Here is a 56640-nt window from a genome sequence, read left to right on the forward strand (position 1 = left end):
TGGTCCGACCTGCGGGATCTCGCCAACAACCCGGACTGGGGCGAGCGCGGGCACCCGGAGTGGGGCCGCTTCGCCATGGGCAAGGACAACCCGTACCACTCCACGTCCGGGCTCGCGGCGACCATCGCCACCTACTACGCCGCCACCCGGGACCGGGGCGGTTTCAGCGAGCACGCCGTGTCGCGGGACGCCGAAGTGCAGGCGTTCGTGCGGCAGGTGGAGTCCTCCGTCGCGCACTACGCCACGGACTCGGTGGTCTTCCTCGGCAATGCCTACACCGAGGACCAGAAGGGATCCGACAAGCCCTACATCAGCGCCATGATCACCCAGGAGCAGATGACCTACCTCTACAACGCGGGCGCGCCCACCGGTGATCCCGCCGATCTGAACACCCAGCCGCCCCCGAACGACCCGCTGGTGGCGATTCACCCCGCCGACGGCACGGTGATGATCGACCACCCGTACCTGGTGCTGGCTGGCACGAGCGGGCACACCCGGGAGGTGGCCGCCGACTTCCGGGACTACCTGCTGGCGGAGGAACAGCAGGCGGCGTTCGTGGAGCACGGCTTCCGCGACAGCGAGGGCCGCACGAGCGAGAAAGTGGCCACCAGCGTGGGCACCACGGCGCAACGGAGTGTGGACTCGATCGACCTGCCGTCCGCGAAGCTGGTCGAGACGATGCTCGACCGGTGGCGGACCTACCGGCTCAGAGCCGACGTGCTGCTGGTGCTGGACGAGTCGGCGTCGATGAAGGAGACCAGTGACCCGAGAGCCACCGAGTCGGTGTCGAAGCTCGAACTGCTGGAGTCCGCCGTGCAGCGTGGTCTGGACCTGCTTGACAACGATGACCGGGTGGCACTGTGGACGTTCTCGACAGGCCCGGACTACACCAGGAGAATGCCGATGAGCCCGGTCGGCGAGGTACGCGACGAGCTCTCGCACGTCGTGCGGGACGACCTCAGGGGGAAGGGCAATACCGCGCTGTACAACACGACCCACGCCGCCCACGAGATGATGCGCGAGAACCTCGATCCCGGCCGGGTCAACGCCATCGTGTTGCTGACCGACGGCCACGACACGGTGCGCGGCGGGGTGTCCCGGGACGAGTTGCTGGACTCGATCGACGCGGAGCACCTCGACACGTCGGTGCGAATATTCACCATCGCCTACGGGCGCGACGCCGACGTCGAGGCCCTGGAGGCGATCGCGACCAGGTCCAAGGCCGCCGCCTACGAGGCCAGGGATCCGTCCGACATAGACCAGGTGTTCGTCAGTGCCCTCAGCAACTTCTGACAGTGCCGGGCGCGCCGCGAGTCGCGACCGGACGACCGTGGCGCTCGCACTGGGCTTCGGAGTGGTGAGCGGCGTCGTCGCCGCGGCGCGGCAGGGCTGGTGGGGGCTGCTCGCCGCCGCGCTCACCGCGGGCGCGGTGTACGGCACGGTGGTGGTGACGAGCGTGGTACTGGGAACGGGGGCGAACGCGACCGAGGCGGTGCCCTCCGTCCGGGCGCAGGAGTTGTATCAGCGATGTCTGCGGGCACTGCGGGAGCTGCCGGTCGCCGACCCCGGCGTCCGGGCGGGCGCGGGCGACGTGCTGCTGCTGGTCAACGAGGTCGACGGCACCGGCCGTGCTGGCGAGGTGGACCAGGTCGTGGGAGACCTGCGGGTGGTCGTGGAGCAGCTGGAGCGCATGCGCTCCGAAAGCTCGGATGCCGAGCTCCTGCGCAAACTGCACGTGCTGGCGCAGAGCCTGGAGAACAGCATCTCGGACGCCCGCCGCCGCATCGCGCTGTGACCCTGCGGGGTGGTCACCCACGCAGCCGGCCAGCGGTGTTGGAGTATGTGGTCGAAAGCGACGGGTTCTAACACCGGACAAAGCACCCTGTCCCTGCTGGTGGCCCTACTCACCCGAGCGGGGCGCTCGATAGGCTTGGGAAAATGTGCGATCCTGTGCTCCTGTCGGTGCGCGGGAGCGGGGCGCGAGCGAGGAGGCGGGGCCCATGTTGGCGAGCCAACGCCGGTCGCGGATCCTGGAAGAGATCCGCAGGTCCGGGGCGGTGCGGGTGAGCACGCTGGTCGACCGGCTCGGGGTGTCGGACATGACCGTGCGCCGCGATCTGGAGGTGCTGGCGCAGCAGGGCCAGGTGCAGAAGGTCCACGGCGGGGCCGTGCTGCCCGGCGGTCGCAGCACCGAGGAGCCGGGCTTCGCGGCCAAGTCGAACCGCGAGAACGACGAGAAGCTGGCCATCGCCGCCGAGGCGGTGCGCCTGGTGGAACCGGGCATGGCGGTGGGCGTGTCCGCCGGCACGACGACGTGGACGTTCGCGCGGCTGCTGCGCGACCTTCCCGACATCACGGTGGTCACCAACTCGGTCCAGGTCGCCGACCTGTTCTCGCGCCAGCCCCGCACCGATCAGACCGTGGTCCTCACCGGCGGCATCCGCACGCCGTCGGAGGCGCTGGTGGGGCCGTTCGCGGTCAGCGCGATCCGTTCGGTGAACCTCGACATCATGTTCATGGGTGTCCACGGGATGGACGTGCGCAACGGCTTCACGACGCCGAACCTCATGGAGGCCGAGACGGACCGCGCGTTCGTCGAGGCGTCCCGCCGGTTCGTCGTCCTCGCCGACCACACCAAATACGGCGTGCTCGGCATCAGCACCATCGCCGACATCGACGCCGCCGACGTGCTCGTCACCGACTCGGGTCTCGCCGCCGAGACGCGGGAGGCGCTGCGCGAGCGCGTGGGCGAGCTGGTCGTGGTGGACGCCGCCGACACCGAGGGGACCGACGGCCCCGCCGAGACAACGGAAAGTGAGCCCACCGCATGACCGACAGCACCGTCACCGCCCCGGATGTGACCGGTGTGGCCTCGGCGTTCGCCGAGACGTTCGGCCGCGGCGCCGACGGCGTGTGGGCCGCGCCGGGCCGGGTCAACGTCATCGGCGAGCACACCGACTACAACGACGGTTTCGTGCTGCCGATGGCGCTGCCGCAGAGCGTGCTCGTGGCGGCGGGACACTCGCGGGAGGCGGGGCTGCGCGCGGTGTCGTTGCAGGAGGACGGCGGCCCGGTGAGCATCGCCGCGGAGGCCGCGCCCGGCGACGTCACGGGCTGGGCGGCCTACGTCGCCGGTGTGGCGTGGAGCCTGCGCACGGCCGGGTACGACGTCGGTGGTGTGGACCTCGTGGTGGACGGCGACGTTCCGGCGGGTGCGGGCCTGTCGTCGTCGGCGGCGCTGGAGTGCGCGGTGGCGTGTGCGCTGAACGAGTTGTTCGGCCTCGGGATCGCCCCCGCCGACCTGGCACGGCTCGCGCAGCGGGCCGAGAACGACTTCGTGGGCATGCCGTGCGGCGTGATGGACCAGATGGCCTCGGTCTCCGGCTCGGAGGGGCACCTGCTGTTCCTCGACACGCGCTCCCTGCTGACCCAGCAGGTACCGTTCGATCCCGCCGACCACGGCCGCACCCTGCTGGTCGTGGACACCCGCGCTCCCCACCGGCTGGTCGACGGCGAGTACGCCGCGCGGCGGCGGGACTGCGAGGCTGCGGCGCGGGCGCTGGGCGTGGCGGCGTTGCGGGACCTCTCCCCCGAGCTGCTGCCCGGCATCGCCGCACGCTGGGACGGCGACGTGCGCTACCGCAGGGTGCGCCACGTGGTCACCGAGAACGACCGCGTGGCCGAGGTCGTGCGGCGCCTGCGCGCGGACGACCTGGACGGGATCGGCCCACTGCTCACCGCCTCGCACGCCTCCCTGCGCGACGACTACGAGGTCACGGTGCCGGAACTCGACACCGCGGTGGAGGCCGCGCTCTCGGCCGGGGCACTGGGTGCCCGCATGACCGGCGGCGGCTTCGGTGGGTGCGTCATCGCGCTGGTGCCGGTCGAGCGCGCCGACGCGGTGCTGGCCGGAATCCGGCGGGCGTTCGCGGCGGCGGGCTTCACCGAACCGCGCGCGTTCGCCGCCACCCCGGCGGCGGGAGCGCGCCGGGTCCGCTGAGTGAGCGGACCCGGCGCACCCGGACTCAGCGGATCGGCTCGATCCAGATGTCGCGGTAGCGCACCTCGTTGCCGTGGTCCTGCAACCGGATCGCACCCGCGTCGGGACCCTCCGGTGCGCCGGCACCGGTCGGCCCGCTGATGGCCACGTCGTCGTGGACGGTGACCCCGTTCCACACCACCGTCACCCTGGCGTCCTCCACCTTGTTCCCCGCGTCGTCGAAGCGCGCCGCGCGGAACGTGATGTCGTAGCTCTGCCAGGTCTCCGGTGGCCTCGCCGCGTTGACGTCGGCCGCTTTCTCGTTGTAGATCGACGCCGCGTCGTTGGTCTTCAACGGGTCCACACCGTAGGAGTCGAGTACCTGGATCTCGTACCGCTCCTGCAAATACACCCCGCTGTTGGCGCGGTCCTGGCCGGTGACGTCCGGTGGGTACTCCGGCAGCCAGAACTCGACGTGCAGCCGGAAGTCCTCGAACGCCTGCTCGGTGCGGATGTCACCGCAGCACACCTCCATCGCCCCGTCCACCAGCGGCCACTGGGCGGTGCTGCCGTCGAGGTGCTGCCACGCGCCGCGGTTCTCGCCGTCGAACAGCGTGATGCGCTCGCCCTGACGGTGGACGGTGAGCAGGTCCAGGTTCACGTGCCCGGTGTCGTCGGGACCGTGGGTGTAGGTGATGGTGTTGCGCCCCGCTCGCAGGTCCAGCGACTCGGTGGCGGTGGACCAGCTCTGCCAGTTCCGCGTGCTGGGCAACTCGATCTGCTGCGGCGAACGCCCGTTGACCGACACGCTGAGGGTTTTGGTGCCCTCGAACGGGTTCGGCCCGTTGGAGTAGCGCAGCCCGACGTCGTGCGGCCCGCCGCGCTCCGTGGTGACCTCGAAGGTCGTGCTCGCCCCCTCGGTGCCGTAACCGTCGACGAACCCGCCGCCCGAGTGGCCGGGGTGCTCGGTGTCGATCGCCGCACCGCCGGAGAGCTTCGCCTGCTCGGCCTCGTAGGTGGTGACCGGCTGCTCCGCACCGGGAATCCGGTTGAGCGTGTACCAGGCCTCGGTGCTCCACAACGGCTGCCCGTCGGCCGAGCCGAACGGCCGGGGCGAGCGCACGTGGACCACGCGGTCCCGCTGGAGTCCCGGAATCGCCAGAGTGACCGTCTTGCGGTCCTGCGACACCGTCGCCGAGGTCACCGGCAGGGTCTCCTCGTCGACCTTCGGCCCGCCGTAGGACGGCGTCGGCGCGTACCGCCACTGGGTCACCTCGTACCGCTGTGCCAGCTCGCTGATCGTGTCGTCCGACAGCGGCTTGGTGTACTCCAGCTCGAACCCGCCGGACACGGCACGCATGGCGAGGATGTCGAACGCGTCGTTCCCGTCCGGGGACAACTTCTGCAGGCCGTAATCCAGTTTGCCCGCCTGGCCCCAGTTGCCGCCCGCGCCGAGGCCACCGAGGTAGATGGCGCCGTCGGGGCCCCGGGTGATGCGGTTGACGCCGACTTCGAGACCCTGCGTCATCCGGAACACCGCGCCCTGGTACTGACCCTTCACCTTCTCCAGGTGCGCGCGCTGGATGCCCCCGTAGGTGACGTCACCGAACAGCAGCTGTCCCGCGAACGGTCCCTTCTCGACGTGCAACGGAGTACTCGGCGAGTTGGCGATCTCGTTCTGCGGCAACCACAGCACCGGATTGGTCACGGGCTGGTCGTCGAACGGGCCCGGCGGGTTGGTGTAGTGGTTGAAGAACCGGTCGGGCTTGACGTGAACGAGCTTCGACGCGGGCAGCCAGCCGCCCTGGTTGTCGGTCACGAACAGGCCGTCGTCGGGACCCCAGGCGATGCCGTTCGGCGTACGGAGGCCGCCCGCGATGTAGGACACCTCGCCGGTCTCGCGGTTGACCTTGATGGTGGTCCCCCGGTTCTCCGAGGGCTGCGGGTCGGTCGTGGCCCCGCCGTAGTCGATCGCCACCGACAGGTTCAGGTAGAAGTGCCCGTCCCGGTAGAGCAGGCCGAAGGCGAACTCGTGGAAGTTGTCGCTGAACGGCCAGGTCGCCACCGTGTCGTACTCGTCGACGACCTCGTCGCCGTCGACATCGACCAGCTCCGTCAGCTCGTGCTTCTGGGAGACGTAGATGCTGCCGTCGACGACCTTGAGCCCCATCGGCTCTTTCAGTCCCTCGGCGACGCGGGTCACCGTCACGTCGTCCTGACTGGTGTCGCCGGTGACGTTGTCGAGCAGGTAGACCTCGCCGTCGACCGTGTCGGTGCCGCCCCACGTCGCGACGGCGAGCCTGCCGTCGGGCATCCAGTCCATCGCGGACACCTGGGGCTCGAAGCCCTCGGGCCGCAGATCGGTCAGCTCGTAGTTCGGATGCACCGCGTTCAGCGGCATGCCGTCACCCGGTGAGTCGGTGCCCGCCTCACACTCCTTGCGGCCGGGTGCCGTGACCCGCACGACGTCGGCATCGGTGCTCAACACCGATTCCGGCACCACCGTGAAGTCGCTCGCACCCGGAGGCCGCCACTCCAACGTGACCTGCTGGCCGCCGGTGCGGTCGAAGTGTTCGATGAACAGCGAGTGGTATCCGGCGGACAGCTCGGTCGTGCCCTCCTTGGGCTCGGCGCCGTGCAGCCCGTCGTGGTCGACGACCACCTCGTCGTCGAGACTCAACCGCGAACCGTCGTCGCTGGTGAGCCGGAAGGTGTACTGGCCGTCCTCGGGAACGTCGAGGTTGGCGATGGTGTGGGAGACGAAGTAGTCCTCGATCCCCCCGAAGTCCTCGGTGGAGCTCCAGTCGATGTCGGGACGCAGCCGGTCGACGTTGGGTGTCTGCCCGGCCTTGAGTGTGCAGATCTCGTCCATCGGCAGCTGCACGTCGAACACGCGCTGGGTGACGCCCGGTTCCTGGGGCGGCAGGTCGGACTGCGCGGCCGCCACCGGCGGCCCCAGTCCGCTGACCACGGCCGACGCGGCGAGAAGAGTGACCAGCCGCCTCCGGCGGCGTTGGGACGGTCTCGGCTGCATGCATGCTCCTGGTGGCGGGTGGAGTTACAGGACCAGGCCGGAGCCTGTCGTTCACCGGGCAACACGGGCGACATGCCGACGCGTCGTGGAGGCGACGATAGGAGTCTTCTGCCTCGAAGTCGAGCGTCTTCTGTCGATTTACTACAAAACGAGCAACGCGACGATCAAAAGTGCGGAGGTGGGGCCGGGCAGCTCACCCGGCCCCACCTCGCGGTCTCAGTTCCGCGACGCCAGTTCGGCCACCTCGTGACCCGGCAGCGCGCGGTCGAAGATCCGCACGTCGTCGACGTCACCGCGCAGGTGGTCCACGTCCTGCCCGCCGTACTGGGCTCGGCCGATCACCGTGTCACCACTGCCGCCCGGCGACAGGCAGGCGTCACGCGCATCGGCCAGCTCCCCGTCCACGTAGAGGGACAGCGTTCCCTCCTGCGCGTCGCGCACCCCGGTGAGGTGATACCAGCGGCCCGGTTCGGGCTGCTCCGGCGACACCGCCCGCAGCCCGGCGAAGCTCATCGCCCACCGCTGGTCCTGCCCCGAATACTGGAGGAAGAAGGCGCTGTTTCCGCCCGTGTCCTGGCTGACCGCCGTCTGGAACCCGGTTCCGGCCTCGTCGAGCCGCACCCACGCCGACACCGAGTAACTGCCCTCGGGGTCGACGAGCTGCGCGCCCGTGTCGGCCTCACCCGCACCCTCGAACGACACGGCGCCGCCATCGACCCCGTCCGTCCACTCGGCACCGGTGAGAGCGGCGTCGGCGTCGCCCACGGCGTCGCCCGCCACCGAACCCGAGCCCTCGTCGAACGGGTAGGCGTGGACGCCGTCGAGCCCAGGAGTACCCGGGTCCGGCTCGGGACCTCCGTCACCGCTGCCGTCGGCCCCGGCGATGATCTCCTCGTTGACCTCCCGCACGGCGTCGAAGTCCATCTTCTCGACCTGCCGGTCGTAGGTGAAGAAGCCGTTCACCTCGTGTTCGACGTCGGTGAGCTGCGTGTAGACCGCGCCGCTGATCCCGCACCGTCTCGCCGCGTCGAGTACGGCGCGCTGGTTGTCCACATAGGCCGCGGTGAGGCTCTGCTGGTCGGGCAGCATCTGGTACGCGTGGCCCTCGCCGAACCACATGTGGTCCTCGACCTCGAGGCCGAAGCCGCCGTGCTCGCCGTCCATCGACATGCGCGTGCCGTCGGGAGCGGGCGTGGCGGGTCCGACGTAGGCGTGCCAGTCGATGACGTGCCCCGCACCGGAGTCACCGAGCGAGTCGCAGCAGTTCACCCCGCTGTGCGCGTTGACGAGCCGCGTCGGGTCCTGCTCCGCGAGTTCCCCCGCGATCCGGCCGGTGGCCTCGCGGGACCATTCACCCCAGCCCTCGTTGAACGGCACCCAGCCGATGACCGAGGTCCAGTCCTTCTTCTGCTCCACCAGCTCGTGCAGCTCGGTCTCGAACTGGGCGGCGGCGTCGGCGGGCGGGCGGCCTCCCGTCCGCATCGACGGCATGTCCTGCCACACCAGCAGCCCCAGCCGGTCGGCGTGGTAGTACCAGCGATCCGGTTCGGTCTTGATGTGCTTGCGCACGGTGTTGAAACCGAGCCGCTTGTGCTGTTCGAGGTCCCACCGCAACGCCTCGTCGGTCGGAGCGGTGAACAGCCCGTCGGGCCAGTAGCCCTGGTCCAGGGTGGACATCGAGAACAGGATCTCGCCGTTGAGCGTCATGCGCAGCTTGCCGTCCTCGCCCTCGGTCATGCCCACCTCGCGCATACCGAAGTAGGACGACACCCGGTCCACCGGGCGGTGCCCGTCGCGCAGCACGACCTCCAGGTCGTACAGGAACGGGGAGTCGGGCGACCACAGCTTGGCGTCCGGCACGGGCAGCGTGAGGGCTTCGTCGGCGCTACCCCGCGTGCGGCTGACGACACGGCGGCCGTCGCGCACCACGGCCTCCACCGTCATGCGCCCGTCGCCGCCCGTCGTGTTCGCCGTCAGCGCCAGGGTGGAGTCGTCGATGTCGGGGACCATGTCGAGGTCCGCGACGCGCCCCTCGGGCACCGGCTCCATCCACACCGTCTGCCAGATCCCGGAGGCGCTCTCGTAGAAGATGCCGCGATCGGGCACCCTGCGCTGCTTGCCGACGGGCTGCCAGGTGGCGTCGGTGCGGTCGGTCACGGCCACGACGATCTCCTGCTCGCCCCGGCCCGTGAGCGCGTCCGTGACGTCGGCGGAGAACGCGCCGAAGCCGCCGGTGTGCGAGGCGACCTCCTGCCCGTTGACCCAGACCGTGGCCTCGTAGTCCACGGCACCGAAGTGCATCGTGAGGCGGTTGTGGTGGCCGATCCGCCACTTCTCCGGCACGTCGAAGGTGCGGCGGTAGAACATGTGGTCCTCGTGCCGCTGGATGCCGGACAGCGCCGACTCCGTCGGATAGGGCACGAGAATGCGCTCGTCCAGCGGCTCGCCGAACTCGGGCCGCTGCCCCTCGGCGGCGCCCGCGAACTCCCAGACGCCGTTGAGGTTGCGCCACTCCGGACGGGTGAGCTGGGGCCGGGGATACTCGGGCAGCGCGTTGCGTGGTGACACGTCGTCGGTCCACGGGGTCGTCAGGCGCGCTTCGCCCGGGGTCCAGCCGTCGGAGGGCTGCGCGGCGGCCGTCGGCGTGAGCGCGGCCGCCGTCAGTAGCGCGGACAGGACGGCCAGCACGGTCCGTTTGCGGGACCGGCCGCCGCGTGGTCGGGTCGGTGGTGCGAGTGACAGCACAGTCGAACACCCTTCTCACCTGGGGGAGCACCGGCCTCGTCGCCGGCGCCAGGCACGCCGGGTACACACGGATCTCACTCCGGCGTGAAGCATTTCACACAGGGCTTGCCGCGAGTGTCAACAGTTACGAGCAGAATCGACCAGCTTCAAACAGGAGACAGTCGACCACCTCTGCTCAGGGCCAGCACGCTGCGTGGAAAACCGCGCGGCCGGACGGGTGAACGACACTCGATCGGCCCAGTCGCAGAAATACCGCCTGGTGGAACCCTGGCCTGTTGGTTTGTGTTGCTTCATGGTTGAATGCCCTGCGATCGGCACATCGAGTGACTTCGAAGGAGACGGGCCCGGTGAAGAGGACGCGCACGACCCTGGCCGACGGTCGCGATCTGCTCTACTTCGCCGCCGACGACGAGCCCACACCCCCGGCGCCGCCCGACCTCCGCGACCTACCCCCCGTCAGCACGGCGTCGCAGCTGCGCTGGGACCCGCTGCTCGACGAGTGGGTCATGATGGCCTCGCACCGACAGCACCGGACGTTCATGCCCGCGCGCGACGAGTGCCCGCTCTGCCCCTCCCGGCAGGGCAGGCGGACCGAGATCCCCGCTGCCGACTACACCGTCGCGATCTTCGAGAACCGCTTCCCGAGCCTGTCCACCGAAGCCCACCCCGACACCGGGGACGTGGCGCACCCGCTGGTGGACGTGCGCCCCGGCTACGGCCGCTGCGAGGTGGTGTGCTTCACCAGCGACCACAACGCGCGGTTCGCCGACCTCGACCCTCGGCAGGCGCGCCTCGTCGTCGACGCATGGGCGGACCGCACCACTGAACTGTCCTCACTGGACGGAGTCGAGCAGGTTTTCTGCTTCGAGAGCCGGGGCCGCGAAATCGGCGTCACGCTGTCGCACCCCCACGGCCAGATCTACGCCTACCCGTTCGTGACTCCCCGGACCCGGCGGATGCTGGAGGTCGCCCGGCGCCACCGCGAGCGCACCGGCCGCGACCTGCACAGCGACGTCGTGGCCGCCGAACGCGCGGGGTCGCGGGTCCTCGCCGAAACCGCACACTGGGTCGCGTTCGTCCCCGCCGCCGCGCGATGGCCGGTGGAGGTCCACCTGTATCCGCTGCGCCGGGTCGGCACCATCCCCGAACTCACCGGCGAGGAACGGGACGACTTCGCCCGGCTCTACCTCGACGTGCTGCGCCGGTTCGACCGCCTGTACGACGCCCCGCTGCCCTACATCTCGGCGTGGCACCAGGCGCCGGTCACCGACGACGAGGACCTGAGCCGGCTGCACCTGCAACTGTTCTCGGTGCGCCGCTCCGCGGACAAGCTGAAATACCTGGCCGGGTCCGAGTCCGGCATGAACGCCTTCATCACCGACGTGCTGCCCGAAGACGTCGCACGCAGGCTCCGGGAGGTGTAGCCATCGGCCGACGAGCATGAAACTCCCCGTACGCGGCGGCGACGGCGCCCCGCGTAGTGGTCCCCGACGAAATTCCGTGCCTACTCGTTGACACCGGAGGTGGGCCGTGCACGTCCTCGCTGAAGCGGACCTGCGGCTAGATGCCAACGCGATCGACTACCTGTTGCTCGCATTCTATTTCGTACTCGTACTCGGTATCGGCTATCTGGCCCGCAGGCAGGTGTCGACGAGTCTCGACTTCTTCCTGTCCGGCCGGTCGCTGCCCGCCTGGGTGACCGGACTCGCCTTCGTGGCCGCCAATCTCGGCGCCATCGAGGTCATGGGCATGTCCGCCAACGGCGCCCAGTACGGGATGCCGACCGCGCACTACTTCTGGATCGGCGCGGTCCCGGCCATGCTCTTCCTCGGCATCGTGATGATGCCGTTCTACTACGGTTCCAAGGTGCGCAGCGTGCCCGAGTTCATGCTGCGCCGCTTCGGCAAACCCGCGCACCTGGTCAACGGGATCAGCTTCGCGGCGGCGCAGATCCTCATCGCCGGGGCAAACCTGTTCCTGCTCGCCACCGTGGTGAACCTGCTGCTCGGCTGGCCGATCTGGGTCTCGGTGATCCTCGCGGCCGTCATCGTGCTGGTCTACACCGCACTCGGCGGGCTGTCGGCCGCCATCTACAACGAGGTGCTCCAGTTCTTCGTCATCGTGGCCGCACTGCTGCCCCTGACCATCGTCGGGCTCGCCGAGGTCGGCGGCTGGCAGGGCCTCGTCGACCGCGTGTCGGGCGGCCCTGGTGGCGCCGAGCAGTTGGAGACCTGGCCCGGCAACCAGCTCACCGGCTTCGGCGACAACTTCCTCTCGGTGCTCGGCCTCGTGTTCGGTCTCGGCTTCGTGCTGTCCTTCGGGTACTGGACGACCAACTTCGTCGAGGTTCAGCGCGCGATGGCGTCGAAGAGCATGTCGGCCGCGCGCCGCACCCCGATCATCGGGGCGTTTCCCAAGATGCTGGTGCCGTTCATCGTGATCATTCCCGGCATGATCGCGGGCGTCACGGTCACCGAACTGGCCGGGGAGAACAAGGAAGCGCTGCTGGCCGGTGAGGCCGCGCCCAGCGGAGCCACCTTCAACGACGCGTTGCTGCTGCTCATGCGCGACCTGCTGCCCAACGGCATCCTGGGGATCGCGATCGCCGGTCTGCTGGCGTCGTTCATGGCGGGCATGGCGGCCAACCTCAGCTCGTTCAACACGGTGTTCACCTACGACATCTGGCAGGCCTACGTCGTCAAGGACCGCCCCGACAGCTACTACCTCAAGGCGGGCCGGGTCGTCACCGTCTGCGCGACGATCCTCGCGATCGGCACGGCCTTCATCGCCGCGTCGTACGCCAACCTGATGGACTACCTCCAGCAGCTGTTCTCGTTCTTCAACGCACCGCTGTTCGCGACGTTCATCCTCGGTATGTTCTGGAAGCGGATGACGCCCACGGCGGGCTGGACCGGTCTGGTCAGCGGGACACTCGCCGCGGTCGGCGTGTTCCTGCTCGCCGAAACCGGTGTGTGGGACCTGCCGGGTCAGGGCGCGTCGTTCGTCGGTGCCGGTGCGGCCTTCGTGGTCGACATCGTGGTGAGTGTGGTCGTCACCTACGCCACCCAGCCGAAGCCGGAACCGCAGCTCGTGGGGCTCGTCTACTCGCTGACGCCGAAGGAGACCCTGAAGCACTCGACCAGTGGCGAGGACGCGGGCTGGTACCGTCGCCCGGGCCTGCTGGCGGGCATCGTGCTGGCCGTCACCATCCTCTTCAACATCATCTTCTAGGAGGCGGGAACCATGACGAACTCCTCCGGCGCCAGCCGCGCGAAGGCCTTCGACGTCCGGCTGGTGATCGCACTCCTGATCGGCGTCTACGGCGCCGTGCTGACGGTGCTGGGGATCGGCTTCACCAGCGAGGACGACCTCGCCAAGAGCGCCGACATCAACATCAACCTGTGGACGGGGCTCGCGATGCTGGTCTTCGCGACGGCGTTCGTGCTGTGGGCGCGGTTGCGGCCGGTCGTCGTCCCGCCCGAGGAAGCGGAACGCCTCGAACAGGACAAACACGACTGAACTCCTGATCCGGTGAGTGGCGGCCATCCGCGACGGGTGGCCGCCACCGCCGTGTCCGCAGCCCACGTAGCCGTGTCCGCAGCCCACGTAGCCGTGTCCTCAGCTCCCGTAGCCGTGTCCGCAGCTCCCGTAGCCGTGTCCGTAGCTCCCGTAGCCGTGTCCGCAGCTCCCGTAGCCGTGTCCGGTCCGCCGCTCACCCGCACCAGGGGGCATCCGCCACATCGGGCGCAGCGGTGGTCCACCATCGGGCAGTGCGATCGGTTCGCCCACCGGACGGAAGCCGTGCCGCGCGTACAGCGCGGCGTTGCGCTCGGTGCTGGCCTCCAAGTACACGGGACGGTCGTCGGCCGCCGCCATGGCCAGGCCGAACCCCAGCAGAACTCCCCCGACGCCCCGGCCACGCGCCCGCGGCAGTACCCCCATCGAGGCCAAGTACAGGTGGCGTGTGTCGGGATGCCTGACCGACGTCGCGGCGAGCACCGTCGCCGTGCGTGCCAGCACGGGATCGGCCCGGCGCCGCACCTGCTCGGCGAGCTCGTCGGCCTGCTCCCGCAACGGTCGCGCCGAGTCGAGGCGAAGCCATGTCGACACCCCCACCATGTCGCCGTCGGCATCGTCGGCGACGACGACATGGCCACCCCGGACTGCCTCGTCCAGCGACTCGTCCCACGTCGCCGTCTCCTGCCCACCAGGCGCCGCCGACATCACCCAGCGCGTGACGGCTTCGTCCTCGCAGCTGCGCTGGTAGGTCGTCACCACCCGCTCCAGGTCGGCGGTCGCGGCCACCCGGGCCGTCACGGCGGTTTCGGTCATCGTGTGCTCCTGACGTTGTGTCCGAACGTGTCCGAATCCGAGTCTCGCGGCGCACCCGGGGGCGATCGAGTAGTTTCGTCACACAGAACCGGTGTGACGAAAGGGGGGTGCCGTGCCGTGCGCGCAGTGTGGCGAGCCCTTCCGTGCCGCGGGGCAAGGCAGGCCCCGTCGCTACTGCGGGCGCGCGTGCCAGGCCCGCGCCTACCGCGCCCGCCGCGACGGTGACGACCGTGCTCGGCGCGCGGCGACCCCGTCGAGATCGAGCCGAAGCAGGGTTTTCGACCGGACGACGCTCGTCCGCACCGCCATCGACATCGCGGACGCGCACGGCATGGCGGCGCTGTCGATGCGGGCACTCGCCGCGCGGATGGACGTTCCCGCGACGTCACTGTACCGGCAGGTGTCGTCCAAGAACGAACTGATCGCGGCCATGATCGACACGGCGTTCGGAGACCTTCCGCTGTCGCAGCCGTGTACCGCCGAGTGGCGGGCTCTGCTGGAGCGCGAGGCCCACCGGGAGTGGGAGCTCTACCTACGGCATCCGTGGCTGCTGGAGGTGCTGAACACCACTCGCCCGCCGCTGGCTCCGGAGGTGCTGGCGGCCACGGACCGCGTCTTCGCCGCGCTGTCGGGTCTCGGTCTCGACCGTGAGGCGCAACTGTCGGTGTATCTCCTCGTGAGTGGCTACGTGCAGGGCATGGCCTCCATGGTGGCGGCGAGCCGCCGGAGCGCCCGCCAGACCGGGATCAGCGAGCGGGACTGGTGGTCGACGCAGCGGGGCAAGCTGACCGGACTGCTCGACTCGGACCGCTATCCGTGGTTGAGCGAACTGGCCGCGGCCCGGCCGTCCGCGACGCGCGCGGACCTCGACCGCTGGTTCGAGTTCGGCCTGCACCGGCTACTCGACGGCGTCGCGGTGTTCGTGTTAGCCCCCTGACGCCGTGTCCGCAGCCCCCGTAGCCGTGTCCGCAGTCTGCGTAGCCGTGTCCGCAGCTCGCGGACACGGTGTGGGTCGTGGCGTGCGGGATGGCCGGGAGTTACGGTGCCGCGGTGACGAGAACGACCGACACCACCGCGCGGCGGGCAAAGCCCTTCCGGTCGCGGTGGAACGGCAACGCCGTGTTGGCTGTCGTGGGTGTCGCCAGCTACGCCCTGACTCTCACCATCGCGAGCGACACGTTCTTCCTGCTCGCGGTACCGGGCATGCTCGGGCTGACGACGGTGGTGATCGTGGCCGTGTACCACACCCAGCGGAGGCCCCTGCCCGACGTCGACGTTCCTGCCGACGGTGCGCGGCTCGGTCCTGTCGTACGACGGCACCGAATGCTGTTGCTGCGCCGATACGCGGCGCACGTCGCACTCGCGGTCGTGCTCTGCGGGGTCCCGTTCCTCGTGGAGGTCCGGGTGCTCTACCCGCTGGTGGGTGTGGGCGTGCTGATCGCGAAGATCGTGCATTACGTGCTGTTCCGACAGCTCGCGCTGCTCCGGGCGATGACGCGCGTGCTGAGTGTCTATGAACCCGGATTTCGCTCTCCGGTGCGAGTCGTGATGCGGGTGACGGGCGGGAAATGGTGTGTCACCGTCGGAGAGGGCGAGCAACGCACGGCGCGGATGGTGGCGTCCGGCGTCGTGGACCACCCGGCGGAACCTCCGGCCCTCGCCGACGGCGGCTGGTACGCCAGGGACGACGCGCTCGGCGGGGTGCTTGTCGTCGCCCGGACCGGGGAGACCCTGTGCCTGGTACCGCAGGACGGCAACACGCGGGTGCGCGAGCGCGGCCGCGCGAACGCGGAGCGGCAGGCCCGGGAGCGGGCGGCGGGACTGACCGGGCTGACGCCGTAGCCGGCCCCGCCGAACTACGGGAACCGCGGACACGGCTACACAACCTGCGGACACGGCTACGCAGGCTGCGGACACGGCCACACAACCTGCGGACACGGCTACGCAGCCTGCGGACACGGCTTCGGGTCAGACCTCCCTGGTGCCTCGGCGCCACACGGCGTGGGTCAGCGGGACTCCGGGGCGGTAGGCCAGGTGCGCCGCCGACGGCGCGTCGAGCACGTGGACGTCGGCGCGCGCGCCGGGGCACAGCACCCCCACCGCGCCGTCGCCCCGTTCGCGCCGCAGCGCCCGCGCCCCGCCCCAGGTGGCGGCGCGCACGGCCTCGGCGACGGTCATGGCCTGCTGCAACACCGCCGTGGCCACGCAGAACGCCATCGACGTCGTGTACGACGAGCCGGGATTGCAGTTCGACGCGAGGGCCACGGTGACTCCGGCGTCGAGCAGCCTGCGTGCGTCCGGCAGCGGCTGCCGCGTGGACAAATCGCACGCCGGAAGCAGCGTCGCCACCGTGTCCGACGCCGCCAAAGCGTCCACATCGGAATCGCTCAGGTAGGTGCAGTGGTCCACGCTGGCCGCCCCGTACTCGACGGCGAGCGCGGCTCCGGGGCCGTGGCCGAGCTGGTTGCCGTGGACCCGCAGCCCCAGTCCCGCGCGCGCGGCGGCACTCAGCACGCTACGGGTGGCGTCGGCGTCGAACGCTCCGCGCTCGCAGAACACGTCGGCCCACCGCACGAACGGCGTGACGGCGTCGAGCATCTCCCCGCCGACGAGCGCGGCGTAGTCCCCCGCCGTGCCCTGCCAGTCCGGCGGGACGACGTGCGCGCCCAGGAACGTGACCTCGTCGACGTGCTCGGCCGCCAGGCGGGCCGCCCGCACCTCCTCGGCGGTGGTGAGGCCGTACCCGGTCTTGGTCTCCAGGCAGGTCGTGCCCTGCCGGAGCGCCTCCGCCACGAGACGGCGCAGCGTCGCCGCCAGCACGGCATCGGAGGCGGCGCGGGTGGCCGCCACCGTGGTCGCGATGCCGCCCGCTCCGTACGGCTGCCCGGCCAGCCGGGCCGCGAACTCGGCGGAACGCTCGCCCGCGAACACGAGGTGGGTGTGGCTGTCCACCCACCCCGGCAGCACGGCACGTCCCTCGACGTCGACGCGCTCGTCGGCGGCGGGGGCCTGCCGCGCCGGACCGGCCCAGACCACGCGTTCGCCGGACAGCACCAGCGCCGCGTCGGCGAGGAGGCCGAGTTCGGCGTCGTTCGTCGTCAGTTCGGCGATTCCGGTGACGAGTGTCGCGGTTCCCTCGGTCACGCCCACAGCCTCCCGATCTCCTCCGCCAGCAGCGCGCCCACGTCACCCAGCATGGTGTGGACCCCGTCGCGGGCCACGACCCTGCCGCCGACCACCACGGTGGCGAGGTCGGCGGCGGAGGCCGCGAGCGGGAGCTGCGCGGGCAGGGCCCCCGCGGTCGCGGGGGTGTCGTCGCGCACCGCCACCAGGTCACCCGGTGCGCCGGTGGCGATGCGCCCCGCCTCGGGCCAGCCGAGCGCGGCATGCCCGTCGCTGGTGGCGGCGGCCACCAGCTCGCCGGGGCCGAACCGGCCGCGCTGCCCGGTACGCAGGCGCTCGCCGTACTCCAGTGCCCGCAGTTCGGCCAGCGGGTCGGCCACGGCGTGCTGGTCACTGCCGAGGACGACGGCGCACCCGGCCTCGGCCAGCTCACGCATCGGTCCGATGCCGTCGGCGAGATCGGCCTCCGTGGTCGGGCAGCAGCACACGGCCGAGCCGCTCGCGCCGAGCGTGGCGATGTCCCGGGCATCGAGGTGCGTGGCGTGGACCGCTGTCGTGCGCGGCGAGAGCACACCCGTGTCGGCGAGCAGGGCGACGGGGCCGCACCCATACGCCGCGCGGCACGCCTCGTTCTCGGCCGGTTGCTCGCTGACGTGGACGTGCAGTGGCCGCCCCGGCAGGGCGGCACCCAGCTCGGGCAGCGCCCCGGCGGGCACGGCGCGCACCGAGTGGACAGCCGCACCGACCCGCGTGCTGGCATCCTCGGGCAGCGCCGACACCCGTGCGTGCCAGGCCGCGACGTCGCCGTCACCGAACCGGCGCTGCACTCCGGCCAGCGGCTCGCCGATGGCCCCGGTGAGGTAGCAGGTGTCGAGCAGTGTGAGCCGGATACCCGCGTCGGCGGCGGCCTGCCGCAACGCCTCGCCCATCGCGTTGGCCTCGGCGTAGGGGCGGCCGTCGGCGGCGTGGTGCAGGTAGTGGAACTCGCCGACGCACGAGACTCCGGCCAGTGCCAGCTCGCCGTAGACGGCGCGGGCGAGCCGGTGGTAGGAGTCCGGGTCGAGGCGCTCCGCCAGCCGGTACATCGCCTCCCGCCAGGTCCAGAAGGTGCCCCGCCCGTGGTGAGTGCGCCCTCGCAGGGCGCGGTGGAAGGCGTGGGAGTGCGCGTCGGCGAACCCGGGCAGCACGACGCCGGGCAGCCGGATCGCCCCGGGTTCGGCCGGTGCCCGGCGGACCTCGGTGATCGTGCCGGCTTCGACGGTCACGAGGACCCCGTCGGTCACGCCGTCGGGCAGCCACGCCCGCTCGCACCAGTACCTCAGCACGACGGCCCCGCGAGGTGGGCGAGCGCCCGCGCCAGCGCGGTGACACCGGCTTCGCAGTCGTCGGCCTCGGCGTGCTCGGCCGGGGCGTGGCTCACGCCGGTGGGGTTGCGCACGAACAGCATCGCGGTGGGCACCCGCGCGGCGAGCACGCCCGCGTCGTGGCCCGCTCCGGTGGGCAGGGCGGGCACACCGCCGAGCGCGCCCGACACGACCTCGCGCAGTCCGGCGTCGAAGGTGACGGTGCCGCCGTAGGACTCCTCCCGCACGGAGAGCGTGCAGCCCTCGGCCTCGGCCGCCTCCCTGGCCGCCGCCACGACGTCCTCGACGACCCGCCGGGTTCCGGGCCCGTCGCTCGCGCGGGCGTCGAGCCAGGCATCCACTGTGGAGGGGATGACGTTGGTGCCGCCCGGGGTGGGCACGAGGCGGCCGACGGTCGCCCGCGCGCCGGGCACCGACGCCGCGGCCCGGCGCGCCGCCAGCACCAGCGACGCGGCGGGCAGCATGGGGTCGGCGCGGTCGGCCAGCGCGGTCGCCCCGGCGTGGTTGCCCTCGCCGTGCAACGTCAGCCGCCACCGGCCGTGCGCGAGGATCGACTCGGCCACTCCGACCGGCGCGCCGAGGTCCACGAGCCCCCGGCCCTGCTCCACGTGCAGTTCCACGAAGCAGCCCACCCGGGCCAGGCTCTCGTCGTCGCGGCCGAGCGTGGCCGGATCGAGGCCCGTGGCGCGCACGGCCTCCGCCAGCGTGACGCCGTCCGGATCGCGCAGCGCGCGGGCATGTTCGGCGTCGAGCGTCCCGGCCAGCAACCGCGAACCCAGGCAGGGCACGCCGAAGCGCCCGCCTTCCTCCTCGGCGAACACCACGAGCGCCACCGGCTTCGCTGGGACGAATCCCCGCGCGCGCAGCACGTCCACGGCCGCCAGGGCCGACACGACACCGAGCGGCCCGTCGAAGGCACCACCACCGGGCACGGAGTCGAGGTGGCTGCCGGTGACGACGGCGCCGGGCCCGGGCGTGCCCCACCACGCCCACAGGTTGCCGTTGCGGTCGACGTCGACGTCGAGTCCCCTGGCTTCGGCCTCGCCGGTGAACCACTCCCGCAGGGTGTGGTCCGTGCGGTCGAAGCCATGCCGGGAGTAGCCGCCCCGGACGCGGTCGGCTCCCACGTCGGCGAGCGCGTCCAGCAGCGGCACCGCGCGGCTCACGCGAGGTCCTCGCCCGCGCGCATCGGCACCCGCAGCCCCCGCCCGTCCGCCACCTCGACGGCCCGCCCGTACCCGGCGTCGGCGTGCCGCAACACTCCCGTGGCGGGGTCGTTGGTGAGCACGCGGTCGAGCTTGCGGGCGGCCAGCTCGGTCCCGTCGGCGACGGTGACCTGCCCGGCGTGGATGGAGCGGCCCATGCCGACACCGCCGCCGTGGTGCAGCGACACCCACGTCGCTCCGGAGGCCGTGTTCACGAGCGCGTTGAGCAACGGCCAGTCGGCGATGGCGTCGGAGCCGTCGGCCATGCCCTCGGTCTCACGGTAAGGGGAGGCGACGGAGCCGCAGTCGAGGTGGTCGCGCCCGATCACCACCGGAGCGGACAGCTCACCGCTCGCGACCATGTCGTTGAACCGCTGCCCCGCGCGGTCGCGCTCGCCGTAGCCGAGCCAGCAGATGCGCGCGGGCAGGCCCTGGAACGCCACCCGCTCCCCCGCCATCCGGATCCAGCGGGCCAGGCGGTCGTCGTCGCCGAACAGCTCCAGCACGGCGCGGTCGGTGGCCGCGATGTCGGCGGGGTCGCCGGACAGCGCGGCCCAGCGGAACGGGCCCTTGCCCTCGCAGAACAGCGGCCGGATGTAGGCGGGAACGAAGCCGGGGTAGTCGAACGCCCGCGCGCAGCCACCGAGCCGCGCCTCCTCCCGCAGCGAGTTGCCGTAGTCGAAGACCTCGGCGCCCGCGTCGAGGAAGCCGAGCATCGCCTCGACGTGCTCGGCCATCGACTCGCGGGCCCGGTCGGTGAACTCGTCGGGCTTGGCGGCGGCGTAGTCGCCCCAGTCCTCCGGCGCGACACCCTTCGGCAGGTAGGCCAGCGGGTCGTGGGCCGAGGTCTGGTCGGTGACGATGTCCACCTCGACACCCCGGCGCAGCAGCTCCGGCAGGATCTCGGCGGCGTTGCCGATCACCGCGACCGACAGCGGCTCACCCCCGCGCCGCGCGCGCTCGACGGTCCGGATCGCACTGTCCAGATCGGAGTCCACCTCGTCGAGGTAGCGGGTCGCCACCCGCCGGTGGGCCCGCTCGGCGTCGCACTCCACGACCAGAGCCACGCCCTCGTTCATGGTGACGGCCAGCGGCTGCGCGCCCCCCATGCCCCCGAGGCCCGCCGTCACCGTCACCGTCCCGCGCAGGGAGCCGCCGAACCGCTTCTCGGCCACGGCGGCGAAGGTCTCGTAGGTGCCCTGCAGGATGCCCTGCGTGCCGATGTAGATCCACGACCCTGCCGTCATCTGCCCGTACATCGTCAGGCCCAGCGCGTCGAGCCTGCGGAACTCGGGCCAGCTCGCCCAGTCGGGCACGAGGTTGGCGTTGGCGAGCAGCACCCGGGGCGCCCACTCGTGGGTGCGCAGCACTCCGACCGGGCGGCCCGACTGCACCAGCAGCGTCTCGTCCTCGCGCAGGTCGGTCAGCTCCCGCGTGAGGGCGTGGAAGCTCGGCCAGTCGCGGGCGGCCTTGCCGGTGCCGCCGTAGACGACGAGGTCCTCGGGCCGTTCGGCCACCTCGGGGTCGAGGTTGTTGTGCAGCATGCGCAGGGCGGCCTCGGTGGACCACGACCGTGCGGTCAACGCGGTGCCGCGTGCGGCGGTGACGGGTGTGCTCATGTCTGCTCCCCCCAGGCCCGTTCGGCGGCCCGCAGCGCGGTGCCGTGGCGGACCAGATCGGTGGCGGCGGCGATGTCCGGCGCCAGGTGGCGGTCGGGACCCGGCCCCGGCACGTGGGAGCGCAGCGCGGTGAGCGCGGCGGCGGTGGCGGGCGCGGGCGTCAGCGGGGCGCGCAGGTCGAGGGCCCGCGCGGCGGTGAGGAGTTCGACGCCCAGCACGGTGGCGAGCCCGTCGACGGCTCGGCGCAGCTTGCGGGCGGCGGACCAGCCCATCGACACGTGGTCCTCCTGCATGGCGCTGGTGGGGATCGAGTCGACGGAGGCGGGCACGGCGAGGCGCTTGAGCTCGGCCACGATCGACGCCTGGGTGTAGTGGGCGATCATCTGCCCCGAGTCGACGCCCGGGTCGTCGGCGAGGAACGGCGGCAGGCCCTGCGAGCGCGCGACGTCGAGCTGACGGTCGGTGCGGCGCTCGGCCATGCTCGCCACGTCGGCGACGGCCACGGCGAGGAAGTCGAGCACGTAGGCCAGCGGGGCACCGTGGAAGTTGCCGTTGGACTCGACCCGGCCGTCGGCCAGGACCACCGGGTTGTCCACCACGGCCGCGAGTTCGCGGTCGGCCACCGTCTCGGCGTGCGCCATCGTGTCGCGCGCGGCGCCGTGGACCTGCGGTGCGCACCGCAGCGAGTACGCGTCCTGCACGCGGGTGCAGTCCGGGCCACGGTGACTCGCCACGATCTCGGACGCGGCGAGGAACCGGGTCATCCGCTCGGCGGAGACCGCCTGTCCCGGATGGGGCCGCAGCGCCTGGAGGTCGGCGGCGAACGCGCGGTCGGTGCCGAGCAGGCCCTCGACACTCATGGCGGCCGTGAGATCCGCCGTGTCGAGCAGCAGGCGCAGGTCGGCCAGGGCGAGCACCAGCATGCCGAGCATGCCGTCGGTGCCGTTGATGAGCGCCAGCCCCTCCTTCTCACCGAGTCCGACCGGGGTGAGCCCCGCGTCGGCGAGGGCGTCGGCGGCGGGCCGGAGGACACCGCCGGCGTCGCGGACCTCGCCCTCGCCGACGAGGGCCAGCGCGACAGCCGACAGCGGCGCGAGGTCGCCGGAACACCCGAGTGAGCCGTACTCGTGCACCACGGGCACGATCCCGGCGTTGAGCAGCCCGGCCATCGCCCGCACCGTCTCGGGCCGCACGCCGGTGTGGCCGGTGGTGAGCGTGCGCAGCCGCAGCAACGCGAGCGCGCGCACGACCTCCCGCTCCACCTCGGGGCCCGCTCCGGCCGCGTGCGAGCGCACCAGCGACCGCTGGAGCTGCGCGCGCCGTTCGGCGGGGATGTACTTCACGGCCAGCGCACCGAAGCCGGTGGACACGCCGTAGGTCGGGCGGGGTGAGGACGCCAGCGCGGCCACGTGGGCGCGCGCCTCCGTCACCGCCTTCATGGCCTCGGGCGTCACCTCTACGGGCGCGCCGTCGCGGGCCACGGCGACGACCTGCTCGCGCGTCGGCGGGGTGAGACCGAGGGGTACTGCTCGCATGTCCCCATCACACCCCGCGCGGGGTTCGCGGGCGAGACCCCGAGGAGGGAGACTGTCTGGGATACCAGACCGGGAGGAGGTGTGCGGTGGGGCGCAGCAGTGACGTGCCCGCACTGCGGCGCGGCCTTTCGGTACTGCGCGTGCTCGCCGCGAAGGCGGAGCCCGTCACGGCCACCGCCGTGGCCCGTGAGTTGGGACTTCCTCGCTCGACGACCTACCACCTGCTGTCGGAGCTGGTCGCCGCGGGCTTCGCGACCCACCTGCCCGAGGAACGCCGGTACGGGCTCGGCGTCGCCGCGTTCGAGGTCGGGTCGGCCTACCTGCGGCACGACCCGCTGGAACGGCTCGCCCGGCCGCTGCTGCGGCGGCTGGTATCGCGGCTGGATCTGACCGCCCACCTCGGGGTACTGCACGGCGCGGAGACGCTGTACCTGGTGCGCGAACAGCCGCGCTGGCCGCTGGGACTCGTCACCGAGATCGGCGTCCGGCTGCCGGCGCAGCTGCCCGCGTCGGGGCGCGCGATCCTCGCGCACCTGCCCGCGGCCCAGGTCCGGGCCCTGCTGCCGGGGACGTTCGTGCGCCGCACCGGCAGGGGGCCCGGCGACCTGCCCGCGCTGCGCCGCCTGCTCGCGGCCGAGCGGCGGCGCGGCTGGACGGTGGAGGACGGCTTCGTCACCGAAGGCTTCGCCTCGGTCGCCGCGCCCGTGTTCAACCCCGACGGCAGGCCCATCGCCGCGATCAGCGTGACGTTCCGCCACGCCTGCGACGGCGAGACCCCGTGCGGGCGGGACTGGCTCGAGCGGGCGGCCGAGGTCCGTGCCACGGCCGCCGCGCTCACCGCCCGCGTCGCGGGCAGGACGTGACCCGCGACGCCGCCGTCACCGGCGCGCGCGGGTTGCGCGCGTGCGCGCCGGGTACTCGGATCGTGACCGTTTCCCTGCCACACCACGAAGGCGGTGATGGGCATGACGACCGGCACCGTCACGATCATCGGCGCGAGCCTCGCGGGAGCGAAGGCCGCCGAGGAGTTGCGCACCGAGGGGTTCTCGGGCCGGGTGATCCTGATCGGCGCCGAGCCCGATCTGCCCTACGAGCGTCCGCCGCTGTCGAAGGAGTACCTCCAGGGCGACGCCGAGCGCGCGAGCCTGGCCGTCCACGACGAAGACTGGTACGCCGACAACGACGTCGAACTGCTGCTCGGCACCGCGGCGGTCGAGATACACCGGGACACGCACGAGGTCGAACTGGCGGACGGCAGGCGGGTGCCGTACTCGGCGCTGGTGCTCACCACCGGCGCGAGCCCGCGACGACTGTCGCTGCCGGGGGCGGAACTCGCGGGAGTGCACTACCTGCGGGAGGTCGGGGACTCCGAGCGGCTGCGCGACGCCCTGCGCGCCGGGGGCAGGGTCGCGGTGATCGGCGCAGGATGGATCGGGCTGGAGGTGGCCGCGGCGGCCCGCCGCTACGGCTGTGAGGTCACGGTGCTGGAGGCGCAGGACGTGCCGCTGGCCTCGGCGCTGGGCTCCGAGCTGGGCGCCTATTTCGGGGACCTGCATCGCAGGCACGGCGTGGAGGTCCGCACCGGACACCGCCCCACCGCACTGGTGGGTTCCGACGGCCGGGTGATCGGCGTGAGTACCGACGCCGGTGACGACATCGCCGCCGACACCGTGGTGGTGGGCATCGGGGTGCGGCCCAACACCTCGCTGGCGCGGGGCTGCGGGCTGGCCGTGTCCGACGGGGTGGTGGTGGACGAGTACCTGCGCACGAGCGATCCGCGCATCCACGCGGCCGGTGACGTCGCCAGCGCCTACCGGCCCTGGTACGGCGGGCACGTGCGCGTCGAGCACTGGGCCGCGGCGCTGGGGATGGGGCCCTCGGCGGCCCGTGCGGTGCTGGAGCGCGGCGAGCCGTACGACGACCTGCCGTTCTTCTTCACCGACCAGTACGACGTCGGCATGGAGTTCGCCGGGTTCGTGGACCCGCGCCGGGCTCACCGCGTGGTGCTGCGCGGCGACGTGGACGCCGACTCCTTCCACGCGTTCTGGCTGGCCGACGGCCGGGTGGTGGCCGGGTTGCACGTCAACCGCTGGGACGACGGCATCGAGCCCGTCCAGCGGATGATCCGTGGCCACGCCGAGGTGGACGCGGCACTGCTGGCCGACACCACGGCGCCGCTGGGCGAGGTGGCGGCCTCCGTGTGACGAGCGCTCGGTGCCTCACACCAGAGCGAGCACGACGATCGCCACCACCGACAGCACGACCAGAGCCGCGCCCCAGGACAGCAGTCCTCCACCGTCGCGCGGGGCGCGCGGGGCCCCGGTGTCCATCCACCCCTGGGGCTGTGGCCCACCGGGCAGGTGTTCGGGACCGGGCACGAACTCGTGACGCTCCGGGACGTAGAGCCTCGGCCGGTCGCCGGTGTCGCCGGTGTCGGCGGTGTCGGCAAGTCCGGTCACCGGCGGAGGCTCGGGGGGCGGCGGCACGGCCGAGCGCTGCCTGCGCAGGCCGACCGCCGTCAGCACGATCCCCACCACTCCGACGAGCGCGGAGACCAGGGAGGCCCAGTGATCGGCGATCTCCAGCGACATGGGCAGGCTCCCGGGGCTGCGGTCGTCGGTGTTCGCCGCACAGCGTAGCGGTCGGATGTGACCACCGTCATCGTTCTCCACTCTCACCCGGTTGTACCATTCGGTACATGACCGACCCGGCCACCACGGGACGCGACCGGCTCCTGAGCCGGGCGATCGAACACTTCGCCGACCACGGCGTGACCGACCACAGCGTGCGCGGCCTCGCGAGCGCGATCGGCACGAGCCACCGGATGCTGATCTACCACTTCGGCTCCCGCGAGGGACTGCTCGCCGAGGTCGTCACCGTCATGGAGCAGCGGGAGCGGGACACGCTCGCCGAGCTGGAGGCGCAGGACCTTCCGCTCCGCGACGCCGTGTCCCGCTTCTGGACGGTGGTCAGCGACGCCGCCCAGCGGTACGGCCCGCTGTTCTTCGAGCTGTCGTCGCACGCGATGCAGGGACAGCCCCACGCGAGAACGCTGCGCGGCTCGCTGATCGCACCATGGCTCGACACGCTGACCCGCATCCTGCGGCGGGCGGGACACTCTCCGGACTCGGCGCGCCGGCACGCCCGGCTCGGGCTGGCCGTCGCGCGCGGCCTGCTCTTCGATCTCCTGCTCTCCGGCGACACCGCCGAGGTGGACGACGCCCTGCACCAGTTCGCCGACCTGGTACTGGCGCCGTCCGCCGAGAGCACCGCATGAGTCCAACGACGATGTTTCCCATGTTGCCCACCCCCCACAGTGGAGGCCGCCGATGACCGACGTGATCGTCGTGGGTTCCGGCCCGACCGGACTGCTTCTCGCGGGTGATCTCGCGGAAGCGGGCGCCGACGTCACCGTGCTGGAACGCCGCACCCAGGAGTCCAACCTCACCCGCGCGTTCGTCGTCCACTCCCGCAGCCTGGAGCAGTTCGACGCGCGAGGACTCGCCGAGCCGTTGCTCGCCACCGGAAACCGGGTGGACCGGTTCCGCCTTTTCGGCAACGTCTCCGTCGACCTGTCGAGCCTGCCCAGCCGGTTTCCCTACATGGTCGTCACACCGCAGTACGAGGTGGAGCGCGTGCTGGAGAAGCGCGCGTCGGACCTCGGTGTCACGGTGCGGCGTGGCGCCCAGGTGCGCAGCGTGCGCTCGCATCCCGACCGGGTGGAGGTCGGTGCCGTCGACCCCGCCGGGGAGCCCCACATCGAGCGGGCCACCTACGTCGTCGGCACCGACGGCCACCACAGCACGGTGCGCGAGCAACTCGGCGTCCCGTTTCCCGGTAGGGCCGTCGTGCGGTCGCTCATGCTCGCCGACGTCCGGATGACCGACCCGCCCGCCGACCAGCTCACCGTGGACGGCGGGCAGCACGGGTTCTGCTTCGTCGTGCCCTACGGCGACGGCTGGTACCGCGTCATCGCGCGAGATGCCCGCAACGAACTGCCGGACGACGCGCCCGTGCGCCTCGACGAGATCGCCACGGTCGCGCGCCACGTGTTCGGCACCGACTTCGGCATGCACGGCCCACGGTGGATGTCGCGGTTTCACAGCGAGGAGCGGCAGGCCGAGCACTACCGGCTCGGGCGGGTGTTCCTCGCGGGCGACGCCGCTCACGTGCATTCCCCCGCGGGCGGCATGGGGATGAACACCGGACTGCAGGACGCGGCGAACCTCGGCTGGAAGCTGGCCGCCGCGCTGCGCGGCAGGGGCGGCGAGGAACTGCTCGACACCTACGAACGCGAGCGGCACGCGGTGGGCCGCATGGTGCTGCGCATGAGCGGCGGGATGCTGCGCGCGGCCATGCTGCGCTCCCCCGTCGCCCGCTCGGTGCGCGAGTTCGCGGCACCGAAGTTGCTCGCGCTGCCGAAGGTGGGACGCCAGCTGCCGTTGCGGCAGAGCGGGATCGGGATCTCCTACGGCAGGCCGAACGGGGCCCACAAACTCGTCGGAACACGGGCGGGCGACGTCGTCGCCGACGACGGCACCCGGCTCTACGAGGCGCTGCGCGGTGGCCGGTTCGTTCTCGTCGCCGACCCGTCGTTTCCCGTGCCCGACGGTCTCCCGCAACTCCCGGTCTCCGGTGCGGACACCGCGACACTCGTCCGCCCCGATGGCCACGTCGCCTGGGCCGGGCCCGATCCCGGCACGCTCGGTGACGCGCTGCGCCGATGGGGAGCCGCTGAGACGACCTGACCCTCTCCCCAGCTTCCCGAAGGACCACCATGCCCATCCTGACCCAGCACGCCGACGTCGCCGTTCTCGATCTCGGAGCAGGCGAGAACCGCTTCCACCTCGGCTGGATCGCCGAGACCGAGGCGGCCCTCGACAAGGTCGCCACGGCCGAGGGCCCGCGTGCGCTGGTGACCGTCGCCGACGGGAAGTTCTTCTCGAACGGGCTGGACCTGGAGTGGGCGTCAGCCCACCCCGACCGGTTCTCGGACTACCTGGCCTCGGTGGAGCGGCTGCTCGCCAGGGTCCTGACGCTGCCGCTGGTCACCACCGCGGTCGTGCAGGGCCACGCATTCGCCGCGGGCGCGATGTTCACGCTGGCGCACGACTTCCGCATCATGCGCGCCGACCGGGGGTTCTGGTGCCTGCCGGAGGCCGACCTCGGCCTGCCGTTCTCACCGGGCATGTCCGCGCTGATCCAGGCGCGCCTCACACCGCAGACCGCGCACGCGGCCATGACGACCGGCCGCCGCTACGGCGGCGAGGACGCGCTCGCGGCGGGGATCGTCGACCGGGTGGCCGGTGAGGCGGAACTGCGCGAGACCGCGCTCGCACTCGCCGCGTCCCAGGCGGGCAGGGCGAGCGCCGCGCTCGCGACCATCAAGGAGACGCTCTACGCCCCCGTGCTCAGGGCCCTGCGTCACGAGGGCGGGTGAGCGCCGGGCTCAGGCCGCGCCGCGCGCTCCACCAGCGCGCCCGCCTCCGTGTCGAGGTACTGCCGGGTGAGCCGCCCGACAAGGGCGCGGGCGAGCCGGGCCAGCGGGCCGCTCCAGGTGATGCCGAGCACCACCTCGCTGCGCCCGTCGGCCAGCGGGATGATCTCGTGGGTACCGGTGGTGGTGCTGCCGCCCCACGAGGACGTCCAGGTGAAGCCGTGGCCCGGATTCCACTCGGTGACGGTCCAGCGCGCCCGGCCCAGCCTCGGCTGCACGACGACACAGCGGGTGCCCACGCCGTGCGGCCCACCGGGGACGTCGGGCACCAGCTGGTCCACTGTGGGCAGCCATTCCGGCCAAGACTCCAGATCCGACAACACGTCCCAGAGGCGCTGGGCGGGAAGATCGGTGACAGTCCGCGACATCAGCATGTACCAGATGGTACAGGAGGGAAAGGTCATGAGGACGACGGCGAGCGACCGCATTCCGGCGGAGTTCGAGGTCCACGACGAACGCTTCCGTGGCACGGGCGGCGACAGAGTCGTCGAACGGATCTTCGACGGCGGCCGGTGGGTGGAGGGCCCCGCGTACTCGCCCGCGTGGCGCTGCCTGGTGTTCAGCGACATCCCCAACGACCGCGTGTTGCGATGGGACGAGACCACCGGCGCCGTCGGCGTGTGGCAGCAGCCCGCAGGCCACGTCAACGGACACACGATCGACCGCGCCGGCAGGCTCGTCCGTTGTGAACAGGGCCACCGCAGGCTCACCCGGGTCGAACCCGACGGCCGCCTGACCGTGCTCGCCGAACGCTGGCGAGGGCTCCGGTTCAACAGTCCCAACGACGTCGTGGAGCACTCCGACGGTTCGCTGTGGTTCACCGACCCCAGTTACGGCATCGACAGCGACTACGAGGGCCACCGCGCCGAGCCCGAGATCGACGGCTGCCACGTCTACCGCGTCGCTCCCGGCGGGAAGGTCACCCGGGTGGCCGACGACCTCGTGCGGCCCAACGGGCTCGCGTTCTCGGCCGACGAGCGGACGCTGTTCGTCGTCGACACGCGGCGCAAGCACATCCGCCGCTTCTCCGTGGGCGACGACGGTGCGCTCGGCGGCGGCGACGTGTTCGCCGACTGCACCGCGGGGACGTTCGACGGTATCCGGCTCGACGAGCACGGGCGACTGTGGGCGGCGGCCCACGACGGTCTGCACTGCTTCGGCGACGACGGCACCCTGCTGGGCAAGCTGACACTGCCGCAGGTCTGCTCCAACCTCACCTTCGGCGGTCCCCGGCGCACCGTGCTGTACGTGACCGCGACCACCGCCGTCTACTCGATCATGCTGAACGTCAGCGGCGCACGGGTGTGACGGCGGGTGTGGTGCCGCGAAGGCCACCCTCGCTGCGTCTCACGCAGTCAAGGTGGCCTTCGCTGCACCGCCCCGAGCGGACGATCCGGGGCGGCGCCCGGCTCGGCGGTGGGCACGGTAGCGGTCCCGTGAGCGTGGACACAGCGGCTTGAGCCTGACACCGATGTCAGGCTCCACACTGCGGGCATGACCACACTCGCCCAGCGCGGCGGCCACCCGGCCACCGCCGAGAACCTGGCCCCGCTGGCGTTCGCCGGCTACGCCCACTTCACCGCGATGCAGGTGAGCTCCGATGGCGTCCGCGGGTTGGACCTGCATCTGCATCGCCTGCGGTCGGCGTCCCGGGACCTGTTCGGCAGCGCGCTTCCCGACGAGCTGGTGCGCCACCGGCTCCGGACGGCACTGGCGGCGGGACCCGGAGGCGCCGTGTCGCTCACGGCGACCGTGTTCTCCACCGCGGGCGAGTTCACGGCCGCCGACGGCGACCTCGACCTGCTGGTGCGGCTCGGCCCGCCCGCCACGCCTCCCGCAGGGCCGCTGTCACTCGACTTGGTCGGACACGAGCGGCTGCTTCCCGGCATCAAACACGTCGGCGAAGCCGCCAAGACCTACTACCTGCGCGAGGCCACCGCCCGCGGACACGACGACGCCGCGTTCGTCGACCGGCGAGGCAGGATCGGTGAGGCCACCATCTGGAACCTGGCCTTCTGGGACGGGCACTCGGTGGTGTGGCCGCGAGCGGCGGTGCTGCCGGGCGTCACGATGGGCATCGTCCGCAGGCAGCTGGACCACCTCGGTGTGCCACAGCGCGAGCAGGACGTCACGTCGGCGAACCTGCCCGCGCTCGCCGGGGCGGTGGTGATGAACTCGTGGACGCCGGGAATCGCGGTGCGGCGGTTCGCCGAGGTGCCCCTGCCCGTCGCCCCGGAGTTCGCGCGCCTCTTGCACGACGCCTACGACGCCGAACCCTTCGTGGCGCCGTGAGGACGGGAGCGCGGGGAGCACAACCCGTGCTCGTCCAGCCATGCGACCAGTGACCCGCCGATGGCGTCCGGCTGGTCTTCCGGGGTGTGATGACCCGCGACGAGGTCGTGCTCCACGATGTCAAGCCCGGCGATGTTCTCGGCACACCAGGCGATCATGTCCGGCCCCATCATCGTCCCCGGCCCATGCTGGAACGTGACGAGCAGCTTCGGCACGTCGGAACTGGTCGCCAACCAACGGTCGTAGTACTCGACCCTCGCCACGACATCGGCGGGGTCTCCGCCGAGCGGCATGGACCGCGGCCACTGCAACAGCGGACGCCGAGTCGCCGGCGTGGGATACGGCGCCCGGTACACATCCAGGTCCGCCGTGGACAACGGGGTGGCGACCGTCGCCGGCAGTACTTCGTCCACGAACACGTTGCGCTCGAGAACCATTTCCTCACCGACCCCAGGGGTCTTCAGCAAGCGGAACATTTCCCGCCCGCCTTCGGGGAACTCCCGCCACGACATCGGTTTGACGATCGCCTCGGTGAGAGCGAGCCCGCGTATCCGGTCGGGATTCCGTGCGGCCCAGTCGCAAGCCAGCGCACCGCCCCAGTCGTGGCCGACCAGGACGACACTGTCCAGCTTCAGGGCGTCGAGCCAGGCGGCGAGATACCGGGCATGGTCGTCGAATGTGTAGGCGATGTCCGGTTTACCGGACTCGCCCATGCCGATCAGGTCGGGGGCCAGCACGCGCCCGGCAGGGCCCATGGCAGTCAGGACATGCCGCCACAGGTACGACGACGTGGGATTGCCGTGAAGGAAGACGATGGGCTGGCCCGCACCCGCCTCGCGGTAGGACACGATCGAGTCGAGGACGTTGACGGCAGGCATGGTTGGCTCCTGAGAGTTGATGGGGAAGGTCACTTGAAGGCTGCGAGCGCACGGGAGGTCCACTCGGCGAACGTGCGCGCGCGCCGACCGAGTAACGAGTTGATCTCGGGGTTCACAAGTTGCTCGGTACGGGTGGGCTCACCCAGGATGTCCAGCGTGGTTTCGACGACCGGCTCCGGCATCCCCCGCAGCATCATCTCTCTCGCCTCAGCGCGGCTCTGCTCGGCGAATCGCACCGGCTCCGCCAGTGCGGCCCCGATCACCGCCGCCTGCATACGAGGCGAGATCGCCTCCGGCCCTGTGAGGGTATGGGTGCGCCGTTCGTACCCGGTGCAGCGCAGTGCGACAGCAGCGACTTCGGCGACGTCCGCCGGATCGACGAGCGGCAACCCGACATCACCGAACGGCGCCCTGACCACCCGGCGTGCGCGGACCTCCTCGCTCCATCGCAGGGCATTGGAATAGAAACCGGACGGACGCAGAATCGTCCATTCCAGACCCGAACGCACGACCGCGTCTTCGATGTCCTGGGAATGCCGTTGCGTCGCCACCCCTTGTGAGGAAAGCAGGACGACTCGCTGCACCCCCGAGCTTCGGACGATATCGAGCAGGCCGCCGAGTCGCCCACCAGCGGCCATGAAGCTCCCGGGAGTCAGCAGGAACAGATCCCGCGCTTTCTCAAGCGCGACCCTGAGCGACTCGGGTTCGAAGAGATCGGCCTCACAGCACCGAACCCCCTCCGGCACCTCAGTGATCCGCCGCGCGACTGCGGTCACCCGCTCGCCCGCCTCCGCGAGAGCGCGCACCAGCGGCCTTCCGACGTTACCCGTCGCTCCCGTCACCACGATCATGTCGTCCCCTGTCTCGAGTCTGCGGTACGGACCGGGCGACAGTACTGTGGGCTGGCTAGTAGGTACCTAGAGGAAAGTGAGGGTGACTGTGACGCGAACCACGTCCGGTGTAGCTCCGGTAGCAGCCTGTCCGATCACCGACGTGGTCGACATCGTCTTCAGCCGCTGGACGACACCAATCCTGTGGACGCTGCACGAACACGGGCGCCAACGGTTCGTCGAACTGGAACGCCGCATCGCGACGATTACGCCGAAGGTGCTCACCCAGCGCCTGCGGCAACTCGAACGCGACGGCCTTGTCATGCGGACCTACTATCCCGAGGTCCCGCCCCGAGTCGAGTACGAGATCAGCGAGCTGGGACGAAGCCTTGGGCCGCTGTTCGCAGCGCTCGCCAACTGGTCGGATCACCTGCCCGCCGTCGAGCGGGCCCGCCGCGACTACGACTCGGCGCGCTCGTCCCGCTCGGTGCCGGGCAGACCCGTGCAGTGAAGGCCACCCTCGCTGCGTCTCGCGCAGTGAAGGTGGCCTTCGCGGCGCCCTACCCGCGCCGAGCGGCCCGGTGCGCGGCCATCCGGACCGGGGCGTTGACCGCTCCGTAGCCCGCATAGCCGCCGGTGCGCTGCACGACCTCGAAGAACACCCGGCCGCCGAGCACCTCGGTGTGGCAGTGGAAGAACTCGCCGTCGGCGTCGCGGTCGTAGAGCACCTGGCACTCACGCAGCTCTGCCACCAGCGCCGGATCGAGGTCGAGCCGCGCCTCCAGGTCGTCGTAGTAGTTGTCCGGAATGGACAGCAGCGGCACTCCCCTCGCGCGCATCGCCCGAGCACTGGCGATGATGTCGTCGGTGGCCAGCGCCACGTGCTGCGGGTCGGGCACTCCCGGCGCCCACTCACCACGCCGGAGCACGGTGCCGTGCAGCGCGAGCCGCACCCGTCCACCGGGGTCGGTCACGGCGCGGTGGCGCACGAGTCCGAACGGGGCGGCGAACTCGCTGTCGTGGCGCGGTGCGAGGCCGAGCACCGCGCGGTAGAACAGCGTGGCCTCGTCGAAGTGGTCGAAGGGCTGGGCCAGCGCCACGTGGTCGAGGCGCGTCAGCGCGGTGGGGGTGTCCAGCGCCGCACCGGTGAGCACGAAGTCACTGAGCCAGCCGGTGCTGTCGGCGCCGGTGCGGCAGAAGAACACCTCCGTGCCGTCCGGTGCCGCGACCGCGCTGAGATCGGCCTCCGCGGGGCCGGGGGTGCGCGGCAGCCGGGGTGCCAGCAACGCCTCCGCCCGCAGCGCCGACGCCTCCGGGTCCGCCGTCTCGACGGCGATGGCGCTGACGGCGGTGTCCTGCTCGGCACCGAAGTTCAGCAGGATGCGCGCATCGCCCTGCTGCCAGAGCTGCACCGGCTTGGAGCGGTGCTCTCCCCGATGCGCGAAGCCCATCGCGGCCAGCACCCGCGCGATGCGGTGGCCCCACTCGGCGTCGACGGCGAGTTCGGCGAAGGCGATCCCCGCCAGTTCCGGCGCCTGCGGCGGCGCGGTCAGCGTGACCCGTTCCCGCTCCGGGCCGTCGGCGCGCCGCCCGACCTCCTCCTCCAGCGCGATGAGCGAGCGCATGGCGTCCACGGCCACCCTGCCGGGTTCGGCCTGGCGGTAGACGTCGTTGAACACCTCCAGCGACAGCGGGCCACGATAGCCCGCGGCGAGCACGGCGGCGGTGAACTCGGCCAGCGCGAACGAGCCCTGCCCGGGGAACAGCCGGTGGTGCCTGCTCCACTGCAGGACGTCGGTCTCGAGGTAGGGCGCGTCGGCCAGTTGCAGGAAGAACACCTTCCCGCCCGGGATGCGGGCCACTCCGGCGGGATCGGTGACCTCGGGATCGCGTTGCGCGCGGGAGAGCACGTGGAAACTGTCCAGGCAGAGCCCGAGCGCGGGATGGTCGGCACGGCGCACGATCTCGGCCGAGTGTTCCCAGGTGTCGACGTGGCGACCCCACGCCAGCGCCTCGTAGGCGATCCGCAGGCCGCGTTCGGCGGCGTGCTCGGCCAGGGTGCGCAGGTGCTCGGCGGCGAGATCGTCGTCGGCCGCGGCCTCGGGCGAGGTCGACGAGCACACCAGCAGCAGATCGGTGCCGAGGCGCTGCATGAGATCGAACTTGCGCTCGGCCCGCCGCAGGTTGCGGGCCAGAATCTCCGGGCCGACGGCCTCGAAGTCCCGGAACGGCTGGTACATCTCGACCGACAGCCCCGACTCCGCGCAGTGCTCCCGGATGCGCTCCGGTGACCAGGGCGACGAGACGAGGTCGCTTTCGAAGATCTCGACGCCGTCGAAACCGGCCGCCGCGGCGGCGTCGAGCTTGTCCTCCAGCGTGCCCGACAGGCACACCGTCGCCATGGACCGCGTCATCCGGCTCATTCGCCTCGTTCCCTCGTCATCCGATCTCGACCTGTTCTCCGGTGCGCACCGCGTCGGTGACCGCGAGCGTGGTGCGCAGCGTCGCCAGTCCCTCCCTGCCGTCGACCAGCGGGGGCCGCCGCCCCTGGATCACCGCGCGGAAGTGCGTGAGCTGCCGCGCCAGCGGATCCTCCCGCTCGACCGGCACCACCGCGGTGCGCAACGGCTCCCACCACGAGGGCGTCCCCTCGTACACGCGCAACCGCATCGTGGGAATGCCGAGCGAGCCGTCGGTGCCGGCCAGCACGTAACAGTCCTCGTCCTCGTGCCGGGGGAAGCGCGGGTCCTCCCGCGAGGTCAGTTCCCAGCTGCGGGCGGAGGCGGCGGCATCGGAGAGCAGGAACGTTCCCAGCGCCCCGGACGCGAACCGCAGTGTGATCGCCGCCGTGTCCTCCACGGCGAAACCGCGCGTCGCACCCGAGGCCGTGGCCTGCACTCCGGTGATGTCGCCGCACAACGCCCGCAGGTTGTCGATCTCGTGGATGAGGTTGATCAGGATCGGTCCTCCGCCGGGCCGCGCGCGCCACGGAGCGCGCTCGAAGTAGTCGTCCGGCTTGCGGAACAGCGCGGTGCCCTGCACCGCGACGAGCCTGCCGAGCGTGCCGCGCCGCACCACCGCCCTCGCGGCGGCCAGCAGTGGGCTGTGCCTGCGGTGGTGGCCGACCAGCAGCGGCACGCCCGCCGACTCGGCAGCCTCGACCATCGCCAGCCCGTCGGCCACCGAGTCGGCCAGTGGCTTCTCGACCAGCACCGGCACACCGTGCGCCAGGCAGCGGAGCACGTGCTCGGCGTGGAACCGGTTCGGCGACGCCACGATCACCCCGTCGGGGCGGACCACCGCGAGCATGTCGGCCAGCTCCGCGTAGGCGGGAATCCCGGGCAGCGCCGCACGCGCCGCCGGATCGGGGTCCACGACCGCCGCGGGCTCGCAGTCCGGATCGGCACCCAGCAGCCCGAGGTGCCTGCGGCCGATCAGGCCCGCGCCCACGACCGCGATCCGCACCGGGCTCACCCCGGCTCCCGCATCGCGAGCCACCGCAGCGCCAGCTCGTATCCGGCGAGGCCGCAGCCGACGATCGAGGCCGTGGCCACGGCCGAGAGGTACGAGTGGGCCCGGAACGGCTCCCGCGCGTGCACGTTGGTGATGTGCAGCTCGACCAGCGGCGCGGTCAGCATGGCGCAGGCGTCTCGCAGGGCCACGGACGTGTGCGTCCAGGCCCCCGCGTTGAGCACCACGGCGGCGCCGTCGTCGGCGGCCTCGTGGACCCACCCGAGCAGGTGGTGCTCGGCGTCGGTCTGCCGCACCGAGACGTCGAGCCCCAGTTCCGTGCCCAGCGACGTAGCACGCCGCGCCAGCTCGGCGTGCGTGGTGTGCCCGTACTTCGCGGGCTCCCGCACGCCGAGCCGCCCCAGGTTGGGCCCGTTGAACACGCGGACCTGCACAGCGTCGCCTCCCTATTCAGCGGACTCGCGCACGCGCTCGTAGAGGTCGAGTTGCTCACCGGACAGGGTGTCGCGGAAGTGGTTCTCGGCCCGCTGCGCGAACGCCTCGCGGTCCACGTCCTCCACGACCGTCACCTCGCCGCTGTCCCGCCACTCGTCGAGGATCTGCCGTTCCTCGTCCTCCAGGCACGACCGGTTCTCGGCCCTCGTGTCGCGCACCGCCTGCTGCAGCGACTCCTGCTGCTCGCCCGACAGCGCGTTCCACTTGTCCTCGTTGATGACGATGAGCTGGGAGCCGGTCTGGTGACCGGACAGGCTCACATGGCTTTGCACCTCGTCGAAGCTCTGCTCGGCGATCGTGGGCACGGGGTTCTCCTGCCCGTCGATGATTCCCTGCTGGAGCGCGAGATAGACCTCCTCGAACGCGACCGCGGTGGCCTCCGCTCCCACGGCCTTGGCGTTCTCCAGGTAGATCGGGGAGTCGGGATAGCGCATCCGCAGCCCGGCCAGGTCTCCTGGTTCGCGGATCGGCTCGTTGGCCGAGAAGTGCCGCATCCCGAAGAACCAGACGTCGAGGATGCGGGTGCCGGTCTCTTCCGCGAAGCCGTTCTTCAACTCGTCGGCGGCACTGCTGTCGAAGAACTCGAACAGCTGGTCCGGGCCCTCGAAGGCGTAGGCCATGTCGAGCACGCCGATGGGCGCGTAGGTGGCGGCCAGCGCCGAGGAGCCCTGCACGTCCATGTCGACGTCACCGGCCATGACCGAGTTGAACCGCGCCGTGTCACCGCCGAGCTGACTGTTGGGGAAGGTCTCCACGGTGACGCCGTTGTCCGCCTCGGCCATGGTGTCGGCGACGGACTGAATCCCGCACCGGGTGTGCGGGTGCTGGTCGGTGTAGCTGTTGGCGAACGAGAGCGTGACGGCACCGTCGCCGCCGCCACCGCCACCGTCCGGGTCGTCGCCGATGGCCGTGCAGCCCGTGGCCGCCAGCACGGCGGCGGGCGCGAGCGCGAGGCAGCGCAGGGCGCGGCGCGAGGGCGTACGGGGCACTGTCTTGCTGGGCGGCATCGTTGCCTCCTGGTGTGTGGGAACTGGGACCTACAGCCCGAGCAGGCCGGGCAGGAACGTGACGACCGACGGCACGAACGTGACGAGCAACAGCACGGCGAACAGCGGGATCAGAAACGGTGCGGTGCCCCGGAACACCTCGTGGACCGGCAGCCCGGTGACCGGGCTGAGGACGTAGAGCACCGCGCCGATGGGCGGAGTGAGCAGCCCGATCATGAGGTTGATGATCGCGATGACGCCGAAGTGCAGCGGGTCCACACCGAACTCGACGGCGATCGGCAGCAGGATGGGCACGGTGATGACGAGCACCGACGTGCCTTCCAAGACGGCGCCGAGGAAGATCAGCAGGACGTTGACCATGAGCAGGAACACGACCTGGTTGTCGGTCACGCCGAGCATGAACTCCGCCACCGCGGCGGGCACCTGCTCCCGGGCGAGAATCCACGCCAGCAGCCCGGAGGCGCCGAGGATCAGCGTGATCGACGCGGTGGTGGCGGCCGTGTCCCGCAGGATCGTCCCGAGGTCACGCGGCCGCACCTTCCGGTACAGCAGGCCGAGCACCAGCACGTAGGCGGCGCCCACGGCCGCGGCCTCGGTCGGCGTGAACACCCCGCCGAGAATGCCGCCGAGGATGATCACCGGCGTGAACAGCGGGCCGATGACCCGCACGAACGTCGAGCGCAGCCTGCCCCAGTCGAAGGGCTGCGACTCCAGCGACGACTGGCGGCGGGCCCAGAGGAACACCGTGATCGCCAGCGCACTCGCCATGAGGAACGCGGGCACCACGGAGGCGGCGAACAGCGCGCCGGTGGACACGGCGGCCAGGGAGGCGTAGATGACCGCGGGAATGCTGGGTGGCATGACCGGGCCGATCAGGCTGGACGCGGCGGTGACCCCGACCGAGAACCGCTTCGAGTAGCCCTTGCGCACCATCGCCGGAACCTCGACCTTGCCGAGTCCGGCCGCGTCGGCCAGCGCCGAGCCGCTCATCCACGAGAAGCCGAGGCTCACGCCGATGTTGACGTAGCCGAGGCTGCCCTTGATGCGGCCGACCAGCGCCAGTGCGAAGTCGAACAGCCGGTCCGCGATCCCCGCGTGGTTGGCGACCACGCCGACGAGGATGAACAACGGCACGGCCAGCAGCGGGAAGCTGTCGATCGCGCCGGTGACCTCGCGGATACTCAGCCCGATCGACTGCCCTTCCACCGCCACGTAGGTCAGGCAGGGGCCGAGCAGTGCGAACGCCACCGGTACCCGCAGAGCCAGCAGCGCGAGAATGGCCGCCGCCAGTAGCAGCATGTTCACGAACTCCGCTCCTTCCCGGCGGTGCGCCACGACGCGACGACGGCGAGCACCGACCGCACGGCGGTGAGCCCCAGCCCCACCAGCGGGATGACGTAGAAGTAGCCGATCGGGATGCCGATGGCGGGCGAGACCTGGCTCGACGGCTCGGTCGCCAGCACGAACGCCTCGTAGGCGAGGTTGACGCACACGAAGGCGACGATCACGCCGGCGAAGGACGCCACCACCCGCCGCCACACACCCCGGGTGACCTGGTCGACCAGCTTGAGCGTGACGTGCTCGTCGCGTTGCATCAGATAGCCCGACATGGCGAACGTCAGCCACACCAGAGCGAACCGGGACAGTTCCCCGGTCCACACCCAGCCGCCCCCGGGCAGGTAACGCTGCCCGGCCTGTACCAGCATCAGCACGAAGATCGTGGCGAGCAGCAGACCACCCAGCACGGCTTCGGCCGTGCTCAACCAGCGCAGCACCCGCCCGCCCGGACGGTCCGGGCGCACGGTTCCGGCGTTCTCAGCCATCGTCGTCCTCCTGCCACACGCCGAGGTCGATCCACGACTTGCCCGCCACCGATCGCGCCTGCGCGAACGCCTCCGCCGCCTGGTCCGGCCTCGCGGCGTGCTGGAGCACCCGCGCGGGCGCCCGCGGGTCGGCGGTCACCGCCGCCACGGTGTCACCGAAGTCGGCCGGGTGGTCGTAGATCAACGAGCCTCGGATCACCACCTGCCGTCGCACCAGGTCCACGGTCGACAGTTGTGCGGGCTCGGCACTCATTCCGATCACCACGACGGAACCGGTGGACGCGACCGCGCGCAGCGCCACCTCCCAGGTGGCGGGTGCGCCCACGGTGTCGAACACCACCGGGAAGTCACGCGCCCGCCCTGCCTCGACACCGTGCGCCCCGAGGCGTTCGGCGAGCGCGACCCGGCCCTCCAGCGGCTCCACCACCGACGGCCGCGCACCGACGGCGAGCAGCGCCTGGCAGACGAGCAGTCCCTGCGAGCCCGCACCGAGAACGAGGCAGTCGTCGCCCGCGCCGACGGCCGCCCTGCGCACGGCCGCACGGGCCACCGCCAGCGGCTCCACGCAGGCCAGCGTCGAGTCCGGTGTCGTCGCCGGGACCGGCCAGGCGTAGCGGGCGGGCACGGCCACTCGCTCGGCCAGCAGACCGGGCAGGTTCATGCCGACGATGCCGCGCGACGCGCACGCGGAGGTGCTGCCCGACCGGCACTGCGGGCAACGCAGGCACCCGTAGTTCGGTTCGATGACGACCCGCTGTCCCGGGTACCGGTCGCTCACCCCGTCGCCCACGGCGAGGATCGTGCCCCCGCCCTCATGGCCCATCACCCAGGGCAGGTGCGGGGTCTCGCGGTCACCGTCGTGGACCGAGAGGTCCGACCCGCACAGGCCGACCGCGCGCATGCCCACCAGGACCTCGCCCTCGGCCACGGCCGGCTCCGGCCAGTCGTCGACCACCTCGACCCGCCGGGGCCGCGTCAGGACGATCGCCCTCATCCACCCATCCCTCTCCACGCTGAGTCACTCACCGAACACCGCACCGGCGGGGGCCACCTGGCGCGAGTGGGCCGACCCTAAGCCGACGACGAACACCATGACAAGCGGTTGCCAAAAGTTGCCACTCCAGTGTTCGCGGCACTACCGTGAGCGCGTCGACAACGAGATCGGGGGGACCGCAGTGGCGGAGCGCAACGGGAAGCGACCGACGATCTACGACGTCGCGCAGGAGGCGGGAGTCGCGACGTCGACGGTGTCCCGGGCACTCGCCAACCCGGAGCGGGTCAACGCTCGCACCCGCGAACACGTCCTGACGGTCGCCGAGCGGCTGGGCTACCGCACCAACCCGCTGGCCAGGGCACTGCCCTCCGGGCGCACGCAGACCGTGGCACTGTCGGTCTCCGACATCACCAACCCGCACTTCTTCGGCGTCATCCGCGGCGCCGAGCAACAGACCCGCGCCGCGGGCTACACGCTCATCCTCGGCGACACCGAGGAGTCACCGGATCTGGAAACCAGCAACATCGAACGTCTCAGCGGCTCCGTCGACGGCTTCGTGATCGCCGCCAGCCGCATGTCGGACGAACAGATCGCCACGCTGGCCACCTCGCACCGGCTCACGCTGCTGAGCAGGCAGGTGCCCGGCGTGCCGAGCGTGATCGTCGACCACGAGGACGGCACCCGCCAGATCATCGAGCACCTCGCCTCCCTCGGGCACACCTCCGTGGTCTACCTGGCGGGACCACGGCGGTCGTGGCTTGCCTCGCGGCGCTGGCACAGCATCCAGGCCAGCGCCGCGCGGCACGGCATGACCGCCACCCGCCTCGGCCCGTTCCCGCCCGCCGTGGTCGGCGGGGCCGCCGCCGCCGACGCGACCATCGGCCACGGCGCCACCGCCGCCATCGCCCACAACGACCTGCTCGCGATCGGCATGCTCCGGCGGCTCGCCGCACGCGACGTCCACGTGCCCCGCGACCTCAGCGTGGTCGGCTACGACGACATCTTCGGCACCGACTTCTGCTCCCCGCCACTGACCACGCTCGCGGGGCACTTCGAGGAAGCGGGCCGCCTCGCGGTCGACCTGCTCCTGGGCTCCCGGCGTGGTGGGCCCGCCCCGCAGCGGGTCCTGCCGTCGTACCTGGTGGTGCGGGAGTCCACCGGTCCGGCGCTGCGCTGAGCGCGATCAGCTTCCGGAGCCGATGCCGTCCAGCGCGGCGAGAGCGTCGGCTGGCAGATCGAGTGCGGCCGCCGCGACGTTCTCGCGCAGATGCGCCACCGACGACGTGCCGGGGATGGGCAGGACGTTCGGCGACTGCCGCAGCAGCCAGGCCAGTGCCACCGCCTGCGGCGAGGCACCCACGTTCTTCGCGACCGTCTCCAGCGTGGCCGACTGGATCGGGGTGAACCCGCCGAGCGGCCAGAACGGCACGTACGCGATGCCCTGCTCCGCCAGCGACGCGATCAGCGGTTCGTCACCCCGGTGCGCGACGTTGTACCAGTTCTGCACCGTCACGACCGGCGCGATCGACTGGGCCTCGCGCACCTGCTCGGCGTTCACCACGCTGACCCCCAGGTGCCGGATCAGCCCCCGTTGCCGCAGCTCGGCCAGCGCGCCGAACGGCTCGGCCAGCGAGCCCGGCACCGGAGAGTGACCGTCGGCTCCCCCACCGACGCGCAGGTTCACCACGTCGAGCACGTCCACGCCCAGCGTGCGCAGGTTCGACTCGACCTGCTCGCGCAGCTGCCGTGGCGAGCGGGCGTGCGGCCACCCACCCTCCTCGTCGCGCACCGCGCCGACCTTGGTGACGACGTGCAGCTCGTCCCGGAGCTCGCCGTACGGTGCCAGCGCCTCCCTGAGCAGCTCGTTCGTGACGTGCGGGCCGTAGAAGTCGGCGGTGTCGATGTGGTTCACCCCGAGTTCGACCGCCGTGCGCACCACGGCGATCGCCTCGTCGCGGTCCTTCGGCGGTCCCCACACCCCGGGGCCCGCCAGCTGCATCGCGCCGAAGCCCAGCCGCGCGAGGGTGAGCCCGTCGGCCATCGTGAACGTCCCGCCGGGAGCGTCGCCTGCCATGTTCCGTCCTTTCGCTCGGGTCCGTCCATCCTCCGGGCCGGGCCGCGGCGCACGGAAGGGACCCGCGCCTGCCGTTTCGTGGCTCACCCGTGGGCGGCTCGCGAAACCCCAGCGGGTTCGCGAGCCGCCCACGTCTCACTCTCGCTCAGGAGGTCGGGCTCACCCGCTCACTGCTCAACATGATCAACTTATCCCGATCGTAGGCTCCGACGGTCCAGAAGAGCCGCTTGTTCTCACCGATGTTGTCGTGGAAACTGTCGCAAATCTGCCACCCGGCGCTGCTCGTTCCGTACTCGTAGCACCGGTAGCTCTTGCCGTCACTGTCGATGGCCCGCATCTCGATGTGATAGCCGTCGGCGCGCATGTCCTTCACCCAGAAACGGTCTCCGTAAGGCTGGAAGCAGGCTAGTCCCATCTGCGTGCCGATGGGCGCCTCCTGGGTGCGCACCTCGTTGCAGTACTCCAGAGACGGAGTTCCACTGGTCTGCGTCGCGCGCTCCGTGTACGTCGCGGCGACCGCGGACCCGGAGAAGACGAAGGCGAGCGCAGCCGCCGTCACCAGCACGCTCACCGACCTGACAAGCCGAACACCACGGTTTCTCACCGGATCTCCCCTCACGCGGTCGCGTAGCCGTTGTTGCAGGTCGCCGTCTGCACGATGCCGTCGTCGATCAGGCAGACGACGAACCAGACACTGGCGCCTTCCGGAAACTCGTAGTTGAAGCTGGACACGGTTCCGGCGCCCCGCGAGTTTCGCTGCGTGGGCGGGTTCGCCCAGATGTCGTCGTACTTGATCTGCACCCACACACCGGCTCCGTCGATGTGGTTGTCCTCCACCCGGAAGATCTCGCCGTAGTGTTCGAACTTCACCGACCCCGCCCCGGACGGGTACTGGGAGGTGCCCTTCGTCCACTGTCTCGTGTCGGTTCCCGCATGGGCAGTGGCCGGCGCCAGCACCGAGATCAGCGTGATCACCGTCGCGGCGAGCGCCGTGCTGATGAATCTTGCCGTTTTCGACATGTGTTCCCCTCTGCGTACGAGCCGCCGTTCACAACGGCCCTCGGCCTTGTCGGGTCACTGAGAACGATTTCCCCCGCCAGCGAACAGGACCGCGTGGTCGCGCCTCGGTCGCCGTTCGGTCGTGTCGAAAGCCGCCGCGCCCCGGGTGTTGCTTGCTAGGTTGTCGGCCGTGCTGATTCCTGTCGCCGTCCCGGTAACCCGGGGCCACCGTGTGGGTGCGCAGTTGCGATCGCGCTGGTCACGGACACGCGGCCTGTTGTCGTTCGCGCTGATCGCGAGTCCCTGGGCCCTCGTGGTGCTGTGCGCGGGCGCGGTCACGACCGCAGCCGCGGTGGGCGGGTTCACGGCCTGGCTGCCGGTACCGGTGCTGCTGTCTGCCGCCGTCGCCGTCGCGATCATGGTGACCGTCGGCAGACTGGTGTTCGAGCCGCCCCGGTGGGCCAGGGTGGCGGCGCTCGCGGGCGGCGGTCAGCTCGTGCTCGGCGTGTTCCCGGCCGTCGGACTGGCCGTGGGCGCGGGCGGCGGCGCGACCACCGTCGCGACCGCTGTGCTCGCCCTGTCCCTCGTCGTGGTGGTCACCGGTGTGATCGTCGCGGCCCGGGCCATGCGCACCCTGCTGACGCCGGTCTCTCCGGAGCTGGGTACCACCCCGTTCACGGTGACGCTTCGAGCACGGCTGCACGATACGGGTCTGGTGTCCGGTTCGGTATCGGTGACCTCGCAGCGCGTCGAGTGGGCGGCGCGGCGGCACCGGGCCGTCGGCGCGGGGTCCGTCCACTTTCGCGACCTGCGCGATGCGCGGCCGACCACCGTGGCAGGCACCGCCGCCGTCGGCTGGCTGTCGCTGTCCGACGGCACGGCCGCACACGCCCTGCCCGGGCCGGGAGTCTTGCTGGACATCGGTTCGACCACCGTGCTGCTGCCGGTCGACGACCCGGAGCTGTTCGTCGCGCTGCTGTCGTCCCGTGTCACGGCCTGGCGATCGGCGTCACCGGGCTGATTTCGACCAAAGTGGCCGTGGCGCGGGGTGGCCGCTGCTAGATTCCTGGCGACCGCGACGTGGAGGGAGGGCGGCCATGCTGAACCAGGACCCCGGCGAGGCCGGTGAACAGTTCGAACGGCTCGCCGAGGAGCTGCAACGCAAGGCCCAGCGGTACACGTCGCTGCGGCAGCGACTGGACTCGGCCGGCGTCACCGAGCGCTCCCCCGGCGGCGAGGTCGCCGTCACGGTGGACGGCAACGGCGTACTGACCGGGTTGGACCTGTCCGAACGGACTCGTGGCATGGACCCGTCCGCCGTCTCCGCCACCATTATGGCGAGCCTGCGGCAGGCACAGGCCCGGCTCAGGGAACAGGTCTCCGAGCTCGTCCAGGAGACCGTCGGCGACGACCCGGCGGGAAACAACATCGTCGCCCAGTACGCCGAGCGCTTCCCCGATCCCGTGGATGGCGAGGACGCCCCCGGACAGCAGCGTTCCCCGGCGTCTCCTCCGCGTCCGTCCGATCGCGACGATGACGACTTCGGTGGCGGACCGATCCTGCGGTGAGGAAGGAACCGGTGAATGGCTGAGTCACACCAGGTGGTGCCGGACGACGTCCGGGCACACGCCCAGACGATGCGGGGATTCGCGGACCGCGCCGGCACGGCCGCCGACGCGGGCACCCACGTGGCGGGTCTCGACGCCGCCTACGGAATCCTGTGCCAGCCCTTCGGGTCGATGGTGGCGCAGCCGCAGAACCAGGGCGTCGAGGCGCTGAGCACGACGCGTGACCTGACGAGCGAGCTGGCGGACAATCTTGACGCCGCGGCGGAGGCATACCAGCGGTACGAGGACTCCGTCATCGAGAAGCTCAACGACATCGCCGCCTCGGTCGACACTGCGGCCACCCGCCTGCCGGAGGTGAACGGATGACCTCCCCCACGGACAACCCGCTGGTCGAGGACGACACCGACCCGAACAACTTCTACGCCGAGGACCGGCAGGACGGCGACCCGTTCACGAAGATGGACGCCCCCAGCCAGGACGGGGGCACCGGTTTCATGACCGGCGTCACCGCGTTCGAGGCGGGCTGGGCCGTCGCGGAGGGCATCGACAACGGCGACTGGGCGGTCGCCGTCAGCGGCCTGGTCGCGGGCGGCCTCGACGTGGCAGCGGCGGTCACGGACCCCATCGGCTACGTCGCGGGCCAGGTGATCTCCTGGATGCTCGAGCACATCGAGCCCGCGCGCGAAGCCCTCGACAACCTGGCGGGCAACCCGGACATCGTGAAGGCCTACGCGCAGTCGTGGACCAACATCGAGCAGGAACTCACCACCCTCGGCGAGGAGATCACCAGCGCGGCTCCGGCCGAGACCCGGACCTGGCAGGGCGCCGCCGCCGACCACTACCGCGCGAAGGCGGAGGAACTCGCGGGCGTGTACGGCGGTGCGGCGGGCGCGGCGCACGGGATCGCCGGATTGACGCTCGGCATGGCCGAGGTCGTCAACGGTGTCCGGGTCGCGGTGCGGGACCTGCTCTCCAGCATCGCGGGCTCGCTGATCAGCTGGACCGTGGAACTGCTCTGCTCGCTCGGCACGGCGGCCCCGGTGGTGGCCGCGCAGGCGACCACGGCGATCGCCCGGGTTCTGAGCATGGTCGGCAAGCTGCTCAAAGCTCTCGGCCAGGCGATGGCCGACGCGATCACGTGGCTCACAGTGCTGCGCGACCTGTTCGACGGCCTGATCCGCGCGATGAACGCGTGGAAGGCGAGCCAGCAGAGCGCCCCCGCACCGGTGTAGCGGCGGCTGATCAGGGCTCGCGGCCGAGCACTCCGTCGGACAGGCCTTCTCGTTCCGGCGGACACCCGAGCCGCTCGGCCAGTTCGGTCAACGCGGACCCCAGCGGCCGGTCGACCCGCACCCGCGCGTGGACGTCTCCCCGGGTCACACCGCGGTTGACGATCAGCACCGGCGTACCGGCCCGCGCGGCCTGACGCACGAACCGCAGCCCCGACATCACCGCCAGCGACGAACCCAGCACCAGCACCGCGCTCGCCCGCTCGACCAGCTCACGGCAGTCCTCCACCCGGCGCCGGGGCACGCCGTCACCGAAGAACACCACGTCCGGCTTCAGCACCCCGTTCCCGCAGGCGGTGCAGGGCACCACGCGGAACTCGCGCACGACGTCCTCCGGCAGGTCCACGTCGCCGTCGGGGTTGAGCTGGGTGGCCTCGGCGCGGAAGGCCGGGTTCGCCGCCCGCAACCGCTGCTCCAGCATCCAGCGGGAGCTGTTGTGCCCGCAGTCCAGGCACACGACCCGCCCGAGGCTGCCGTGCAGCTCGACCACGCCCTCCGCGCCCGCCGCCTGATGCAGCCCGTCGACGTTCTGCGTGATCACGCCCGCGAGATGCCCACCGCGCTGCAACGCCGCCACCGCGCGGTGGCCGTCGTTCGGCCGGGCACGCGAGAACACGGCCCAGCCGAGGTGGCTGCGTGCCCAGTACCGGCGCCTGCCTTCCTCGTCTCCCACGAACTGCTGGTGCGTCATGGGTGCCTGACTCCGCAGCTTCCCGCCGGCACCCCGGTAGTCGGGGATGCCGGACTCGGTCGACAGGCCGGCCCCGCTGAGCACCACGACCCCGCCGTCGCCGACCGCCCGCACGACCTCGGTCAGCTCCGTCGTGCAGGGCACGGTGGCCTCGCCGGTGGGCGTCCAGCTCAGGGTCGGTCTCATCCGCACGCCTCCAGCGTACGGAGCGGGAGCCCCGGTGGCCGCCGGTCACCGACGGGCTACCGAACGGAGGTGGCGGTTGCTCCGGCTGCTCCGGCCCCCCAGTAGACTGACCCGGCAAGAACGCGGCCCGACGGGCACCGAAGTCGTCACTTCGTCGCTGCCCCCACCCGCGCGTGGATCACGCGTGCCCAGTGGGGGTGGGAAGTGGCGCTCGTCCGCCGCAGTGCGGCCGACCTGCTCGCGGAGGCGAAGGCTGACCGGCTGCACGTGCTCCTGTCCGAGCAGGCCGGTCACCAACTCGACAGCCGGGTGGGATTGAGCGAGGTGCGGTCCTGGCAGCGCAGCCTGCCCGTGCTCCTCGGCGACCTCGTCGACGCCGGCCTCGGGCACATCGAGGTCCTGCTCGAACAACGGCTTCCGCACAGCCCCAAGCGCGTCGATGTGGTGCTCTGCGGAACCCGGCCGCGCACCGGGGAACCCCGCTATGTTCTCGTCGAGCTGAAACAGTGGTCCCATGCCGAAGCCGTGGCCTACGACCTCGTCCGTGTGGCGGGATACGGCAGCGAGGGCGTGCTCCACCCGGTCGAGCAGGTGCGGCGGTACTGCGAGTACCTGGTGGACTCGACGCCCGCACTCGCGGCGCGGCCGGAGGCCGTGCGCGGAGTCGCGTACCTCCACAACGCGGAGCACTCTCGGGTGGAGTCGCTGCGCCAGTACCCGGCGAGCGAGTTCGGCGTTCTGTTCACCCAGGACGACAAGGCCGATCTGGTCCAGCATTTGCGCGCGTCACTCGACCCCGACGGCTCCCGGGAACTCGCTCGCGAAGCAGCGGACGAGTTCCTGAACTTCCACCACGCTCCGTCGAAACCGTTGCTGGCTCTGGCGACCACGGAGATCCAGGAGCGCGAGCAGTTCGTCCTCCTCGACGAGCAGCAGGTCGCGCACCGGCACGTGATGGACGCCGTCGAGCGAGCCCGCGCGGCCAGCACCCGAACCGTCGTGATCGTCCTCGGCGGTCCGGGCTCGGGCAAGAGCGCGATCGCCCTGAGCCTTGTCGGGAACCTCGCGAGGCGTGGTCGCGCGGTACACCACGCCACCGGGTCCAGCGCGTTCACCCGCACCATGCGCAAGGTCGCGGGCAGGCGCAACCGGCGGGTGCAGAGCCTGTTCACCTACTTCAACAACTATGTCGCCGCCGAACCACGCGACCTCGATGTGCTCGTCTGCGACGAGGCTCACCGCATCCGGGAGAACAGCGTCAACCGTTTCACCAGGCGGGACGTGCGAGAGCGCGCCGGACGCCAGATCGACGAACTCATCGACGTGGCCTGGGTGCCGGTCTTCCTCCTCGACGAGAACCAGACGGTGCGTCCCGGCGAAATGGGGTCACTCGCCGAGATCTCCGCCGCCGCCGAGGCCAAGGGCTGCGACGTGGACATCGTCCATCTCAACGGGCAATTCCGGTGCGGCGGGTCCGCCGCGTTCGACACCTGGGTGGCCCGGCTGCTGGGCCTCGACGCGCTTCCGCCCACACCGTGGAGCACACTCTCGCGCGACGACGACTTCACGGTGGGAAACGCGGCATCACCGACCGCCCTCGAATCCTGGCTCCTGGCCCGGCAGGCCGACGACGGCGGCACGGCCCGGCTGGCGGCGGGATACTGCTGGCCGTGGAGTGATCCGGTCCAGACCGAGGACGGCAAGCGGCTGGTGGACGACGTCGTCATCGGCGACTGGACGCGACCGTGGAACGTGAAGCCCGAGAAGCGGGTACCGGACGCTCCCGAATCGTACTTCTGGGCCTCCGACGAGCGGGGGTTCGGCCAGGTGGGGTGCATCTACACCGCCCAGGGATTCGAGTACGACTGGGCGGGAGTCATCTTCGGCCCCGACTTCGTTCGCCGTGACGGCCGGTGGGTGGCCCGCCGCCAGTACTCCCACGACTCCGCCGTGCGCAAGGCCGACGAACTCCACTTCGCCGCGCTCATCCGCAACACCTACAAGGTCCTGCTGACTCGGGGAATGCGCGGGGTGCGCCTGTACTCGACCGATCCGGAGACCCAGGACTTCCTGGAGAAGATGACCCGGTAGCGAAGCCCCACAATCCGCGTGCGCGAACCCGTCATCGCGCGCCATGCTCGCCGAACCGGGCGCGGCGTTCGGCGTCGGGAACTCCCCGAGTCGCGCGGTTCGGGCGTGGTGCAGTGCAGAACCGGTGTTGCCGAGCACGTAATCGGCGGGGACCCGGTGGCTGACCACATTGGCGGCCAGTGCCTGCTGTTGGCGGAGTGATCGCCGAGCCGGATATGGCGTCGGCGTCGGCAAGCACGCCCGCTTTGATCAAGCTGGAGGCCAGCGCCCTGGAATGGGTCTCCGCTAGGCGAGCGATGTGAGAATGACCTGCTCCCACCGGCCTACCGCCCTGGCCCTTCATCGACCGCGATTCACCCGGCACACCCGGCGATCAGCTCGCTAAGCCCGGATAACTCTCGGTGTCCTTCAGCCTTGTCGTCAGCGCGGTCGTTGCGCTTGGATGATTCTCCCCGACACCAGTGGATGAAGCCAGTCTCGAAACCGTTGGTTTGCCTGCTCGATGCCGTAGAAACAACGTGCAGAGAACCGAGGAGGATTGCCGTGGCACGTGACGGCCCGAATGAAGGGACTACCCCGAATGCGCACCCAACATGTGATGCTTGATCACCCGTCCTGGCTCACCGGCGACGACCGTGTGAGTCGTCGGGCGGCACGTGTCGGTGAAGCCGTGTGGCTTGTCGTGGCGACGCCCGGAACCGCAGGTACGGAGATCGAGCTGCACCGAGTACGTGGTACCGGCACCGAGCCCTGGTTCGACTTGTTCGACCCCGCCGAGCTTCGGGGTCACGATGAGATGGCTTCACCACTGCGCCAGGACGGCTCGGTCGCTCGAATGGCCAATCCCGATCCGTGGGATGCGGTGGCCACCTCGATCATCCGGCAGGTCATCCGTGCTGGACAGGCCCGCAAGCTGTACCGGCTCCTGTGTTCCGAACACGGCGAGACCATCACGACCGCGCAGGGTTCGGCAACGCTGTTTCCGACAGCCGAAACCGTGCTCGCGCTGCCGGAGGAGGAGTTCAAGCGACTGGGGCTGGCGTTCAAGCGTGCGCCTCTGCGCGCCGCCGCGCGCGTATACCTTGACCTGGGGCAGAAGTGGACCGAACTGGACCCGCTTCAGTTGATCAACGAACTGCAAAGCATCCCGCGCATCGGCCCGTGGACTGCCAAGGCCACGGTCACCGACCTCACCAATGACTACGCCCTCTACGACTACGCCGACCTCGCCGTTCGCACGTGGGCCGCCAAGCTGGCCCCGCAGTACAACTGGCCGGACGACGCCGCCTCCTTCGCGCGAGTGTGGGAAGCGGCGACGCACGACCAGCTCTCAGCGTGGACAGCGCTGACTCTTGCCTGGGGAGTGCGACATGCCAACGGAGTTGCCTTCTAACCACATAGCCGGAGCCGACCTCACCCGCCCACTCGACGCGCTATTCGTCAACGCTCCGTTGCGCGACTACAGTGAGCGTCCCCGCGTCAACGACTTCACACTGCCCGTGCTCGGTATGGGCTACATCGCCACCCACGCCACCGCAGCCGGTTTCAACGTCGGCGTGCTCGACGCGGAAGCGCACGGTCTCGGCATCGAGCAGACCACCGCAGTCATCAACGAACACAGGCCCCGCTGGGCCGGTTTCAACCTCCTGGCCCCAACCTACGAGATCAGCGCTCGGATCGCCGCCCCGCTCGACCCGGATATAAAGATCATTCTCGGCGGTCACCAGGCCAAGGCCATGCCCACCCAGATACTGCGCGACCCGCGCATGGCTCGCTGCGCAGCTCTGGTCATCGGCGAAGGCGAGACCCGTGTGGTCGAGCTACTCAAAGATCACCGTAGTCGCGCAGAGCTACCCGGCGTGATGTGGCTGGACCCCATCTTGAAGAACCCTGTCGCGGGCGGCCGACCGGGCGGAAACCACCACCTCGCGCCTCCGATCAACGCCCTGCCGTTCGTGAACCGGAGCTTCCTCACCCAGGACCCGCACTTCGACGCCGGCCGATGGGAAGCCAACATGGTCGGCGCGCGGGGCTGTCCTTACGACTGCTCATTCTGTGGCGCGGCGGTCTCGGCCAACCCGGACATCTCCATCCGCACCCGCGCAGCGGAGAACATCATCGCCGAACTGCATCAGCTACGCGAAACCGGCGTGACCGCGTTCCGCTTCGTGGACGACCTGTTTCTCGGTGCGAAGCGGGTGATCGACAGGATGATGACTGCCTTCACCGCCGAACGAGTCGGCGAGTGGGCCGTATGGGATGCCACCGGCCGGATCAACGTGCTTCATCGGGCCAGCGACACCGTACTGGACACTCTGGCGGCCCTATCCGGGCACCCCCGACTGGACGCGGTTGATGCGGACCGGCCGCTACACCGCTGAGCAGTTGCTCAACTACACGGCTGTCGATCTCACCAGCAGCGGAGAGGAGGCGGCGATGCGGGAGCGCGATGAGTTCAACTTCTCGGTCAACATCCAGCTGTCCGAAGCGCCCGTCGACCACGTACGCCGCAATCTCACCGCCCTCAGCCGCGAGCAGTACGAAAGAGATGCCTCGGCATGATCGAGGGCAGCCACCCCAGCCTTTTCGTCACCCTCGACGGTATGGCGGGCGCAGGCAAGACCACCACCGTCCGAATGCTCGGCCCTTGCCTTCGCAACATGGGCTACCGCGTCCACACCACGGCGGAGCCGACCCCCGGTGCGCTGGGCGAGCTGGCTCGGCGGAACACTGATCTCTACCGGGGAGAATCGCTGGCATGTCTGGTCGCGGCCGACCGGTATCACCACCTGGAAACCGAGATCGAACCACACCTCCGGGAAGGCGATATCGTCGTCTGCGACCGGTACATAGCCTCGTCCTACGTACTGCAGCAGTGGGACGGCGTGCCCCTGGCATTCGTCGACGCCCTGAACAACCGAGCCAGACGGCCTGATCTGGCCGTGCTACTCGTCGCGGACCCAGCCGTCGCCGCCAGCCGTGTCGCCGCCCGCGGAGCGCACGACAGGTTCCAGTACGGCATCAGTGCCGGCAGGACGGAAGCCGGAATGTACCGGACCGCGGCGTCCTACCTGGCTCAGCTCGGAACGCCTGTCGTTTCGACCATCGACACCACGAGCCGGGAACCACTCCAGGTCGTCGAGCAGATCGCGCAGCGAATCGCCGAGCGGTGCGGTGAGCTCGGCCAAGGTCCCAGCGATCAGGGGGCCACCGCGTAGGCTGCCGCCAGTTCCGGGCGCCGCCGCTCTGCGCCCGCACTGACCGTAGACCACCAACGCGAGGACAGACCGTGCCCGACCGCCACCTCATCGATGTCCATGTCCTGCTGACCCGCGACACCGAAGTGCTGCTCACCAAACGCCGGGGTGGAGCCTTCGACGGGATGTGGCACCTTCCCTCTGGCAAGCTCGACGCGGGCGAGGACGTGCTCACCGCCGCCGCACGCGAGGCCGAAGAAGAGGTCGGCGTGCTGATCAACCCTGACGACCTCACCCACGTTCACACCGTCCACGTCAGCGGGTCCGGGCCCGAACCCCGCCTCGGCCTGTTCTTCACCACGTCCGCCTGGATCGGTGAGCCGTCGAACCGCGAGCCGGACAAGTGCTCCGGCCTCGGCTGGTTCGATCTGCACGACCTGCCCACTGGCCTCATCGAATATCCGGCCACCGGAATCAGCGCCTACCGTCGGGGAATCTCGTTCTCCGTACTCGGTTGGAGCGAGCAGGCCGGTTCCGTCGAGTGCTGGATGCCGCGAAGGCCACCCTCGCTGCGCCAGACGCAGTGAAGGCGGCCTTCGCGGCAACAATGGCCCCCATGTGCGGCGGTCCCACGAACTGATCGCCCGATGTCGCCACGGTACGTCTGCCCCCGGCTGCCATGTGGACTCCCGGCGAGCGGTGGGCGCTCGCGCAGGCTGCCGCTGGCTCAGGCGGGACACGACGTCGTCGGCATGGACACCTTCCTGGGCGCGGTCACGGTGACGACCCCGCACACCCGGCCTAACAGGATGCCAACCGGCGGTGAAACCGGCTGCCGGGACAACTGCGCCTGCGCAGCCGCGACGGCGACTACGCGGTCCGGCTCGACCGCGCCTGCGCCCTCAGGTCGTGGAGCTCCGGCGCAGCCAGGCCAGCAGCCGATCATGCTGGCTCCGGAAGGAGTGCGCCCGCGCGACACCGGCCCGCTGTTCGGGGGAGGCGAAGCCCTCCGCCACCGCACGTTCGGCGGCGGCCAGCTGACGCGCGGCGCGCCGCTCGGCCTCGTTCTCCGCACCGGCCACGGGGACCTCAGGGATCTTGCGCATCGGCCGGTAGGGGTTGTCCTCGGGCAGCGCGCCCGTGATCCGGCCGTAGCTGCCGAGCAGAAGTAGCACCAGGCCCGCCCCGATGGAGAAGAAGACGTTCGGCAGGCGGAAGGCCAGGAAGTTGAGGTCGGTGTTGAGCACGGCCAGATTCACCAGCGCGGAGACCAGGAACAGGAAGCCGATCACGATCATGACGGTGGAGGCGAACAGGCCGCCCCGGATCGCCGCGAACACCAGCACCGCGGCGGTGACCAGCGAGATCACGGACAGCAGACCGTTGGAGGACAGGCCGACGACCTGCTGCTGCCCGCTCGTCGAGAAGAACGGGATGCCGCCGACGAAGCCCAGGACCCCGAACACCGCGATGACGGCCGCGACGAGCAACGACCCGATCCGGTGAGTCGCCACCACCCTGCCCTCTGCTCGAAGTCCGTGCGGCCGGGCCCTCCTGCTCGCGGGCACCCCGCTGCTCGTGTCGTCGGTCATCGGCTCGCTCCGTCCCACTCCCGTGAACACGTCCGCTTCTTCCATCATGCGCAGCCGCGGCCGTCGGCGCAGCACACGCGCTGCGCGCCGAGGACTCCTGCTGCACCATCACGGCATGGCATCCCCCGCGCTGTGGCTGCTCGGTGACCAGCTGGGGCCGCACTTCCACGACGCGGGCGAGCACGCGGACCGCGACATCGTGCTGATCGAGTCCACCCGCGCGCTGGGCCGCAGGCGCTACCACCGGCAGAAGCTGCATCTCGTGCTCACCGCGATGCGGGCGCTGGCCGAACAGCTCGGCGACCGGGTCACGCTGATCCGCGCGGACACCTACCGCGAGGGCCTGCGCCGATACGGGAGGCCGGTCGTGGTGCACGAACCCCATTCCCACGCCGCCGACCGGCTTGCGCGGGCACTGCGCGACGAGGGCACGGTCACCGACATCGTCCCCACGGCGGGCTTCGCACTGCCGAGGCCGGAGTTCGCGGCGTGGGCGCGGGACCGACGGCGCTTCCTGCTGGAGGACTTCTACCGCTCCCAGCGCGAGCGCTTCGGGGTGCTGCTGGACGGCGAGCGCGACCCGGTGGGCGGGCGCTGGAACTTCGACCGCGAGAACCGGGCGGCGCCGCCGCACTCGCCCACGCTCGGAGTGCCGGGGCCGTGGCAGCCGGTGGAGAACGACCTCGACGACGCCGTGCGCGCGGATCTCGACCGCGCCCGGGAGGAGGGCCGGATCGACCCCGTCGGCGCGGACGGGCCCCGCCGCTTCGCGGTGACCCGCACCGAGGCCCTGCACGCGCTGCGCACGTTCGTGGCGGACCGGCTGCCCACCTTCGGCCGCTACCAGGACGCCATGCTGGCCGACGACTGGGCGATGTCGCACGCGCTGCTGTCGGTGCCGCTGAATCTCGGCCTGCTCGACCCGCTGGAGGTCGTCGCGGAGGCGGAGCGTGCCTACCACGACTCCGGCGCGCCACTCGCCGCGGTGGAGGGGTTCGTGCGCCAGGTGCTCGGCTGGCGGGAGTGGATCTGGCACCTGTACTGGCACCCGGGCCCGCGCTATCTCAGGCACAACCGGCTCGCGGCGCGCAGGCGCCTGCCCCGGTGGTGGCGCGAGCTCGACGCCGACGCCGTCGAGGCCCACTGCCTGCGCACGGCGCTGCGCGGGGTCCACGACCGTGGCTACGCGCACCACATCCAGCGGCTCATGGTCCTCGGCAACCACGCGCTGCAACGCGGCTATCACCCCGGCGAGCTGACGGACTGGTTCGCGACGGCGTTCGTCGACGGGTTCCCCTGGGTGATGCCACCGAACGTGATCGGGATGAGCCAGTACGCCGACGGCGGCGTGGTCGCCACCAAGCCCTACGCGGCGGGCGGCGCCTACATCGACCGGATGAGCGACCACTGTTCCTCCTGCGCGTTCGACCCCAAGGCGCGCGTGGGTGAGCGGGCGTGCCCGTTCACGGCGGGCTACTGGGCGTTCCTGCACCGCAACGCCGAGCGGTTGCGGGGCAACCACCGCATGCGCCGGCCCCTGGCGGGCCTGAACCGGCTCCGGGATCTCGACCAGCTGCTCGACCAGGAACGCGGCCGCCGCCGGTTCTGACCGCACCGACGAGAGGACCACCACCGTGCCCGCGACCCAGCAGGTGATCGTCATCGGAGCCGGACTGGCCGGCCTGGCCGCCGCGACACACCTCGCCGAAACCGGTGTCGGCGTGCGCGTGCTGGAACGCGCCGAGGCGCCCGGTGGGCGGGTGCGCACCGACCACGTCGACGGCTTCCGCCTCGACCGCGGCTTCCAGGTGCTGCTGCCCGCCTATCCCGAGTTCCGGCGGCTGGTGCGGCCTGCCCGGCTCGGCCTGCGCGGCTTCACGCGCGGGGCGCTGGTGCGCGACGACGGCGGGATGCGGCTGCTCGCGGGCCCGTGGCACGGTCCCCGCGCGGTGCGGGACGTGGCGCGGTTCGTCCGCGAGCATCCGGGCGACGTCCTCGCGCTCGCGCGACTGGCGCTGCGTGACGCCGTACTGCCCGCGTCCGCCCTGCGGCGCGCGCCCGAGCACACCGTGGGGCACGACCTGCGTCGGCGGTTCAGCACCGAGACCGTCGAGACGCTGCTACGGCCGTTCGTCGCGGGTGTGTTTCTCGACCCCGGCCTGGCGACCTCGGCACGGTTGTTCCACCTGATCTGGCGCAGTTTCGTCCTCGGCGGAGCGGCGGTGCCCGAACTCGGGATGCAGGCACTGCCCCAGCTGCTCGCCGACCGGCTGCCACCGGGCACCGTCGAGACCGGACAGGAGGTGGCCGACCTGGGCGAGCACGACGTGCGGCTCACGAGCGGAGAGACCGTCAGCGCCGACGCGGTCGTCGTCGCCACCGACGGCACCACCGCCGCCCGGCTGCTCCCGGACATCGAGCCGCCCGCCTGGCACGCCGTCACCACCTGGTACTACCGGACGGCGCGGCCGCCGCTGAGCGCGCCGACGCTCGCGCTGGACGGCACCGGCGACCTGCCGCTCAACAGCCTGGTGAACAGCCAGGCAGCCCCCACCTACGCCCCGCAGGGCACGTCGCTGGTCCAGGCGTCCGTCCCCGGAATCGCCGACAGCGCGGGCAGCCTCGAACCAGCGGTGCGTGAGCGGCTCGCCGTGCTCTACGACACCGAGACCCGGGACTGGCACCTGCTCGCCACCTACCCCATCGAGCACGCCCTGCCCGTGCTGGGAC

The 56640-nt window shown here is 71.2% G+C and carries 54 protein-coding genes (2 of these 54 only partly in view); 30 read left to right on the plus strand and 24 right to left on the minus strand.

What is annotated here, in order from left to right; all coding sequences use genetic code 11:
• The 4 genes from FFT09_RS21180 to galK form a co-directional block, all read left to right on the plus strand.
• Positions 1-1293, plus strand: partial view of a substrate-binding and VWA domain-containing protein gene (locus FFT09_RS21180; RefSeq protein WP_138383779.1) — the 3' portion only. It extends 471 nt beyond the left edge of the window; 1293 of the gene's 1764 nt are visible here — the last part of the coding sequence; the start codon falls outside the window, past its left edge; it ends in the stop codon at positions 1291-1293.
• Between the two features lie 37 nt (positions 1294-1330).
• Positions 1331-1795: a hypothetical protein gene (locus tag FFT09_RS21185; RefSeq protein ID WP_138383780.1), complete on the plus strand. Its 465-nt coding sequence runs from the start codon at positions 1331-1333 to the stop codon at positions 1793-1795.
• 205 nt (positions 1796-2000) lie between these two features.
• Complete coding sequence (locus FFT09_RS21190) at positions 2001-2831, plus strand: DeoR/GlpR family DNA-binding transcription regulator (protein WP_081190429.1); 831 nt, start codon at positions 2001-2003, stop codon at positions 2829-2831.
• Positions 2828-4000: a galactokinase gene (gene galK / locus FFT09_RS21195; protein WP_138383781.1), complete on the plus strand. Its 1173-nt coding sequence runs from the start codon at positions 2828-2830 to the stop codon at positions 3998-4000. The genes FFT09_RS21190 and galK overlap by 4 nt, the downstream gene beginning before the upstream one ends.
• Before the next feature lie 25 nt (positions 4001-4025).
• Here the strand turns inward: galK and FFT09_RS21200 are convergent, their stop codons facing one another.
• Both FFT09_RS21200 and FFT09_RS21205 read right to left on the minus strand, forming a co-directional pair.
• Entirely contained in the window at positions 4026-7013 is a 2988-nt protein-coding gene (locus tag FFT09_RS21200) for a 3-keto-alpha-glucoside-1,2-lyase-like domain-containing protein (RefSeq protein WP_138383782.1), read from the minus strand.
• Between the two features lie 216 nt (positions 7014-7229).
• Complete coding sequence (locus FFT09_RS21205; RefSeq protein WP_138383783.1) at positions 7230-9758, minus strand: LamG-like jellyroll fold domain-containing protein; 2529 nt, start codon at positions 9756-9758, stop codon at positions 7230-7232.
• A gap of 347 nt (positions 9759-10105) precedes the next feature.
• On the opposite strand from FFT09_RS21205, the gene galT reads away from it, so the two are divergent.
• The 3 genes from galT to FFT09_RS21220 all read left to right on the plus strand — a co-directional run bounded on the left by galT (position 10106) and on the right by FFT09_RS21220 (position 13277).
• Entirely contained in the window at positions 10106-11182 is a 1077-nt protein-coding gene (galT, locus tag FFT09_RS21210) for a galactose-1-phosphate uridylyltransferase (protein WP_138383784.1), read from the plus strand.
• A gap of 106 nt (positions 11183-11288) precedes the next feature.
• Positions 11289-12989 carry a sodium:solute symporter family protein gene (locus tag FFT09_RS21215; RefSeq protein ID WP_081190434.1) on the plus strand — a complete coding sequence of 567 codons (1701 nt, stop codon included), beginning with the start codon at positions 11289-11291 and terminating at the stop codon, positions 12987-12989.
• Between the two features lie 12 nt (positions 12990-13001).
• Complete coding sequence (locus tag FFT09_RS21220) at positions 13002-13277, plus strand: hypothetical protein (RefSeq protein ID WP_081190435.1); 276 nt, start codon at positions 13002-13004, stop codon at positions 13275-13277.
• A 99-nt stretch (positions 13278-13376) separates the two neighbouring features.
• On the opposite strand, the gene FFT09_RS21225 is transcribed toward FFT09_RS21220, so the two are convergent.
• Positions 13377-14090 (minus strand): GNAT family N-acetyltransferase, encoded by a 714-nt coding sequence (locus tag FFT09_RS21225; protein WP_138383785.1) that lies wholly within the window; start codon positions 14088-14090, stop codon positions 13377-13379.
• A 112-nt stretch (positions 14091-14202) separates the two neighbouring features.
• On the opposite strand from FFT09_RS21225, the gene FFT09_RS21230 reads away from it, so the two are divergent.
• Positions 14203-15027, plus strand: coding sequence for a TetR/AcrR family transcriptional regulator (locus FFT09_RS21230; RefSeq protein ID WP_138383786.1), 825 nt, complete (start codon positions 14203-14205; stop codon positions 15025-15027).
• A gap of 113 nt (positions 15028-15140) precedes the next feature.
• Positions 15141-15932 (plus strand): hypothetical protein, encoded by a 792-nt coding sequence (locus tag FFT09_RS21235; RefSeq protein ID WP_244231451.1) that lies wholly within the window; start codon positions 15141-15143, stop codon positions 15930-15932.
• A gap of 126 nt (positions 15933-16058) precedes the next feature.
• Here FFT09_RS21235 and hutI read toward each other — a convergent pair whose 3' ends face one another.
• Genes hutI through hutH form a run of 5 tightly spaced genes read right to left on the minus strand, consistent with a single transcriptional unit; the run spans position 16059 to position 22936 of the window.
• Positions 16059-17234: an imidazolonepropionase gene (hutI, locus tag FFT09_RS21240; protein WP_138383787.1), complete on the minus strand. Its 1176-nt coding sequence runs from the start codon at positions 17232-17234 to the stop codon at positions 16059-16061.
• Complete coding sequence (locus tag FFT09_RS21245) at positions 17231-18538, minus strand: formimidoylglutamate deiminase (RefSeq protein WP_138383788.1); 1308 nt, start codon at positions 18536-18538, stop codon at positions 17231-17233. The genes hutI and FFT09_RS21245 overlap by 4 nt, the downstream gene beginning before the upstream one ends.
• Positions 18532-19743: an allantoate amidohydrolase gene (locus FFT09_RS21250; protein ID WP_138383789.1), complete on the minus strand. Its 1212-nt coding sequence runs from the start codon at positions 19741-19743 to the stop codon at positions 18532-18534. Before FFT09_RS21250 ends, FFT09_RS21245 begins: the two co-directional genes overlap by 7 nt.
• The gene (gene hutU, locus FFT09_RS21255) at positions 19740-21401 is read right to left on the minus strand and encodes a urocanate hydratase (protein ID WP_138383790.1); all 1662 of its coding nucleotides are present in this window, start codon (positions 21399-21401) and stop codon (positions 19740-19742) included. Before hutU ends, FFT09_RS21250 begins: the two co-directional genes overlap by 4 nt.
• On the minus strand, positions 21398-22936 hold the full coding sequence (gene hutH, locus FFT09_RS21260) for a histidine ammonia-lyase (RefSeq protein WP_138383791.1): 1539 nt from the start codon (positions 22934-22936) through the stop codon (positions 21398-21400). The genes hutU and hutH overlap by 4 nt, the downstream gene beginning before the upstream one ends.
• 86 nt (positions 22937-23022) lie before the next feature.
• Between hutH and FFT09_RS21265 the strand changes: the two genes are divergently transcribed.
• Positions 23023-23799 (plus strand): IclR family transcriptional regulator, encoded by a 777-nt coding sequence (locus FFT09_RS21265; RefSeq protein WP_138383792.1) that lies wholly within the window; start codon positions 23023-23025, stop codon positions 23797-23799.
• A gap of 102 nt (positions 23800-23901) precedes the next feature.
• Positions 23902-25140, plus strand: a complete 1239-nt coding sequence (locus tag FFT09_RS21270) for an NAD(P)/FAD-dependent oxidoreductase (RefSeq protein WP_138383793.1) — start codon at positions 23902-23904, stop codon at positions 25138-25140.
• A 15-nt stretch (positions 25141-25155) separates the two neighbouring features.
• Here FFT09_RS21270 and FFT09_RS21275 read toward each other — a convergent pair whose 3' ends face one another.
• On the minus strand, positions 25156-25527 hold the full coding sequence (locus FFT09_RS21275) for a hypothetical protein (RefSeq protein ID WP_138383794.1): 372 nt from the start codon (positions 25525-25527) through the stop codon (positions 25156-25158).
• Between the two features lie 107 nt (positions 25528-25634).
• Here FFT09_RS21275 and FFT09_RS21280 point away from each other — a divergent pair, with 107 nt between their 5' ends.
• The 3 genes from FFT09_RS21280 to FFT09_RS21290 are packed head-to-tail and all read left to right on the plus strand — an operon-like array spanning position 25635 to position 28376.
• Positions 25635-26213 carry a TetR/AcrR family transcriptional regulator gene (locus FFT09_RS21280; RefSeq protein WP_081190444.1) on the plus strand — a complete coding sequence of 193 codons (579 nt, stop codon included), beginning with the start codon at positions 25635-25637 and terminating at the stop codon, positions 26211-26213.
• Between the two features lie 52 nt (positions 26214-26265).
• The gene (locus FFT09_RS21285) at positions 26266-27684 is read left to right on the plus strand and encodes an FAD-dependent monooxygenase (protein WP_138383795.1); all 1419 of its coding nucleotides are present in this window, start codon (positions 26266-26268) and stop codon (positions 27682-27684) included.
• A gap of 29 nt (positions 27685-27713) precedes the next feature.
• The gene (locus FFT09_RS21290) at positions 27714-28376 is read left to right on the plus strand and encodes an enoyl-CoA hydratase-related protein (RefSeq protein WP_138383796.1); all 663 of its coding nucleotides are present in this window, start codon (positions 27714-27716) and stop codon (positions 28374-28376) included.
• On the opposite strand, the gene FFT09_RS21295 is transcribed toward FFT09_RS21290, so the two are convergent.
• The gene (locus FFT09_RS21295) at positions 28361-28807 is read right to left on the minus strand and encodes an SRPBCC family protein (protein ID WP_167305421.1); all 447 of its coding nucleotides are present in this window, start codon (positions 28805-28807) and stop codon (positions 28361-28363) included. The genes FFT09_RS21290 and FFT09_RS21295 overlap by 16 nt on opposite strands.
• A 28-nt stretch (positions 28808-28835) precedes the next feature.
• Here FFT09_RS21295 and FFT09_RS21300 point away from each other — a divergent pair, with 28 nt between their 5' ends.
• Together FFT09_RS21300 and FFT09_RS21305 are read left to right on the plus strand one after the other, a co-directional pair.
• Complete coding sequence (locus FFT09_RS21300; protein WP_081190447.1) at positions 28836-29741, plus strand: SMP-30/gluconolactonase/LRE family protein; 906 nt, start codon at positions 28836-28838, stop codon at positions 29739-29741.
• A gap of 186 nt (positions 29742-29927) precedes the next feature.
• Positions 29928-30725 carry an aminotransferase class IV family protein gene (locus tag FFT09_RS21305; protein WP_138383798.1) on the plus strand — a complete coding sequence of 266 codons (798 nt, stop codon included), beginning with the start codon at positions 29928-29930 and terminating at the stop codon, positions 30723-30725.
• On the opposite strand, the gene FFT09_RS21310 is transcribed toward FFT09_RS21305, so the two are convergent.
• Together FFT09_RS21310 and FFT09_RS21315 are read right to left on the minus strand one after the other, a co-directional pair.
• Positions 30695-31636 (minus strand): haloalkane dehalogenase, encoded by a 942-nt coding sequence (locus tag FFT09_RS21310; protein ID WP_244231452.1) that lies wholly within the window; start codon positions 31634-31636, stop codon positions 30695-30697. The genes FFT09_RS21305 and FFT09_RS21310 overlap by 31 nt on opposite strands.
• Positions 31633-32454, minus strand: coding sequence for an SDR family oxidoreductase (locus FFT09_RS21315; RefSeq protein WP_138383799.1), 822 nt, complete (start codon positions 32452-32454; stop codon positions 31633-31635). Before FFT09_RS21315 ends, FFT09_RS21310 begins: the two co-directional genes overlap by 4 nt.
• Before the next feature lie 88 nt (positions 32455-32542).
• Between FFT09_RS21315 and FFT09_RS21320 the strand changes: the two genes are divergently transcribed.
• On the plus strand, positions 32543-32944 hold the full coding sequence (locus tag FFT09_RS21320) for a winged helix-turn-helix transcriptional regulator (RefSeq protein WP_138383800.1): 402 nt from the start codon (positions 32543-32545) through the stop codon (positions 32942-32944).
• A 49-nt stretch (positions 32945-32993) separates the two neighbouring features.
• Here the strand turns inward: FFT09_RS21320 and FFT09_RS21325 are convergent, their stop codons facing one another.
• Genes FFT09_RS21325 through FFT09_RS21355 form a run of 7 tightly spaced genes read right to left on the minus strand, consistent with a single transcriptional unit; the run spans position 32994 to position 40223 of the window.
• A complete protein-coding gene (locus FFT09_RS21325; RefSeq protein WP_138383801.1) occupies positions 32994-34847 on the minus strand; it encodes a bifunctional sugar phosphate isomerase/epimerase/4-hydroxyphenylpyruvate dioxygenase family protein in 1854 nt (617 codons plus the stop codon).
• A gap of 25 nt (positions 34848-34872) precedes the next feature.
• Entirely contained in the window at positions 34873-35907 is a 1035-nt protein-coding gene (locus FFT09_RS21330; RefSeq protein WP_138383802.1) for a Gfo/Idh/MocA family protein, read from the minus strand.
• Positions 35904-36338, minus strand: a complete 435-nt coding sequence (locus FFT09_RS21335; protein WP_081190454.1) for a type II 3-dehydroquinate dehydratase — start codon at positions 36336-36338, stop codon at positions 35904-35906. Before FFT09_RS21335 ends, FFT09_RS21330 begins: the two co-directional genes overlap by 4 nt.
• 12 nt (positions 36339-36350) lie before the next feature.
• On the minus strand, positions 36351-37406 hold the full coding sequence (locus FFT09_RS21340) for a DctP family TRAP transporter solute-binding subunit (protein WP_138383803.1): 1056 nt from the start codon (positions 37404-37406) through the stop codon (positions 36351-36353).
• A 30-nt stretch (positions 37407-37436) separates the two neighbouring features.
• Positions 37437-38705, minus strand: coding sequence for a TRAP transporter large permease (locus tag FFT09_RS21345; protein ID WP_244231458.1), 1269 nt, complete (start codon positions 38703-38705; stop codon positions 37437-37439).
• Between the two features lie 2 nt (positions 38706-38707).
• Entirely contained in the window at positions 38708-39229 is a 522-nt protein-coding gene (locus FFT09_RS21350; protein ID WP_081190456.1) for a TRAP transporter small permease, read from the minus strand.
• Positions 39222-40223 (minus strand): zinc-dependent alcohol dehydrogenase, encoded by a 1002-nt coding sequence (locus FFT09_RS21355; RefSeq protein WP_081190457.1) that lies wholly within the window; start codon positions 40221-40223, stop codon positions 39222-39224. The genes FFT09_RS21350 and FFT09_RS21355 overlap by 8 nt, the downstream gene beginning before the upstream one ends.
• A gap of 181 nt (positions 40224-40404) precedes the next feature.
• Between FFT09_RS21355 and FFT09_RS21360 the strand changes: the two genes are divergently transcribed.
• Positions 40405-41400 carry a LacI family DNA-binding transcriptional regulator gene (locus tag FFT09_RS21360; RefSeq protein ID WP_081190458.1) on the plus strand — a complete coding sequence of 332 codons (996 nt, stop codon included), beginning with the start codon at positions 40405-40407 and terminating at the stop codon, positions 41398-41400.
• Between the two features lie 6 nt (positions 41401-41406).
• Here the strand turns inward: FFT09_RS21360 and FFT09_RS21365 are convergent, their stop codons facing one another.
• The 3 genes from FFT09_RS21365 to FFT09_RS21375 all read right to left on the minus strand — a co-directional run bounded on the left by FFT09_RS21365 (position 41407) and on the right by FFT09_RS21375 (position 43317).
• Positions 41407-42297 (minus strand): oxidoreductase, encoded by an 891-nt coding sequence (locus tag FFT09_RS21365; protein WP_138383805.1) that lies wholly within the window; start codon positions 42295-42297, stop codon positions 41407-41409.
• A 145-nt stretch (positions 42298-42442) separates the two neighbouring features.
• The gene (locus FFT09_RS21370; protein WP_081190460.1) at positions 42443-42868 is read right to left on the minus strand and encodes a hypothetical protein; all 426 of its coding nucleotides are present in this window, start codon (positions 42866-42868) and stop codon (positions 42443-42445) included.
• Between the two features lie 44 nt (positions 42869-42912).
• A complete protein-coding gene (locus tag FFT09_RS21375; protein WP_024877378.1) occupies positions 42913-43317 on the minus strand; it encodes a hypothetical protein in 405 nt (134 codons plus the stop codon).
• 256 nt (positions 43318-43573) lie between these two features.
• Here FFT09_RS21375 and FFT09_RS21380 point away from each other — a divergent pair, with 256 nt between their 5' ends.
• The 4 genes from FFT09_RS21380 to FFT09_RS21395 all read left to right on the plus strand — a co-directional run bounded on the left by FFT09_RS21380 (position 43574) and on the right by FFT09_RS21395 (position 46096).
• On the plus strand, positions 43574-44317 hold the full coding sequence (locus FFT09_RS21380) for a hypothetical protein (protein WP_244231453.1): 744 nt from the start codon (positions 43574-43576) through the stop codon (positions 44315-44317).
• Between the two features lie 76 nt (positions 44318-44393).
• Entirely contained in the window at positions 44394-44864 is a 471-nt protein-coding gene (locus tag FFT09_RS21385; protein WP_081190464.1) for a YbaB/EbfC family nucleoid-associated protein, read from the plus strand.
• Between the two features lie 15 nt (positions 44865-44879).
• On the plus strand, positions 44880-45230 hold the full coding sequence (locus FFT09_RS21390; RefSeq protein WP_138383807.1) for a type VII secretion target: 351 nt from the start codon (positions 44880-44882) through the stop codon (positions 45228-45230).
• Entirely contained in the window at positions 45227-46096 is an 870-nt protein-coding gene (locus tag FFT09_RS21395; protein ID WP_024877374.1) for an EspA/EspE family type VII secretion system effector, read from the plus strand. Before FFT09_RS21390 ends, FFT09_RS21395 begins: the two co-directional genes overlap by 4 nt.
• A gap of 10 nt (positions 46097-46106) precedes the next feature.
• Here the strand turns inward: FFT09_RS21395 and FFT09_RS21400 are convergent, their stop codons facing one another.
• Positions 46107-47030: an NAD-dependent protein deacetylase gene (locus FFT09_RS21400; RefSeq protein WP_138383839.1), complete on the minus strand. Its 924-nt coding sequence runs from the start codon at positions 47028-47030 to the stop codon at positions 46107-46109.
• Positions 47031-47234: 204 nt separating this feature from the next.
• Between FFT09_RS21400 and FFT09_RS21405 the strand changes: the two genes are divergently transcribed.
• From FFT09_RS21405 to FFT09_RS21430, 6 genes are all read left to right on the plus strand, one after another.
• Positions 47235-49121, plus strand: coding sequence for a DUF2075 domain-containing protein (locus FFT09_RS21405; RefSeq protein WP_081190468.1), 1887 nt, complete (start codon positions 47235-47237; stop codon positions 49119-49121).
• A 598-nt stretch (positions 49122-49719) separates the two neighbouring features.
• The gene (locus tag FFT09_RS21415) at positions 49720-50514 is read left to right on the plus strand and encodes a DNA glycosylase family protein (RefSeq protein WP_208544487.1); all 795 of its coding nucleotides are present in this window, start codon (positions 49720-49722) and stop codon (positions 50512-50514) included.
• Positions 50492-51502: a B12-binding domain-containing radical SAM protein gene (locus FFT09_RS21420; protein ID WP_208544488.1), complete on the plus strand. Its 1011-nt coding sequence runs from the start codon at positions 50492-50494 to the stop codon at positions 51500-51502. Before FFT09_RS21415 ends, FFT09_RS21420 begins: the two co-directional genes overlap by 23 nt.
• The gene (locus FFT09_RS23175) at positions 51477-51683 is read left to right on the plus strand and encodes a radical SAM protein (protein ID WP_208544489.1); all 207 of its coding nucleotides are present in this window, start codon (positions 51477-51479) and stop codon (positions 51681-51683) included. The genes FFT09_RS21420 and FFT09_RS23175 overlap by 26 nt, the downstream gene beginning before the upstream one ends.
• On the plus strand, positions 51680-52339 hold the full coding sequence (gene tmk, locus FFT09_RS21425; RefSeq protein WP_138383808.1) for a dTMP kinase: 660 nt from the start codon (positions 51680-51682) through the stop codon (positions 52337-52339). The genes FFT09_RS23175 and tmk overlap by 4 nt, the downstream gene beginning before the upstream one ends.
• Positions 52340-52410: 71 nt before the next feature.
• Entirely contained in the window at positions 52411-52905 is a 495-nt protein-coding gene (locus tag FFT09_RS21430; protein WP_138383809.1) for an NUDIX hydrolase, read from the plus strand.
• Positions 52906-53220: 315 nt separating this feature from the next.
• Here the strand turns inward: FFT09_RS21430 and FFT09_RS21435 are convergent, their stop codons facing one another.
• Complete coding sequence (locus tag FFT09_RS21435) at positions 53221-53910, minus strand: DUF4383 domain-containing protein (RefSeq protein ID WP_138383810.1); 690 nt, start codon at positions 53908-53910, stop codon at positions 53221-53223.
• Between the two features lie 115 nt (positions 53911-54025).
• On the opposite strand from FFT09_RS21435, the gene FFT09_RS21440 reads away from it, so the two are divergent.
• Complete coding sequence (locus FFT09_RS21440; RefSeq protein WP_138383811.1) at positions 54026-55519, plus strand: cryptochrome/photolyase family protein; 1494 nt, start codon at positions 54026-54028, stop codon at positions 55517-55519.
• Positions 55520-55544: 25 nt separating this feature from the next.
• On the plus strand, positions 55545-56640 hold the 5' portion of the coding sequence (locus tag FFT09_RS21445; protein WP_138383812.1) for an NAD(P)/FAD-dependent oxidoreductase. 146 nt of this gene lie beyond the right edge of the window; 1096 of the gene's 1242 nt are visible here — the first part of the coding sequence; its start codon is at positions 55545-55547; its stop codon lies off the right edge, out of view.

The organism is Saccharomonospora piscinae, from assembly GCF_005862235.1.
In the GTDB taxonomy this organism is placed as follows: Bacteria; Actinomycetota; Actinomycetes; order Mycobacteriales; family Pseudonocardiaceae; genus Saccharomonospora; species Saccharomonospora piscinae.

Bases quoted from the DNA above. Each gene is read 5' to 3' on its own strand.
- FFT09_RS21275 (WP_138383794.1), bottom strand. From the start codon at position 25,527: ATGTCGCTGGAGATCGCCGATCACTGGGCCTCCCTGGTCTCCGCGCTC.
- FFT09_RS21220 (WP_081190435.1), top strand. From the start codon at position 13,002: ATGACGAACTCCTCCGGCGCCAGCCGCGCGAAGGCCTTCGACGTCCGG.
- FFT09_RS21400 (WP_138383839.1), bottom strand. From the start codon at position 47,030: ATGAGACCGACCCTGAGCTGGACGCCCACCGGCGAGGCCACCGTGCCC.
- FFT09_RS21280 (WP_081190444.1), top strand. From the start codon at position 25,635: ATGACCGACCCGGCCACCACGGGACGCGACCGGCTCCTGAGCCGGGCG.
- FFT09_RS23175 (WP_208544489.1), top strand. From the start codon at position 51,477: ATGCGGACCGGCCGCTACACCGCTGAGCAGTTGCTCAACTACACGGCT.
- FFT09_RS21415 (WP_208544487.1), top strand. From the start codon at position 49,720: ATGCTTGATCACCCGTCCTGGCTCACCGGCGACGACCGTGTGAGTCGT.
- hutH (WP_138383791.1), bottom strand. From the start codon at position 22,936: ATGCGAGCAGTACCCCTCGGTCTCACCCCGCCGACGCGCGAGCAGGTC.
- FFT09_RS21290 (WP_138383796.1), top strand. From the start codon at position 27,714: ATGCCCATCCTGACCCAGCACGCCGACGTCGCCGTTCTCGATCTCGGA.
- FFT09_RS21270 (WP_138383793.1), top strand. From the start codon at position 23,902: ATGACGACCGGCACCGTCACGATCATCGGCGCGAGCCTCGCGGGAGCG.
- FFT09_RS21345 (WP_244231458.1), bottom strand. From the start codon at position 38,705: ATGCTGCTACTGGCGGCGGCCATTCTCGCGCTGCTGGCTCTGCGGGTA.
- FFT09_RS21340 (WP_138383803.1), bottom strand. From the start codon at position 37,406: ATGCCGCCCAGCAAGACAGTGCCCCGTACGCCCTCGCGCCGCGCCCTG.
- FFT09_RS21355 (WP_081190457.1), bottom strand. From the start codon at position 40,223: ATGAGGGCGATCGTCCTGACGCGGCCCCGGCGGGTCGAGGTGGTCGAC.
- FFT09_RS21305 (WP_138383798.1), top strand. From the start codon at position 29,928: ATGACCACACTCGCCCAGCGCGGCGGCCACCCGGCCACCGCCGAGAAC.
- FFT09_RS21225 (WP_138383785.1), bottom strand. From the start codon at position 14,090: ATGACCGAAACCGCCGTGACGGCCCGGGTGGCCGCGACCGCCGACCTG.
- tmk (WP_138383808.1), top strand. From the start codon at position 51,680: ATGATCGAGGGCAGCCACCCCAGCCTTTTCGTCACCCTCGACGGTATG.
- FFT09_RS21200 (WP_138383782.1), bottom strand. From the start codon at position 7,013: ATGCAGCCGAGACCGTCCCAACGCCGCCGGAGGCGGCTGGTCACTCTT.
- FFT09_RS21420 (WP_208544488.1), top strand. From the start codon at position 50,492: ATGCCAACGGAGTTGCCTTCTAACCACATAGCCGGAGCCGACCTCACC.
- FFT09_RS21440 (WP_138383811.1), top strand. From the start codon at position 54,026: ATGGCATCCCCCGCGCTGTGGCTGCTCGGTGACCAGCTGGGGCCGCAC.
- FFT09_RS21350 (WP_081190456.1), bottom strand. From the start codon at position 39,229: ATGGCTGAGAACGCCGGAACCGTGCGCCCGGACCGTCCGGGCGGGCGG.
- FFT09_RS21395 (WP_024877374.1), top strand. From the start codon at position 45,227: ATGACCTCCCCCACGGACAACCCGCTGGTCGAGGACGACACCGACCCG.
- FFT09_RS21385 (WP_081190464.1), top strand. From the start codon at position 44,394: ATGCTGAACCAGGACCCCGGCGAGGCCGGTGAACAGTTCGAACGGCTC.
- FFT09_RS21300 (WP_081190447.1), top strand. From the start codon at position 28,836: ATGAGGACGACGGCGAGCGACCGCATTCCGGCGGAGTTCGAGGTCCAC.
- hutU (WP_138383790.1), bottom strand. From the start codon at position 21,401: ATGAGCACACCCGTCACCGCCGCACGCGGCACCGCGTTGACCGCACGG.
- FFT09_RS21190 (WP_081190429.1), top strand. From the start codon at position 2,001: ATGTTGGCGAGCCAACGCCGGTCGCGGATCCTGGAAGAGATCCGCAGG.
- FFT09_RS21295 (WP_167305421.1), bottom strand. From the start codon at position 28,807: ATGCTGATGTCGCGGACTGTCACCGATCTTCCCGCCCAGCGCCTCTGG.
- FFT09_RS21285 (WP_138383795.1), top strand. From the start codon at position 26,266: ATGACCGACGTGATCGTCGTGGGTTCCGGCCCGACCGGACTGCTTCTC.
- FFT09_RS21325 (WP_138383801.1), bottom strand. From the start codon at position 34,847: ATGACGCGGTCCATGGCGACGGTGTGCCTGTCGGGCACGCTGGAGGAC.
- galK (WP_138383781.1), top strand. From the start codon at position 2,828: ATGACCGACAGCACCGTCACCGCCCCGGATGTGACCGGTGTGGCCTCG.
- FFT09_RS21375 (WP_024877378.1), bottom strand. From the start codon at position 43,317: ATGTCGAAAACGGCAAGATTCATCAGCACGGCGCTCGCCGCGACGGTG.
- FFT09_RS21435 (WP_138383810.1), bottom strand. From the start codon at position 53,910: ATGACCGACGACACGAGCAGCGGGGTGCCCGCGAGCAGGAGGGCCCGG.
- FFT09_RS21390 (WP_138383807.1), top strand. From the start codon at position 44,880: ATGGCTGAGTCACACCAGGTGGTGCCGGACGACGTCCGGGCACACGCC.
- FFT09_RS21315 (WP_138383799.1), bottom strand. From the start codon at position 32,454: ATGATCGTGGTGACGGGAGCGACGGGTAACGTCGGAAGGCCGCTGGTG.
- FFT09_RS21365 (WP_138383805.1), bottom strand. From the start codon at position 42,297: ATGGCAGGCGACGCTCCCGGCGGGACGTTCACGATGGCCGACGGGCTC.